This window comes from Sulfitobacter sp. M39 (genome assembly GCF_021735935.1).
Classification (GTDB): domain Bacteria; phylum Pseudomonadota; class Alphaproteobacteria; order Rhodobacterales; family Rhodobacteraceae; genus Sulfitobacter.
In genome coordinates, this window is the sequence record NZ_WMDZ01000001.1 from 1,307,971 (window position 1) to 1,365,641 (window position 57,671).

Here is a 57,671-nt window from a genome sequence, read left to right on the forward strand (position 1 = left end):
CATCTGCTTCATTTTGCAAGGAAAACTCCACGGGGGTGTGGGGGTGTGAAACCCCCGCAAGCAACGAGTCAAACATGCGCCACCTCCATCCCGTGGGCCCCGCCCATCATCAATCCGATCTCGTCCACCGTCAGCCCTGCCGCGGCGCGTGGCTCCGACAGGCGGCCCTCGTTCAGCGCGGCGAAGCGGTCCGAAATTTCCATCAGCTCGTCCAGATCCTGACTGATCACGATCACCGCTGTGCCATTCTCGGCCAGATCCAGCAGCGCCTGCCGGATCGCGGCCGCGGCAGAGGCATCGACCCCCCATGTGGGTTGGTTGACCACCAGCACCTGCGGATTTTGTAACACCTCACGGCCGATGACGAATTTTTGCAGGTTCCCGCCCGACAGTGACCGCGCGGCATTGCCGGGGCCGGGGGTGCGGACGTCGAAATCGGCGATGATACGTTCGGCAAACCGTTTGGCGGCGGGCCAGTTCAACATGCCGCGGCGCTCCAGCTTTTCGCGCACGGCACCGGTTAACATCGCATTCTCGGTCAGGGACATATCAGGGGCGGCGGCATGGCCAAGCCGTTCTTCCGGCGCGGTCAGGATACCAAGGCGGCGGCGCGCGGTGGGGCCAAGCTGGCCCACGTCCTGACCCTCGAACCCGATCATGCCAGCGGCGGTCAGCAGCTCGCCCGACAGGGCCGACAGCAATTCATCCTGCCCGTTGCCCGCCACGCCACCGATGCCCAGAATCTCGCCCGCGCGGACTTGCACGGTGATGTCACGCAGCGGCATCCCGAATGAACTCGGCGAAGGTGCCGACAGTCCCTTCAGGTCCAGCTTGACCGCGCCCGGAGTCTTGCCTGCGCGGGTCGGTGTCTTGAGCGTGCTGCCCACCATCATCTCCGCCATATCCCGTGCCGTCGTCTCGGACGGGGTGCAATGGCCCACCACTTTGCCCAAACGCAGGATCGTGGCGCTGTCACACAGGCTGCGGATCTCTTCGAGCTTGTGCGAGATATAGAGGATCGCAGTGCCCTCGGCGCTGAGCTTGCGCAGGGTTTTGAACAGAATTTCAACCTCTTGCGGGGTCAGAACGCTGGTGGGTTCATCCATGATCAACAGTTTGGGGTCTTGCAGCAGGCAGCGGATGATCTCGACCCGTTGGCGTTCACCGGCCGAAAGGTCGCCGACGATGCGGTCGGGGGCCAGCGGCAGGCCGTAGGCCTCGGACACGTCGCGGATCTGCTTGCTGAGGGTGCGCAGCTTGGGCGCGTTCTCCATCCCCAGAGCGATGTTTTCGGCCACGCTCAGCGCGTCGAACAGTGAGAAATGCTGGAACACCATGCCCACACCGGCGGCGCGTGCGGCGCGGGGCTCGTGCGGGGCAAAGCTGGTGCCGTGCATCTGCATCGTGCCGCTATCGGGTTTGACTAGCCCATAGATCATCTTGACCAGCGTCGACTTGCCCGCGCCGTTTTCCCCCAGCAGCGCGTGGACCTCGCCCGGCGCGATCCGCAATGACACGTCATCATTGGCGACAACACCGGGGTAGGCTTTGGTCAGCCCGGAAAGCGCCAGAAGGGGCGTGTCGGTCATGCGCAGCGTTCCTTTTGTGTCAAACGAACCTGTTTATTCGTGCGGGCGGGTTCAAATTGCAAGAGTTGCGTGGCCACCCCAAGCGCAATCGCTTGAGGATGCTTGCCAAATTGCCGCGCGCCGATAGGGCAGGTGATGCGGGCGATCTGTTCGGGGGCATGACCAAGGGAGGCCAGACGGCCGCGAAACCGCGCCCATTTCGTGTCTGACCCGATCAACCCGCCGAACGCGAAATCGCGTTGCAGCAAGCGGTGGCACAGGTCCAGATCGTCGTCATGGGCCGGTGTCATGATGAAATGCGCGGCGTCATCTTCGGCGCTGTGCAGCGCGGTACCCCAAGGGCCATCGTCGCCGCTGACACCCTCTGGCAGATCGTCCAGATAACCGGGGCGCGGGTCGGCGAGTGTAACGCGAAACTGCGGCAGCGGGGCCAGTATACGTGCCAGCGCGCTGCCGACATGGCCCGCGCCGTGGATGACCACTTGCCGCGCGGGCTGCCACAGCGGCTCTGCCAGCCAGCCGCCGTGCAGGGTAATGGCGAGCGGTGTCGTGCCGCCACTGGCACGGTCGATCTTGGCGCGAAAACTGTCTGCAAGGGGCGGGGCCGCCGGATCGACGGCGCGCAGGTAGATGTCGGTGTAGGTGTCGGGCAGGGCTTCGACTGTGGCGGCGTCGAAACGCTCTGTCACGACTGTCACCGCCCCGCCGCAGCATTGGTTCATCGCGGGCCCAAGGGCGGCGCGGGTCAGCTTGCTGCGGGGGCCACCGGCGAGCATGGCCGCGCCGTCGCGCATAGATTGTAGCTCAAGCTGGCCGCCGCCGATGGTGCCGGACGCACCGCCGGCCCAGACCAGCATCGCCGTGCCCGCCGGACGCGGGGCAGAGCCTTTGACCTGCACCACAACGATGCGCGCCACCGTGCCATGCGCGGCAACGGCCTGCGCCAGGGCTGCGCGGTCAAAGGGCATTGCGGGCCTTCCCAATGGCGGTCAGCACTGCTTCGGCCGTGGCGGGTGTTTGCAGGTCGCCAAACCCGTCGCCACAGGCGCTCACCGCATCCGACAGCGCCATGAAGGCCGAGATGCCCAGCATCAGCGGCGGCTCCCCCACCGCTTTTGACCGGTAGATCGTCTGCGCGGGGTTGGGTTCGTCCCAAAGCGCCACGTTGAACACATCGGGCCGGTCCGAGATGGCGGGGATCTTGTAGGTCGACGGCGCGTGGGTTTTCAGTGTGCCTTTGGCGTCCCAGACCAGTTCCTCGGTCGTGAGCCAGCCCGCCCCCTGCACGTAGCCGCCTTCGATCTGGCCGATGTCCAGCGCGGGGTTCAGTGATGCGCCCGCGTCATGCAGGATGTCCGCGCGCAGAATGCGGTTTTCGCCCGTCAGCGTGTCGATCACCACTTCGGTGACGGCTGCGCCATAGGCAAAGTAGAAGAACGGGCGGCCGCGGCCCTTGATGCGGTCCCATTCGATTTCGGGCGTTTTGTAGTAGCCGGTGGACGAAAGCGACACGCGGTTTTCATAAGCAGAGGCGGCGGCTTGGGCAAAGCTGATGACCCTTTCCCCGATATGAACCTGCGCATCGGCAAAGCGTATCTGGTCTGCGGTGGTCAGATAACGCTCGGCCAGATGGTCGGCGATGCGGTCGCGGATCGTGTCGCAGGCCGCTTGCACTGCCATGCCGTTCAGGTCCGTCCCCGAAGACGCCGCCGTGGCCGAGGTATTGGGCACTTTACCCGTGTCTGTCGCGGTGATCTTGACCGCCGACAGGTCAACGCCAAAGCGGCTGGCGGCGACCTGCGCGACCTTCTGGAACAGGCCCTGACCCATTTCAGTGCCGCCGTGGTTCAGGTGGATCGACCCGTCTTGATAGACATGCACCAACGCCCCCGCCTGATTGAGGTGGGTGAGGGTGAAAGAAATGCCGAACTTCACCGGCGTCAGCGCGATGCCGCGTTTCAGGACCGGCTGTGTCGCGTTCCAATCGGCAATGGCGGCGCGGCGGGCGGTATAGTCTGATGTCTGGGCCAGCCGGTCCGTCAGCGCGTTGATGATACAGTCCTGCACCGGTTGGTGGTAGGGTGTGGTTTGCAGACCCGTGGGCTGGGGTGGCATGCTTTCCTGTGGTGCGGGCGGTGCCCCGCGAGAGGCAAGATCAGCCTCGGTGTCATGGGGCAGGGCGCGGTGGTCATGGGACTTCCCGCTTGCGTCAGGCTGCATCACATCGGCGTAGAAATTGGCGCGCCGCACCGCCAGCGGATCAAACCCGAGTGACTGCGCGATATGGTCCATGACCCGTTCGATCCCCACGATCCCCTGTGGCCCGCCAAACCCGCGAAACGCGGTGGCGCTTTGCGTATTGGTGCGCAAGCGGTGCGAGGTGATGCGGATGTTATCGAGGTGATAGGCATTATCCGCATGCAGCATCGCACGGTCGGCAACGGGCAGGGACAGGTCCATCGCCCAGCCACAGCGGGTGTAATGGGTGAAATCCAGCGCTGTGATGCGGCCAGTGGCGTCGAAGCCAACGGTATAGTCGATGCGGAAATCATGGCGTTTGCCTGTGACGATCATATCATCATCACGGTCATAGCGCATTTTGCAGGGGCGTCCCGTGCGCGCGGCGGCGACGGCACAGGCCACGGCGAGCGCGTTGCCCTGACTTTCCTTGCCACCAAAACCACCGCCCATGCGCCGCGTCTCTACCCGCACGGCGTGCATTGGCGTGCCAAGCGCCTCTGCCACCTTATGCTGGATCTCTGTCGGGTGCTGGGTCGAGGAATGGACGACCATGTCGCCATTATCTTGCGGCAGGGCGAGGGCGGCCTGACCTTCGAGGTAGAAATGCTCTTGCCCGCCGATATTGATCGTCCCGCTCAGATTTTGGGGGGCGGTGGTCAGCGCGGCGGCAGCGTCCCCCTTCTGGTAGATGCGGGGGCCATCCTCGAACCGAGCATCGGCGGCCAGCGCCTCTTCGATGGTCAGGATCGGGGCGGTCGGGGTAATGTCCACCGCCCCAAGCCGCGCGGCGTGGCGGGCGGCAAGGTGGGTTGTCGCGATGACCATGAAGACGGGCTGGCCCGCATAATGTACCGCGTCGGTGGCCAGCAGGGGTTCGTCATGGTTGGAGGGCGATACGTCATTGTCAAACGGCAGATCCGCTGCCGTCAGCACCGCCACTACACCAGGGGCAGCAGCGACATCGCGCAGGTCCATGCCGTTGAGCGTGCCCGCGGCCACCGTGCTTAGGCCAAAGGCGATGTGCAGCGTTGTGGCCGGTGTCGGGATGTCGTCAACGTAACGCGCAGCCCCCGTGACATGGAGCTTGGCTGCATCATGGGGGAGGGGTTTGGCAACGCTCATGCTGTCACCTCGTGCAGGTTCGTGGGCAGGCCGTTCAGGTCATGCAGATAGCGCAGCAGCAGGTTCTGGGCGGTCAGCAAGCGGTACTGCGCCGAGGCGCGCATGTCGGTCATCGGCTGATAATCCAGCGCCAAGGCATCCATCGCGCGGCGGATCGTCGCCTCGTCAAAGGGGTGATTGACCAGCGCCGCTTCGGTTTGGCTTGCCCGTTTGGGTGTGCCTGCCATGCCGCCAAAGGCGATGCGTGCGTCTGTGATCACATCGCCGTCGCGGGTGATGTTGATACAGCCGCACAGCGCCGAAATGTCCTGATCGAAACGTTTGCTGATCTTATAGCAGCGCAGGGTGTCGTCGCTGCCAGTGGGAAGTTTCGGCACGGTGATCGCCTCGACAAATTCGCCGGGGGCGCGGTCCTGTTTGCCGTAGTCGATAAAGAAGTCCTCAAGCGGCAAGCTTCGGCGGGTGTCGCCGTGACGCAGGTGCAATGTTGCCCCCATCGCGATGAGCGCCGGAGGGCCGTCCCCGATGGGCGAGCCATTGGCGATATTGCCCCCGATGGTGGCCGCATTGCGCACCTGCGCGGATCCGTACCGCCGCAGCATCGCGCCCAAGCTGGGGTAGAGCGGGGCAAGATGCGCGGTGAGCGTGGCAAGGGTGGTGGCTGCGCCGACGCGCCAGTGATCGCCGCCATCGGTGATGCCGCGCAGGTCGGGGATCTGGTTGAGAAACACGACCGGCCCCAGATCGCGGAATTGCTTGGTGACCCAGAGGCCAACATCCGTTGCCCCTGCAATCAGGGTCGCATCGGGGTGGTCGGCGTACCAGTGGGCCAGTTCATCCGTGGTCGTGGGGCGCGAGGGCGCAGGGGGCTGTCCGCCCCCGTCCGGCTGCGCCGGCCCCCCCGAGGATTTTGGGCCATTTGGAATTTTGAGGTTGCGCAGATGCGCGGGCACGGGGGCGGCCTCGGCGGCTTTGGCAGCGCGGATGATGGGCGCGTAGCCGGTGCAGCGGCACAGGTTTCCGGCGAGCTGCGTGTCGTGGTCCGTGGCCCCGTTCAGATGGTCGGTCGCCATGGTGACGGCAAAGCCCGGCGTGCAAAAGCCGCATTGGCTGCCGTGATAGTCGACCATGGTTTGCTGCACCGGATGCAGGCTGCCATCAGGTGCTGCGAGCCCTTCGACGGTGGTGACGGATTTGCCGTTGATCTGGGGCAGGAACAGGATGCAGCCGTTCAGGGCGCGGTGGCCTTGGTCGTCGCTGATCATGACGGAACAGGCACCGCAATCGCCTTCGTTGCAACCTTCCTTGGTGCCGGTCAGATGTCGGGTTTCGCGTAGCCAATCCAGCAGCGTCATGGTGGGGGAGACGCCGGTCAGTGACACGACTTCCCCGTTGAGGAGAAAAGTGATGTCCATAGGGTTCGTTCCGCCGCGGTACCTCAGCCCGTGATCTGCGCGGCGTTCGATGCGACGTAGAACGCGGCGCGGGCAAATGTTGAACGAGGCTAGGCGGGGGCAAGGGGGCTTGGCAAGAGATTTCGTGGCGTCCTGCCCTCGCAGACGTGTCGTGTTGCTGGAAAAACGGGCGCGGGGTGCCGGTGGGACTGGTGACTGCGGGTGGGCTTGGGTAAGTTGGCCCCATGGCACAAGCACCCCGATTCATTCACCTGCGCACGCACTCCGAGTATTCGTTGTTGGAAGGGGCGTTGCGGCTGAAAAAGCTGCCCGATCTGTGCAAGGGGGCCGATATGCCGGCGCTAGCCCTGACGGATACCAACAACATGTTCGCCGCGTTGGAATTTTCGGTCGCCATGGCGGGGGCCGGTGTGCAACCGATCATCGGCTGTCAGGTGGATCTGGCCTATGTGAAGGTGCAACCGGGGGAAAAGCCGCGGGATCCGGCCCCTGTGGTTTTGCTGGCCCAATCCGAGGCCGGGTATGAAAACCTGATGAAGCTGAACTCCTGCCTTTATATCGACAAGGGCGGGGCGCTGCCGCAGGTCACCTTGGAGGAGCTGGAGGCGCTGAACGGTGGGTTGATCTGTCTGACAGGCGGGGCGGGCGGCCCCGTGGGGCAGTTGTTGCAGGGCGGTCAACGCCCCGCGGCAGAGGCATTGATGGCGCGGCTGCACGGGGCCTTTGCCGACCGGCTTTACGTCGAGTTGCAGCGCCACCCTGGCGAGGATGGCCAGCCCGTAGCCGAACAGCTGACCGAACGCGGCTTTGTCGAGATGGCCTATGACATGGGCATCCCCCTGGTCGCGACGAATGACGTCTATTTCCCCAAGGCCGATATGTACGAGGCCCATGACGCGCTGATCTGTATCGCGGATGGGGCCTATGTCGATCAGCAGCACGAACGCCGCCGGCTGACCGCGCAGCATTACTTCAAATCGCAGGCCGAGATGGTGACGCTGTTCGCTGATCTGCCCGAAGCGATCGAGAACACGGTCGAGATCGCCAAGCGCTGTGCCTTTATGGCCTATCGCCGTGATCCGATCCTGCCGAAGTTTGCAGATGACGAGATCGAAGAGCTGAAGCGGCAGGCGCACGAGGGGCTCAAGAACCGACTTAAGGTGATCCCCCATGCCACCAGCGTCGAGGAATATGAAAAGCGGCTGGATTTTGAACTGGGCATCATCGAGGGCATGGGGTTCCCCGGCTACTTTTTGATCGTTGCGGATTTTATCAAATGGGCGAAAGACAATAATATTCCCGTCGGGCCGGGGCGGGGGTCGGGTGCGGGTAGTCTGGTGGCCTATGCGCTGACGATTACCGATCTAGACCCGCTGCGCTATCAGCTGCTGTTTGAACGGTTCCTGAACCCCGAACGGGTATCGATGCCCGACTTTGACATCGATTTTTGCATGGATCGCCGGGAAGAGGTGATCCAGTATGTGCAGCGCAAATACGGGCGCGACAAGGTGGGGCAGATCATCACCTTCGGGGCGCTTTTGTCCAAGGCGGCGGTGCGCGACATCGGGCGGGTGTTGCAGATGCCGTACGGGCAGGTGGATCGTCTGTCCAAGATGATCCCCGTCGAGGGCGTGAAACCTGTCAGCATCGAAAAGGCGCTGGCGGATGAACCACGTCTGCGCGAAGAGGCCAAGAACGAGGAAGTCGTCGCGCGGCTGTTGAACTATGGCCAGCAGGTCGAGGGGCTCTTGCGCAACGCATCGACCCACGCGGCGGGGGTTGTGATCGGGGACCGGCCGCTGGACGCGCTGGTGCCGCTTTATCAAGATCCGCGGTCCGACATGCCCGCGACGCAGTTCAACATGAAATGGGTCGAACAGGCCGGTCTGGTCAAGTTCGACTTTCTGGGTCTCAAGACCCTGACCGTCATCCAGAACGCGGTCGACCAGATCAAATCCTCGGGCCGCCACCTGCATGTGGCCGCCGACGGGACAGAGCTGTTCGAGCCGCCCGAGGGGCTGATCGACGATATCGCCACCATCCCGCTGGACGACGAGGCCTCTTACAAGCTTTATGCCAGCGCCAAGACGGTGGCGGTGTTCCAGGTGGAATCCAGCGGCATGATGGATGCGCTCAAACGGATGAAGCCGACCTGTATCGAAGACATTGTCGCCTTGGTCGCGCTGTACCGGCCCGGCCCGATGGAGAATATTCCGGTCTATTGCGAGGTCAAGAACGGCCAGCGTGAACGGGAATCCGTGCATCCGTCGATTGACCACATTCTGGAGGAAACGCAGGGGATTATTGTTTACCAGGAACAGGTTATGCAGATCGCGCAGGTCATGGCGGGCTATAGCCTTGGCGGCGCTGACCTGCTGCGCCGTGCGATGGGTAAAAAGATCGCCGAGGAAATGGCCAAGGAACGCCCCAAGTTCGAAAAGGGCGCGATGGCCAACGGGGTCGACAAGAAAAAGGCGTCGGAGGTTTTCGACCTTCTGGAAAAATTCGCCAACTACGGTTTCAACAAATCCCACGCCGCCGCCTATGCCGTGGTCAGCTATCAGACCGCATGGCTCAAGGCGAACCATCCGGTCGAATTTATGGCCGGCGTGATGAACTGCGATATCCATCTGACCGACAAGCTGGCGGTCTATTTTGAAGAGGTCCGCAAACGGCTGGAACTGCCCTGGGTGCCGCCGTGCGTGAACCGGAGCGATGCGACGTTCAAAGTGGTCGAGGGCGCGTTGGTCTATGCCTTGGGCGCGCTGAAAAACGTCGGCGTGGAAGCGATGAAGCTGATCACCGAAGGCCGCAAGGTGGACGGCGTCGACAAGCCCTTTGCCACGCTTTTTGATCTGGCGCGGCGGGTTGATCTGAAACGGGTGGGGAAACGCCCGCTTGAGATGCTGGCCCGGTCCGGTGCGTTCGACCAGCTGGACAATAACCGACGCCGCGTCTGGCAGTCGCTGGACGGGTTGGTCAGCTATTCCGCTGCGATCCACGAGCAGAAAGCCTCTAATCAGGTGTCGTTGTTTGGCGAGGCGGGGGATGACTTGCCAGAGCCGCGCATCGTGCCTTGCGACGATTGGGAGGCCGCCGAGCGCCTGACCGAAGAGTTCAAGGCCGTGGGCTTCTATCTATCTGGCCACCCGCTGGACGATTACATGGGGCCGATGAAACGCAAATCCGCTACGGGCGGTGTGCCGTTCCTGACGCTGGACGAGCTGACCGAGAAAGTCTCGGTCAAAGGGGCGATGAACGCCCGTCTGGCAGGGATCGTCGCCGGACGGCAGGAACGCAAATCAGCGCGCGGCAACCGCTTTGCCTTTGCACAACTGTCGGACCCGACGGGCGCTTACGAGGTGACGCTGTTCTCGGACACGCTGGAACTGGCGCGCGACCACCTTGAGACAGGGTCGAAAGTCGTGGTCATGGTCGAGGCGACGATGGAAAGCGACCAGTTGAAACTGCTGGGCCGGTCCGTGGTGCCGATCGACACGGTGGTCGAGGATGCGGGCAACATGGGGCTGCGGATCTTTGTGGATGATGCGGGGGCTATTCAGGCGGTCGCCGATGTGCTGGCCGGTGCCCGTTCAGCTGCACGCAGCGCGGGCAAGGGGCCGGTGCAACTGTGCCTGATGGACCCGACCCTCCCCGGCGAGGTGGAGGTTGATCTTTGCGCCGAATACCCTGTCACCCCAAAGATTAAGGGCGCGATCCGGTCCCTGACCGGCGTGATGGAGGTAGAGGAAATCTGACGCGCCCACCGGGGCGACGGCAGCTTCCTAGATGAGGCATCCGATCAATAGTGTGGCGGGCGTTCGTTGCCGATGACAACCCCTTCGGAGCCCGCTGCCTCGCGTTCGCCCTCGCGCTGCATCAACATATGAACCCGCCGTGTCAGCACCGCGATCTCTGACTCCTGACGGGCGACGACATCGGACAGGTCATCCACCGTACGGATCAGATGGGCCATTTGTTCTTCGAGCTTATCCATGTGGGCACCTTGCAGCTTGCGCGTTTGCCGTCCTCCTAACAGGTTGTATGGCGTTCGATAAGGGGGGATGCGTGCCGCAGCGGGGCCGCGTCGCTTGCCCTTGGCGGGGGGTTGGGCTAGACGCGAAGCGCGATATTCAGCCCACAGGATGTGATCCAATGGCCAAGCCAAAAAAGACCCCCCGCCCCAAGGCCGAAACGCCAAAGGGGTTTCGTGACTATTTCGGTGCAGAAGTAACACAGCGTGCCGAGATGCTGCATAAGATCGCGCAGGTCTATCATCGCTATGGCTTTGACGCGCTGGAAAGCTCTGGGGTCGAGACGGTGCAGGCTTTGGGCAAGTTCCTTCCCGATGTGGATCGCCCCAATGAGGGCGTATTCGCGTGGCAAGAGGATGCAGAGGCGGACAAGCCCGGCGACTGGCTCGCCCTGCGCTATGACCTGACCGCACCGCTGGCACGGGTCTACGCTCAACACCGCAACGATCTGCCCACGCCCTACCGGCGCTATGCGATGGGGCCGGTCTGGCGCAACGAAAAGCCGGGGCCAGGCCGCTTCCGCCAGTTCTATCAATGCGATGCCGACACGGTCGGCGCGCCGTCGGTCGCGGCCGATGCAGAGATCTGCGCGATGCTGGCCGATTGTTTGGAAGAAGTCGGGATCGACCGCGGCGATTACATTGTGCGGGTGAACAACCGCAAAGTGCTCAACGGAGTCCTTGAAGTGGTCGGGTTGAATAAGGATTTTCCTGAGGGGAATGACCTGAGAGGAACTGTCGAAGCGGCGTACTCGAAGGTGATGAGCCAGTCGCTAATGAAAGCAATAAACGCGGACGACGTACTTCGTACGATCGACAAGTTTGATAAAGTCGGTGTCCAAGGGGTTTTTGAGCTTCTTACTTCGGGGCGCAAAGATCAGTCAGGTGCGTTCATTGATGGCGTAGGTTTGCCAGAGAAAGATGCTCGCATTGTTCTAAACTTCCTCACGGCTAAAGGGAGTACGAATGCGGACACGATTGCTAACCTACGCAAAGCAGTAGCAGGCTCTGAGATCGGAAACGAGGGCGTGGACGAACTGGAAACCATCGCGGATCTGATGGCAGCCGGCGGCTATGGCTCTGACCGCGTAGAGATCGACCCCTCTGTCGTGCGGGGTCTTGGCTATTACACCGGCCCAGTCTTCGAGGCGGAACTGACCTTCGAGATCCAAGACGAAAAAGGCCGGCCCCGCAACTTTGGCTCTGTCGCAGGGGGCGGGCGGTACGACGATCTGGTCAAGCGCTTTACCGGTCAGGAAGTCCCTGCAACGGGAGTCTCTATCGGCGTCGACCGGCTGCTTGCCGCGCTACAGGCCAAGGGCCGGATGTCGGCGCAGGCCGAAGGGCCCGTGGTGGTGACTGTGATGGATAAGGCGCGTATGTCCGACTATCAGGCGATGGTCGCCGAACTGCGTCAGGCAGGAATCCGGGCCGAGGTTTATCTGGGCAATCCCAAGAATTTTGGCAACCAGCTGAAATATGCAGACCGCCGCGCCAGCCCGGTGGCGGTAATCGCGGGCGGGGATGAATTCGACAAGGGCATGATCCAGATCAAGGACCTTATCCTGGGCGCGAAAATTGCTGAAAGCGCAACGCTCGAGGAATGGAAAGACCGCCCGAGCCAATATGAAGTGGCGCGTGGTGACCTTGTCGCCAAAGTGCGCGAAATACTGGAGCTGAACCGCTGATGGCTACACGATCCGACATCCTCGCCAAGGCCGCAAGCCTGCGCGCCTTGTTCGAGGCGCAGGGGGCTGCGGTGGTGGAACCGCCGATCCTGCAACCTGCCGAGACCCTGCTCGACCTTTATGGCGAAGACATCCGCGCGCGCGCCTATGTTACCTCGGATGCGATGCGCGGCGAACAAATGCTGCGCCCCGATTATACCTTGCCCGTGGTGCAGATGCATATGGCCCATGGTGCGGACCCGGCACGCTACACCTACGCGGGCGAAGTGTTCCGCCGTCAGGAACGCGATCCCAACCGCGCCAATGAATATATTCAGGCGGGCTACGAAGTCTTTGACCGTGGCGATCCCGCGGCAGCTGATGCCGAAGTCTTTGCCCTGATTCAGGGCGCGTTGGAGGGGCTTCCGGTCACTGCGGTGACAGGGGATATCGGTATCTTGATGGCTGCGGTTGCGGGGCTCGATACATCGGTGTCGCGCAAGGCGGCACTGATGCGGCACATCTGGCGGCCCCGCCGGTTCCGAGCGCTGCTTGACCGCTATGCCGGCAAAACGCCGATGCCCGCGACCCGCGCGGCGCTCTTGGCCAGTGACGGTGCGATCACCGCACCACTGATCGGCCTGCGCAGTCTGGACGAGATTGAAACACGCATTGCCGCCCTGCGCGCCGACGCTTCCGAGCCAGCGCTGTCGCGCACACAGGTGTCCTTGCTGCTGGCGCTACTGGATGTGCGTGAAACCATGCCCAATGCGATCAGCCAGTTGCATGACCTTGCCGTCGATATGCCCGCGATTTCTGATGCGGTGGACCGTGTCGCGGCGCGGGAGAAGGCCCTTGCCGCCCGCGGTGTCGATACCGGTAACCTGATGTTCGAAGCCAGCTTTGGCCGCGTGTCGATGGAATATTATGACGGGTTCGTCTTTGGCTTCCGCGCGGCGACACGGCCCGACCTGCCCACCATCGCCACAGGCGGACGCTATGACGCACTGACACGGCGGCTGGGGCAGGGCGGCGAAATCCCCGCGGTGGGGGGCGTCATGCGCCCCGGGCTGATGCTGGAACTGGAGGCAGGCCAATGACGATCAAACTCGGTGTGCCCTCAAAAGGGCGTCTGATGGAGAAAACCTTTGAATGGTTTTCCGCACGCGGGATCACCTTGCAACGCACGGGGTCCGAACGTGAATACGCGGGGGCCGTCGAAGGCATTGACGGCGTGTCGTTGATCCTGCTCTCTGCGGGCGAAATCCCCCGCGAGCTGGCCGCTGGCCGTATCCACCTGGGCGTCACCGGCACCGATCTGGTGCAAGAGAAATTGGCGCTGTGGGATCAGCTTGTCGCCCCGGTCGAAGAGCTCGCCTTTGGGCATGCCGATCTGATCATTGCGGTGCCGCAAGCCTGGATCGATGTTGATACGCTCGATGATCTGGATGCCGCCGCCTCGGCCTTTCGCGACAAGCACGGGTTCCGCCTGCGCATCGCGACGAAATACCACCGGCTGGTGCGGGAGTTCCTGCGCGGCACCGGTGTCGCGGATTATGCGCTGGTCGACAGCCAGGGGGCGACCGAAGGCACGATCAAAAATGAAACCGCAGAGGCCATCGCCGACATCACCTCGAGCGGGGAGACATTGCGCGCCAACCACCTCAAGATCCTGTCCGACGGGCTGATCCTGCGGTCCCAGGCGACGCTTTGGCGCAGCCGGATGGCAGAGATGGATGATGCGGATCGCGCGACAATGACGGCCCTGCTGGCGCAGCTGTCCTGACGCGCATGCGCGCGGCATCCTGCGGATGCGCCTCCGGCGGGAGTTTAAGGGCAAAATGAAGAGGCACGCGCGGCCCTGCTTCATTTTGCCAAATAAACTCAAATCCCGCGGGGGATGCGCGCGCAGGGGCTGCTACTAGAGCACGCCGATCTCGGCCAGCGCGCGGTTCAACTCTATGGGCAGGGGCTCTTCGTGGTCGCGGCCTTCGGGCAGATCGGCAGGGGCATCCTGCGGCGCAAGGTAGCGCCACCCCTGAAACGGGCGTTTGAGGCTGCCTTGCACCCGGATGATCTTGGGGTCCAGCACGATCGCGCAGCGGCGCACGCCGTCCGCGCCCGACGTCTCGTCCAGACGCAGGATTTTCTGACGACACTGGATCACACCTTTGATCACCCAGAAGATCGACCCGCCGTTCAGAATCTCGGGTTCGCGTTTGGGCCACATGCGCGTCACGTGACGAGGAAAACCGTCCTCGGTTTGCGCCTGTTTTTTTTCCTGCCATGCAGCTAGATCATCGACGGTTTCCGTGCCAACGGACAACTTGATGAGATTAATATGATTTTTCACAGAATCCTCCGTCGCTGCTACAGCATCATGTAGTGGAATACACATTTTCTTCAACCTGTTGTGCTTGCGCTTTGATTGGGGGTGTGGTGAACACATTGCCAAACAGCCCTCAAGGAATCGAATATGTCACGATTTGCCGCCCCCATTGCCGAACAGATTTGGGACATGAAATACCGTTTTAAAGATGCCGACGGCACGCCGCGTGATGTGACGGTAGAAGACAGCTGGCGGCGAATCGCCCGTGATCTGGCACAGGTCGAAAAAGCACCGGAAAAATGGGAAGAGGCATTTTACGAAGCGTTGGAGGATTTCAAATTCCTCCCCGCGGGCCGCATCACTGCCGGGGCAGGTACTGCGCGCCGCGTGACATTGTTCAACTGTTTCGTCATGGGCACCGTGCCTGACAGCATGGCCGGTATCTTCGACATGCTCAAAGAAGCCGCTGTGACCATGCAGCAGGGGGGCGGGATCGGCTATGACTTTTCCACCATCCGGCCCCGTGGCGCGGATGTGCTGGGGGTCTCTGCTGACGCCTCCGGCCCGCTGAGCTTTATGGATGTCTGGGATGCCATGTGCCGGACGATCATGTCCGCCGGGTCGCGCCGTGGCGCGATGATGGCCACCATGCGCTGTGATCATCCCGATGTCGAAGACTTCATCGCCGCTAAATCCGACCCCGCGCGGCTGCGGATGTTCAACATGTCCGTGTTGATCACAGACCCTTTCATGGATGCGGTCAAGGCCGATGCCAGCTGGGATCTGCAGTTCAACGGCAAGGTCTACCGCACCGTTCAGGCCCGTGATCTGTGGAACCGGATCATGAAAGCCACTTACGAGTTCGCCGAGCCCGGTGTGATCTTTATCGATCGCATCAACGAGGCCAACAACCTGAGCTATTGCGAAACCATCGCCGCCACAAACCCCTGTGGGGAACAGCCGCTGCCGCCCTATGGTGCCTGTTTGCTGGGGTCGATCAACATGGCGCGGATGGTATCCGACCCGTTTGGCGACAACCCTCAGCTGGACGTCGAGGCGTTGAACAAGCTGGTCGCGACCGCTGTGCGCATGATGGATAACGTCGTTGACGTGTCGAAATTCCCGCTGGACGAACAGCAGGCAGAGGCGAAAGCTAAGCGCCGCATCGGTCTGGGTGTCACCGGTCTGGCGGATGCCTTGTTGATGGTCGGGCTGCGTTATGGCTCGGACGCGGCGGCAGAGCAGACCGAGGCATGGCTCAAGGCGATTGCGCGGGCGGCCTATCTGGCCTCCGTCGATCTGGCGAAGGAAAAGGGTGCCTTCCCGCTGTTCGAGGCGGACGCCTATCTGGCTTCCGGCACCATGCAGCAGATGGATGATGACGTGCGCGACGCCATTGCCGAAAACGGCATCCGCAACGCGCTTTTGACCTCGATCGCGCCCACAGGCACCATCAGCCTTTATGCAGGCAACGTCAGCTCGGGGATCGAGCCGGTCTTTGCCTATGCCTACACCCGCAAGGTTCTGCAAAAGGATGGCAGCCGGACCGAGGAAGAAGTCGTCGATTACGCCGTACAGATGTGGCGCGATCTGAAGGGCGACGCGCCGTTGCCCGACTATTTCGTCAATGCCCAAACGCTGGCACCGTTGGACCACGTCAAAATGCAGGCTGCGGCGCAGAAGTGGGTCGACAGCAGCATCTCGAAAACCATCAACTGCCCCGAAGACATCAGCTTTGACGCGTTCAAGGATGTTTATATGGCCGCGTGGGATCAAGGCTGCAAAGGCTGCACGACCTACCGCCCCAACGATGTCACCGGATCGGTTCTGTCGGTATCGGAAAGCGCCGATACAGCCCCGGGCGAGGTTGCGGCCCAAGCCACCGCAGAGGAAGGCGGCGAGGTCGTCTATATGTCCGATCCGCTGGACCGTCCGGAAGAGCTTGAGGGCTCCACCTACAAGATCAAATGGCCCGACAGCGAGCATGCGCTGTATATCACCATCAACGATGTGGTGATCGGTGGGCATCGGCGTCCGTTCGAGGTCTTTATCAACTCCAAGAACATGGAGCATTTTGCCTGGACCGTCGCGCTTACCCGCATGATCTCTGCCGTGTTCCGTCGCGGTGGTGATGTGTCCTTTGTCGTCGAAGAGCTGAAGGCCGTCTTTGACCCGCGCGGCGGAGCCTGGATGCGCGGCAAATACATCCCGTCGATGCTGGCCGCGATCGGAGGCGTGATCGAACAACACTTGATCGCCACCGGCTTTATCGCCGGCGAAGGGCAGGGCCTGAAATCCGACCCGCAAGCCAAGGTCGTCGGCCTTGAGGCCCCCCGAGGCAAAGCTTGCAGCAGCTGCGGCCAATACGACCTGCGCATGGTCGAAGGCTGCATGACCTGCGGCAGCTGTGGGCATAGTAAGTGTGGGTGATAAGGGTTCGGGGCTAGTTGTGTGACCCATCCGCTCAAGGTTTGGGGAATACAGCCGATCTTCCCCTCTCGTGGTTTGCTGGCAAACCACTGCCGGTCAACGGGATGCAATGGCCGCGATCGCGCCCGCCTGCGTTTCGTATGAGCCTTGATGCTCGAACACCATCCAAACCGCGCGAGCGCGGACCTCTGGCGAGTAGCGATTTGCCATTTTGCTTTTTGTCATAACCATCATCCTTACTAAAGTTGATGGTCTCCGACAAACTCGGAGCGATTCATTAGCCCAGTGGGTAGAGGTCTTGTGGATGTCGCGCCATGTTCTGTGCTAGATAAGTCGCGCCGAAGCCTGGGCCGAATGGCTCCATTCTCGGGGCGACTGTCCATACATGCGCTTGAACTCCCGGCTGAACTGTGACGCGCTTTGGTAGCCGACGGCCCAAGCTGCCTCGGACACGGTCTTGCCCTCGGCGATCTTCATGGCAGCGTTGTTCAATCGCATCGACTTTATGAACTGGAGTGGCGATATCGTGGTCGCCTGTTTGAACCGGCGATGGAATACAGCACGGCTCATGCCGACGTGGTCGGCCATGTCTTCGATCGTGACCTGTTCGTTCAGGTGGGTGGATAGATAGTCAATGGTGCGCGCAATTTCGTTCCCGACACCAAAGGCGCGCCGCGCGGCTGTGCTAGCTTCGCCCTTGAGCACGGCATAGTAGAGCTCCCGCAGACGCCCCGGCCCCAAAATCGCCGTATCCACTGGGTTGTCTAGCAGTTCCACCAGCCGATACAGCGCTTGGGTGAAGTCGGTATCCCAATCCGCCAGCGTCAGGGCCTGCGGGGGCGAGGCGTCTGACTTGTGCAGGGCTCCGGACGTGGTCTCCATCTCAATGGCAAGTTCGCGCATGATCCGTGGATCCAACGCGATCATCACGCCGACCAAGGGTGTCTCTGGTGAGGCTTGCGGGGATCCGGCCTCTACCGGTAGGGTCATGGGGCAAACCATATAGCGGTTGCTGTCATAGACATGGTGTTCCCCGTCTAGGATGGCTTCCTTGGAGCCGCCTAGGATCGCCACGACCGTAGGCTCATACACCGCGGGCACACATGGCACGGGTTCGGTCACACGGAAAAGTTGCACGCTTTTCAAAGCGGTATCCACAAGACCCGCGCCGGGCAGGTAGCGATCGATGAGCTGTTTGATCTGGTCCTTGGTCATGCTGGCAAGCTGGCAGAGTAAATCGCGCAAATCAATAAGGCCGAGACGATCAGGCAAGTATACAAGATGAATCGGCCTGTTCTGATGCTCTTGGAATACTAAGCTTGCCTTAAATCAAACTGACCAAGAGAAAAACGACGGGCTTTTGGAGAGAGGATGCATAGTCGCGACCCTTTTCCGACCTAACGGATAGCCTCCAAGCCGCCTCGGCTCCCTCGCGGGTAAAGCTTACGCCATCACGGGCGCAACGATAGGGACGGGGTTTGAAACCACTCGATGGGCAAGGGCGCGGCGCGATGACCATCACCAACGACATCACCGCAAGTCAGCCGCCAGCCTATGAAGCACGTTATAGCCCGATAGCCTGATGCCCGCCGGAAAGACTGAAGTGAACCCGATCTGATACAATCAGGCAAGTAAGCGCGACAATCATACCTGTGAATATACCCTGGAATGGATATCTCACCGTTCAGAGCAAACAGACACCCCAAAAAATCGCCAGTCCAAGCTGGAAGGAGAAATACAATGGCAGACAAAACTTTCGGACCAAAGGGCTGGACGCCCGAACGCCTCGGCAACCTGAGCGGCAAGACATACCTCATCACCGGTGCGAACGCCGGCGCTGGTTTTCAGGCCACGCGAACGTTGTTGAAAAAGAAGGCCAAGGTCGTGATGTTGAACCGCTCGGTCGAGAAATCAACAGCCGCCATAAACGAGCTGAAACAAGAATTCGGTGCATCCGCTGATGTCAGCTTTGTCTACATGGACCTTTCTGTTCTGGACAGCGTGCGCACCGCCGCTGCCGAGGTGCTGAAAACCGTGCCGCGCATCGACGCGCTAATCAACAACGCGGCTATCGCGCAGGTGCCCACCCGGAAACTGACGGAGGATGGTTTTGAAAGCCAGCTTGGCACTAACCATTACGGCCACTTCCTGCTGAATGGCCTGCTGTTTGAACGGATCGCTGAAAGCAAGGGGCGGATCGTTATCGTCGGCAGCCTTGGCTACAACATGGGTCTGAAGACAATCAAGTTCGGTGATATGAATTGGAATGAAGGCTACGGCGCAAACATCGCCTATTCGCAAAGCAAGCTGGCGCAGATGATGTTTGCCTATGAATTGCAAGATCGGCAGGCGGCTGCGGGTCGCAACGAAGTCGAAGTGTTCGTTTGCCATCCAGGCGCGTCTGCGACTTCGCTGATTAGCTCGAGCGGCAGCAGGTTCACCCGGTTTATCTGGTGGCTTACGACCAAGACTTCGTTGGTCCAGACTGCGGAACAAGGGTCCTATCCAGAGGTTATGTGCGCGACGGAAGACGGCTTGGAACAACGTGCGCTCTATGGCCCGACAGGCCGCCTAGAAATGGTTGGACCGGTCGGCAAGGGCACCCTGAACGCCCATGCCTATGACAAGGCAGTGATGACACAGCTCTGGGACGTGTCCGAAAATGCCGTCGGCTTCGAATGGTCGCTTTAATCTCGTGAAAGCCCTCGGCCCCGCGTGGCGCGGGCCCACCTGAGGTTTCTATCATCCGCTGGACCTTACCGCGATGCGCACCGGATAGGCGTCATCGCGACCGGCATCGGCATTTATCGTCCCACGACCCCTGATGGGCCATTGTCGACATATTCAAGGGCGGCCTCCTCGGCTTCTAGATCGCCACCAGCGTCACGCCGATTGGCAGAAAAAGAAAGCATTTCACCTATGGCAGCTTTGCGGCGTCTCACGATTCCTAGGCAGCCTGAAACCCCACCCGAACAAACCCTGAAAGGTGCATTGACATGAAATATAAATCTCTTGGGAACACAGGCCTCTATGTGTCTGAACTGACGCTGGGCACGATGACTTTCGACAATGAAGGCGGCAGCTATTCCGGGATGATCGGTGCCACGGGACAGGAACTGGCCAGACGCATGGTGGATCTTGCGATCGAGGCCGGGATCAACCTCTTTGACACTGCCAATGTCTACAGTTCGGGCGTGTCCGAGGAAATGCTCGGCACGGCGCTGGGGGCGCGGCGTAACGATGTGCTGGTTGCGACCAAGGTCGCCAGCACTCTGACAACCGGACCAAATGATTTTGGCACCAGCCGCGGCGCGATCATGCGCGAGGTCGAAGGCAGCTTGAGCCGACTGGGCACCGACTACATCGACCTGTACCAAGTACACAGCTTTGACGACACGGCTCCGCTGGAAGAGACCCTGCGGGCGCTTGATGACCTCGTGCGGCAGGGCAAGGTCCGCTACATCGGCTTGTCGAATTTTGCCGGATGGCAGATCGCCAAGGCCGATGGACTGGCGCGGCAGATGGGGACCGACCGCTTCGCCTCGATCCAATCTTACTACAGCCTTGTCGGGCGCGAGCTAGAGCGCGAAATCATTCCCGCAGGGATGGATCTTGGGCTTGGCACCCTGATCTGGAGCCCGCTGGCAGGCGGCTTTCTTAGCGGTAAATACACCCGCGAGGACGAGGCCAAAGGCCGCCGCGCCTCATTTGAATTCCCGCCCGTTGATGAGAAGCAAGGCTTTGACGTCGTGGATGCGCTAAAGGACATTGCGGCGGACAAGGGCGCATCGGTTGCGCAGATCGCGCTGGCGTGGCTGCTGCACAAGCCCGGCGTGACCAGCGTGATCGTCGGTGCACGCAAGCAAGAGCAACTGGTCGACAACCTCGGTGCTGCCGCCATTGACCTGAGCGGAGCCGAGATGGCGCGGTTGGACGACGTCAGTGCGCTGAAGTCCGAGTACCCCGGTTACTTGCCACAGATGCGCCGCGGCGACAGCCTATTTGACCGCTTGCACGACGCCTGAGCCCGCGATCTTGTTATAGTTTTCGCAGCCAGATCGAAGCACAAATCCCAGGGCACCCGTCCATGCCGGGCGGATGCCTACTAGGTGCCGTGGAAGGGCTGGTTCAGTCAATTCTCTATGCTCACTGAAAAGCTGCTGTCGCAACTGAGGCAAAATATTACAGCAGAAAAGCGCAACTTTAGTCGGCATCGCGGGCAGCAGGGTGACTTGAAATACTGCGGTGTCGACGAAGGTCTGGTGGGCGGATTGAATAGCCCGATCAAGGCAATCAGTTCACATCGCTTGCATGGACCGACCGGCTGCGGCGATGCTGCCCTTCGTCAAATGGGGCTGAGGGAGCTTGGTTTGCGGGTGCGTTCAATAAGAACGCTGGTGCGTCAGCTGGCAGCGTGGTCAGCGAAAGCGTCTGATCCGGTCTGGCTGCTACGCGCCCCATTCTGCATGTGAGCCAAGATACGCGATGAGAAAGTCGATCAGGATGCGCGTCTTGGGGGTGAGCACGTTTGAACGCGGGTACATCAACCACAAGACCGAACTGTCGTTCAGCTTCCATTCCGGAAGGACGCGGATCAACCGGCCCGAGCGCAGCTCGTCCGAGACGCTCCAGAGGGAGTTGATCGACAGGCCGGCCCCCGCAAGGGTGGCCTCACGTTGAGCGTCACCATCGTCAACGATAGTCCGGCACATCATCTGGGCTGGGTCAAGCGGCGCGGTTTCGCCCTCAGGGCCGATCAAATCGCGCGGCTCAAGGTCGACCCATGCTAGAAAGCGATGCCCTCGAAGCTCTGCCGGCGACTGCGGTACGCCATGTTCCTCAAGATATGCAGGAGAGGCGCAAAGGACGCGGGTATCACCCGCCAGCTTGCGCCCCTTGAGGCTGCTGTCGGTCAGGGGGGCCGCGCGCAACGCAAGGTCAAAACTGCCCTCGATCGCGTCAAACCGTGCGTCAGACAGGCGAAGTTCGAGCGTAAGTTCGGGGAACGCCGCGTGAAACTGCGGCAGAAGCGGCATGATGTGACGCTGCGCGAAACTGCTTGGCGCCGCAAATCGTATGGTGCCTTTGGGGCTGGTTTCATGGCTGCCAAGAACGGCCTTCGCGGCGTCGGCCTGCGCCAGAATTTCCCGCGCATAAGGTAGGAAATCGGACCCTTCTAGCGACAGGGATACTTTGCGGGTGGTACGTCGCAGCAGCTCTACGCCAAGCTCCTGTTCCAGTTTGGCAAGGCGCGCGCTGGCGACTGCAGGGGCAAGGCCCAGATTCCGTCCGGCAGCAGAGATGTTAAGCCGGTCGGCAGCCATCACAAAAAGGCGCAGGTTGTCAGTATCCACCGCTATTATCTCCGCTATCCGAATAATCAAATCGGAAAAATGCCGGTTTTCTTCAATTTGGCAAGTTATATTTTGCGGAAACACAAAGAAGGAACAAGCATATGAAAGCCATTGGCTATAGCGCGGCGGGCCCTGCGGACACGCTCGATCTGATTGAAATCGACCGGCCCGAGGTGGGGCCGCGTGATCTGTTGGTCGCGGTGAAAGGCATCTCGGTCAATCCGGTCGACGTGAAGCTGCGCGCCGCCGCCCAACCCGAAGGTGCTGCGCGCGTTCTGGGCTTTGACGCGGCAGGCGTCGTGGCCGAGGTGGGCGCGTCGGTCACCGGTTATAAGATCGGCGATGAGGTCTTCTATGCGGGCGACGTCACGCGGGCGGGCACCAATGCGGAATTCCATGCCGTCGATGAACGGATCGTCGGGCGCAAACCAGCCAGCCTCGACTTTACCGAAGCGTCGGGGCTGCCGCTGACCTCGATCACCGCGTGGGAGATGTTGTTCGACGCATTCCGCCTGACCGAAGGAGGTGGGGCGGGTCAAAGCTTGCTGGTGATCGGTGGCGCTGGCGGCGTCGGCTCTATCTTGATCCAACTGGCCAAAGCGCTGACCGGGCTTACCGTCATTGCGACGGCCTCTCGGCCCGAGACGCAGGATTGGGTGCGCAAAATGGGGGCGGATCACGTGGTTGACCATCGCGGTGACCTAGCCGCGCAGCTGGCAGAGCTGGGCCAGACCCCAAACTATGTCGCCGCGTTGACGGCCACGGACCAGCATTGGCCCGCGATCATCGACTTGATCGCGCCACGCGGCCAGATCGCGCTGATCGACGACCCCGAGGCGCTGGATATCAAGGCGGCCAAACCCAAGGCGTTGAGCATCCATTGGGAGTTCATGTTCACCCGTTCGATGTTCGGGACCGACGATATGGATGCCCAACAAGACCTGCTGAACCGCGTCGCAGCGATGATCGACGCAGGCACATTGCAGTCGACAGTCACCGAACGCGTCGAGGCGCTGACCGTCGAGGCGCTGCGCGCGGCGCATCTGCGGCAAGAAAGCGGTCGCGTGATTGGCAAACAGGTGCTTGGCGGACTTTAAGCAATAGAGATCACGCGAGGGCGTGGTGCCATGTTCGCGCCACGCCCCCGCGTCCCCTGCGCCTTTGAGGGGGCGCGTAGATTGCCCATAGTTTCGCGCAAGCGCAATCGGGTGCCCATCAGGGCTTGACCTACGCCTGATGAATCAATAATTCCCGATATATGGATAAAACTAACGCTCTCGACGCTTTTGCGGCGCTCAGTCAGGTAACCCGCCTTGATGTCTTCCGCCTTCTCATCACAGCCGGAGAAGGGGGGATGTCGGCAGGCGATATCGGCGACACCTTGGGGGTGCGTCAGAATACGATGTCGACCAACCTCGCGATTTTAGCGCGGTCTGGCCTTATTCGCAGCAAGCGCGAAGGACGAAGCATTCGTTACTTTGCCGATATGGAGGGGCTGCGCGGTTTGCTCGCCTTTCTGATGGAGGATTGCTGCGGCGGGCGTCCGGAACTCTGCCAGCCCATCATAAACGAGCTCGCCTGCCCCTGTTAGGCGCGCATGGGGGAGGTGCCGCAGTGGGACTGTAACATTCCTGTGCTGACATCGGGCAACCACATACTCACGGCCAAGGGGCTGCAATTTCTGAAGGTTCGATATGACTGATACGACACTTCCCGCGGCGGCGGGTCTGGGCACGTTTGAAAAATGGCTGTCCGTCTGGGTTGCGCTGGCGATTGGCGCGGGGTTGCTGCTTGGCAATCTATTCCCGACTGCGTTTGGTATGCTTGCCGGGCTTGAGGTGGCGTCGGTGAACCTGCCCGTTGCGGTGCTGATCTGGGCGATGGTGTTCCCGATGATGGTCGGGGTGGATTTCGGAGCCTTGCGTCAGGTGGGGGACAAGCCGAAAGGGTTGGTTGTCACGGTGGTGGTGAACTGGCTGATCAAACCCTTCACCATGGCCGCCCTTGGCGTGTTGTTTTTTAACTACTTTTTCGCGGGTCTGATCCCGCCGGATGACGCGCAGGCCTATCTTGCGGGCGTTATCCTGCTGGGGGCCGCGCCCTGTACCGCGATGGTGTTCGTCTGGTCGAACCTGACGCGGGGGGATGCGACCTATACGCTGGTGCAGGTGAGCGTGAACGACGTCATCATGGTGTTCGCCTTCGCGCCCATCGTTGCCTTTCTGCTGGGGGCCACGGATATCGTTGTGCCCTGGGATACGCTGCTGTTGTCCGTGGGCCTTTACGTGATGCTGCCGCTTTTGGTGGGGTATCTGACGCGCCAGCGGCTGATTGCGCAAGGCGGCGAAGCGGCGGTGGATCGGTTCAAGTCGGGTGTGCAGCCGTTTTCGATCATTGGTCTGCTTGTGACGGTGGTCTTGCTTTTCGCTTTTCAGGGCGAGGTGATCCTGGACCGGCCGCTGGTGATTGCCTTGATCGCTGTGCCCCTTCTGATCCAGTCCTACGGGATATTCTTTCTGGCCTACGGGGTCGCGCGGGCCTGGGGCATTCCCTTCAACGTCGCGGCACCCTGCGCCTTGATCGGCACCTCCAACTTTTTTGAGCTGGCCGTCGCGGTTGCGATCAGCCTTTTCGGGCTCGGATCCGGTGCGGCATTGGCGACGGTCGTCGGTGTCTTGGTCGAAGTGCCTGTCATGCTGTCGCTTGTGGCTTTTGCAAATAGAACCCGCCACTGGTTCCCTGCCTCGGAGGGTTCAGCATGAGCGTTGTCATTCACCATAACCCCGACTGCGGCACGTCCCGCAATGTGCTGGCCATCATAAAAGCATCGGGGGTGGAGCCGGTGGTGATCCCCTATCTTGATACCGGCTGGACGCGCGGACAGCTTCTGGGGCTTTTTGCGGCGGCGGGTTTGACGCCGCGCAGCGCCCTACGGGTAAAGCGGTCTCCGGCAGAGGCATTGGGGCTGCTTGATCCCGACGTGGGCGACGAAGCGCTTCTGGACGCCATGCTGGAACACCCCATTCTGGTCAATCGCCCCATCGTCTGCACGCCCAAAGGCGTCCGGCTGTGCCGCCCAAGCGAGGCCGTGTTGGACTTGCTGGACCACCTGCCACCGGGGCCGCTGACCAAGGAAGACGGCTCTTTACTGATTGACGCGGAAGGAAACCGAGTTGCCTGATGCCCCGAACCTCGATGACACCCATTTCAAAGCGATTGATGAGGCGCGTCTGTTCGAACCCGCAGCAGACGCGGACCGCCCGCGTATCCTGTTGCTTTACGGATCACTGCGGGACCGTTCGTTCAGCCGGCTCATGACCGAAGAAGCCGCGCGCATTCTGACACGCTTGGGGGCCGAGACGCGTACCTATTCGCCGTCTGGTCTGCCGCTGCCGGATGATGCCGACGCCAGTCACCCCAAAGTGCAGGAGCTGCGCGATCTGGTCACATGGTCAGATGGGATGGTCTGGTGTTCACCCGAACGCCACGGGGCCATGACCGGCATCATGAAAACCCAGATCGACTGGATTCCGCTGTCCTTGGGCGGTGTGCGCCCGACGCAGGGCAAAACGCTGGCTGTCATGCAGGTCAGCGGGGGGTCACAAAGCTTTAACGCCGTGAACCAGCTGCGCATCCTTGGGCGTTGGATGCGGTTGCTCACGATCCCGAACCAGTCCTCCACCCCCAAAGCCTTTCTGGAGTTTGACGACGCGGATCGGATGAAGCCATCGCCGTTCTATGATCGGGTCGTTGATGTCATGGAAGAGCTGGTGAAGTTCACGATGCTGACCAAAGACAGGAAAGACTACCTGCTGGATCGCTATAGCGAGCGTAAGGAAAGCGCCGCCGAGTTGTCGAAGCGCGTGAACCAGAAGTCGATCTGACCGGTGCATCGTTGCCGGTGATGCGTGGCCTCGGGCGCCTCGTCTGGCGGGGTAAGGCAAAGATGATCACACCATTGCGTCTTTGGTTTTACTATGGGGCCTTCAGGGGGTAAGACAGGCCAACGGCATGGCTGCTTTTCACCACTTTCAACAAAGGCTTTCCCATGGCCACCAAGACCAATCTGCACCCCCGCAACCTCCACAACGAGGGGTATGATTTCGCGCGTCTGATTGCGGTCCTCCCCGAGCTTGAGCCGTTTACCGGCCCCAATCCAGCGGGGCAGACCACCATCGATTTTCGGGACGTGGCGGCTGTGCGTATGCTCAATCGGGCGCTGCTCAAGGCGGATTACGGCATTGATTTCTGGGACATCCCGCCGAACTATCTTTGCCCGCCTATTCCGGGGCGCGTCGATTATATCCACCATCTGGCCGATCTGCTTGCACGCAGCAACAACAACGAGATCCCGCGCGGGCCGAAGATCAAGGCGTTGGACATCGGCACCGGTGCAAGCCTGGTCTACCCGCTGACGGGGCACAGCGCCTATGGCTGGCAGTTTACCGGTGTCGATATCGACCCTGTGGCCATCAAGTCTGCGCAACAGATTGCAAAGGCCAACGCGCTGGACGTGGACCTGCGGCTGCAAGAGAACCGCGAGGATATTTTCAACGGGTTGATCAAGCCCGACGACCGTTTTCACGTCACCCTGTGCAATCCGCCCTTTCACGCCTCGATAGAGAGGGCGACGAAGGGCACGCAACGGAAGTGGGCGAACCTTGGCAAAGGGCGGTCAGGCAAGCTTAATTTCGGCGGGCAAAACGCCGAGCTTTGGTGCCCCGGCGGCGAGATCAAATTCATCGCCAGCATGGTCGACCAAAGCCGCGCGATTGCGGGGCAATGTCTGTGGTTTACGTCACTTGTGTCGAAAAAGGACAACGTGCAGACGCTTTATAAAATCCTGAAAAAGGCCAAGGTCGCCAACTGCGATGTGGTCGAAATGGCGCAGGGGCAAAAAACCAGCCGGTTCATCGCCTGGACATTCATCAAGAAAGATCAGCGTGCGTCCTTTATGAAGGGATCCGCGCGCTAGAACAGCCATGCACGTGTCTGATACCCCGCGACACTAACCGCCCGTATCGCCCTTCGTCTCGATCTTGAGCGTGGTGCCGCAGTGTTTGCAGTGAACGGCGTCTGTCTCGTGACGGTTCAGGCCACATTCGGGGCAGGTGTGCTTGATCTTGGAGGGTTGGAAAATCGTCCGCGCCAATTGCACGAACAGCGCGACCCCGACCACCATGATGAACACCGACAGCAGCTTGCCCCCCGTTGTCGTCATCGTGATATCGCCAAAACCCGTTGTCGTCAGCGTCGCCACTGTAAAGTATAGTGCATCGACATAGCCCGCGACGCCCGCGTCCTCTTCAAAGGTCAGCACAAACACCAGCGATGTGATGACAAAGATGAACACCAGCAGGTTGACCGCCGCAAGGATCGCGTCCTCGTGTTTGCGGAAAAACGCGCTTTCGCGTCGCAGATCGTGCAGCAGGTGATAGGCATGGATCAGCCGCAAACCGCGCAAGACCCGCAGGAACGCAAAGCTTTCGGCCATAAGCGGTGCCAGTACCAGCGATATCACCACAACCAGATCAGCAAGGGTGTAGATCCGCGTCAGCTCTTTGCGCAGGTTCGTAGAGATCCAAAGACGCGCGGCAAGGTCGAACAGGATGAACAGACCAAAGAACGCATTGACCGCCGTAATCACCGGCGTTGACGGCAGCGCGGCAGTGGCAATGAAATAGATGATCGTCAGGGAATCAAACAGGATCAACCCGTAACGAAACCGCCGCGAGCGCGTGCTGTGCCCATCGTATAAAGATTTAATCGTACTGCGTAGACTGTTCATCGTTTCAACTTGCTACCTGTTTCGGGGACGGTCACGCGAGATGCCGTTGGCCATCAAACTGGAGCAGTTTACCTCGAAATCAATTGCTTGCGTGGAAGCGGCACGCGGGCACCGTTCGGTCTGACTCTACCAGACCGGCGAACACCTCAGGCGTATATCAGGCGCAAGGTCAGCGCAGACGTTGTTCCGTGTTGGCGTCAAACAGCATCGCCCGCTCGGGTGGGATTTTCACGCCAACCTGCGCCCCTTCGCGCGACCGGTCGTCGCCGCGTTCCTCGACGATGATCTTGGCACCAGTGTCGGACAGTAGGTGAACATAGGATACTCCGCCAAGGGCTTCGGTCATTTCGACGGTGAAGCCTTTGCCTTGGGGGTCAATTTCGATGTGCTCTGGCCGGATGCCGAGGGTGATGTCCCGGCCGTCTTCGGGTGGGGTCACGGGCAGGGCATAGCTGCCGTCCAACCCGTCCAGCACGACCTTGCCGCCGCTGGTAGTGCCATCCAGAAAGTTCATCGCGGGCGAACCGATGAAGCCTGCCACAAAGCGGTTGTCAGGATCGCGGTAGAGGTCAAGCGGTGCGCCGACCTGTTCGATCCGGCCCTTGCGCAGCACAACGATCTTATCGGCGAGGGTCATCGCCTCTACCTGATCGTGAGTGACATAGACCATCGTCGCCCCGATTTCCTTATGCAGGCGGGCGATCTCGACGCGCATTTCGACACGCAGCTCGGCGTCGAGGTTGGATAGCGGTTCGTCGAACAGAAAGACTTCGGGGCCGCGTACGATGGCGCGCCCGATGGATACGCGTTGCCGCTGGCCCCCCGACAGGGCAGCGGGCTTGCGGTCAAGATACTCTTCCAACTTCAGGATCCGCGTCGCCTCGGCCACCTTCTGGGCGATCTCGGCTTTGGGGTGGCCGTTCATTTTTAGGCCAAACCCCATGTTGTCGCGCACGGTCATATGCGGATACAGCGCGTAGGTCTGGAACACCATCGCGACCCCGCGCTCTGCCGGGTCCATGCGGGTCACATCCCGGTCGCCGATGCTCATGCTGCCTTCGGTGGTTTCTTCCAGCCCGGCAATCATGCGCAGCAAGGTCGACTTGCCGCAGCCTGACGGGCCGACAAAAACGCAGAACTCGCCATTTTCGATTTCAAGGTCGATCCCGTGTATCACCTGAACACCGCCATAGCGTTTCACGACATCTTTCATGACGACACCGGCCATATACGACTTCCTTTTATGAGGGGACAGAGGGAGACTGCCAGGACTGCGCCTCGGCCCCGATGCGGGTGGCACACTCAAGCAGGGCAGGGCGGAACGCATTCAGACCGTCCAGCGTATGACGGTGTGTTGCAGTTGCAATGGATACGGCACCCACGACGCGACCCGCGTCGGTCAAGATGGGGGCGGCGATGCTGATGATGCCGGCCTCGTGTTCTTCGCGGTCAAAGGCGATGCCCTCGGCGCGAATCTGTTCCAGCTCGCGCACAAGGGTTTCGGTGCTGGTATGGGTGGCATCGGTATATTTCAAAAACGCCTGCTGCTGTAGCGCCTGTGCTTGTGCCTCGGGTTCAAGATACGCGAGAATCGCCTTGCCGACACCTGTGCAATAGGCGGGGGCGACCTGACCGGTGCGCGCCAATGTGGCAAAACGGCTGCTGGCCTGACGCTTGTCAACGAACACGACCTGGCCGTTGTCGATTTGCGCAAGGTGGATCGCCTCGCGCAGGCGTTCGCCGAGGGCGCTGATATAGGGGGCGGCAATGGGTGCGAGCGAGGCTTGCGACCATGCGGAATGGGCAAGGCTGACCAGACGGATGCCCGGCGCATAGGTCTGCTGATCCTTGTCATAGCTTAGCATACGTTGACTGGTGAGCGTCTGAAGTAGCCGATACAGCGTCGGTTTTGGAAACTCCGATGTCTCCAGCAACTCGCGCATGCGGACAGGGCGGCCCATTGCTGTCACCTGATCCAGCACGCTCAGCGCCTTTGCAACAGTCCCGTCGCTGTTCACCACATTCATATCGTTCTCCGTCCCTCAGGGCGCTGCATCCTGTGGGGTCTTTTGACTGACCCATCCCCCATGCAGCGCACCAAACTGTTGACAAGGCTAGCGAGCTTGATCTTATATATCAATATACAAAACTAAGTTTCAAATAATGAGACAGTTTTGGATTGCGGAAGCATCAGGGAGGATACCATGCATTCCATTCTCAAGAGGTCACTCGCGGCTGTTGTCGCTGCGGGATTTTCAACATCGTTTGCTGTCGCGGACGAAAGCCAGCTTTCAGGGGAGCTCAAGATCACCTCTGACATGTCGAACCCCGCGCCGCGCGCGGTGATGGAGAGTTTGGCAGCGGGTTTCGGAGAGCTGCATCCGGACGTCGATATCGAACTGACGATCGTCGACCGCGAGGCGTGGAAAACGCAGATCCGGAATGCCTTGGGGGCGAACCCGCCCGATGTGATCAACTGGTATGCCGCGAACCGCATGGGCCCTTATGTCTCTGCCGGGTTGTTCGAAGACATCTCTGATATGTATGCCAACGGCGATCTGCCCGGGCTTGAGTCTGTCAAAGGTGCGCTGACCATCGACGGCAAGCAATATGGTGTGCCCTATACCTACTATCAGTGGGGCATGTACTACCGCGAAGATATCTTCAAGGAACTGGGACTGACCGAGCCTGAAACCTTTGAGCAAGAGCTTGCGAACTGCGAAAAGATCGTTGCCTCGGGCCGTGCGTGCTATGCCATCGGGACCAAGTTCCTGTGGACCGCTGGCGGCTGGTTCGACTATCTGAACATGCGCACCAACGGGTTTGACTTCCACATGGAGCTGGCCCGTGGCGAGGTGCCCTGGACCGATCCGCGCGTCCGCGAAACCTTTGCCAACTGGCGCAAGATCATCGACATGGGCGGCTATGTCGCCGATCACCAATCCTATTCCTGGCAGGAAGCGTTGAACTTCATGATCGACGGCGAGGCGGTGGCCTATCTGATGGGGAACTTCGCCGTTGCCGCGATGCGCGAAGGCGGCCTGGACGACAGCCAGATCGACTTCTACCAGTTCCCGAAGATCGCGGATGTGCCACAGGGCGAGGATGCCCCGACCGACACGTTCCACATCCCGTCAGGAGCCAAGAACAAGGAAAACGCCCGCGCGTTCCTTCAGTATGTGACATCGGCTGATGTGCAGACCAAGATCAACGCAGGCGACGCCTTGGGGCAGCTGCCCATCAACTCTGAATCCTCGGTCGATAAGGACGAGTTCCTCGAGCAGGGGTTCGAGATGCTGAACACCAGCGCCAAGGGCGGTGTGGCCCAGTTCTTTGACCGCGACTTCAGCGCCGAGATGGCCAGCGTCGGCATGGAGGGGTTGCAGGAATTCATGGTGGTTCCCGACAACCTTGACGACATCCTAGAGCGTCTCGAAGAAACGCGTCAGCGCATCTACGAATAACGCTAAAGCGTCGCGTCCTCCCGCATCGGGGGGACGCAACCAGCCGCCTCAATCCATTCGCAAGCCCGCCGACGGCCGGTTTTCGCATGTGTTGATTTACCGGAGACCACGGCATGGCAGCAACAACACCGCCCCCCGCGCGCAGTTGGTACAAACGCAACGAGATCGCGCTGACGCCGTGGCTTTTCCTGCTGCCGGCGATGCTGTTCTTTGCGGTCTATGTGATCATTCCCATCGGCCAAAGCGTCGCGATCAGTTTTCACCAGTGGGACGGACTGGGGGAAAAGACCTTTGTCGGCACCGCGAACTATGAACGATTGCTGGGGATCGGTGACCAGAAGATGGACCGCAAGTTCGAGATCTCTTTCTGGAACAACCTCAAATGGCTGGTGCTGTATTTGCTGGCGGTGCCCGCGGGGCTGTTTATCGCCTTGTTCCTGAACCAGACCGTGCGCGGCATCCGTATCTACAAGTCGTTGTTCTTCTTTCCTTTTGTCATTTCACAGGTGGTCGTCGGGCTGGTGTTCTCGTGGTTCTACCTGCCACGCGAAGGGCTGCTGAACGCGATGCTGGCGATTTTCGGGGCAGGGCCGGTGAATATCCTGGGCGATCCGTCTACGGCAACCTACGGGATCATCGCGGCGGGGCTGTGGCCGCAGACGGCCTATTGCATGATCCTCTATCTGACCGGCCTGAATGCGGTGGACCCCGAACAGATCGAGGCCGCGCGACTGGACGGGGCCAAGGGGCGCAAGATGCTGTGGTACATCATCCTGCCCCAGCTCAAGCCCGCGACGTTCATCGCCTTTGTCGTCACCATCATCGGCGCGCTGCGGTCGTTTGACCTGATCAGCGTCATGACCAACGGCGGCCCCTTCGGATCGACCCGCGTGCTGTCGTTCTACATGTTCGAAGAAGCCCTGTCCGAGTTCGGCTTCCGCATGGGCTATGGCTCTGCCATCGCGGTGATCCTGTTCCTCATCATGCTCGGGTTCATCGCCTATTTCCTTTACGCCATGTGGCGCGAAGAGCGGGAGGCGCGCTGATGTTCCCTACACCGATCGCCAAACAATCGCGCAGCCGCCAGCTGACCTATCAGACGTTGCTGCCCGTCGCGCTGATCCTGTGGCTCTTGCCGCTGATCGCGGTGGCCCTGTTCTCTATCAAGCCGGGGTCGGATTTCGCCGCCGGGAACTACTGGGGATGGCCGTCCAGCTTCGAGGGGCTGACGAACTACGGCAAGGTCTTCTTTGAAAGCAATATGCCGCGCTACCTGATGAACTCGGTCTTTATCACGCTGCCCACTGTGCTGGGGGCGATTGCGCTGTCCAGCATGGCGGGGTTCGCCTTAGGTATCTACAAGTTCAAGGGCAACCTGCTGATCTTCTTCATGTTCATCGCGGGCAACTTTGTCCCGTTCCAGATCCTGATGGTGCCCGTGCGCGACCTGACCATATCGCTGGGGATGTATGACAGCATTCAGGGGCTGGTCCTGTTTCACGTGGCGTTCCAGACGGGCTTTTGCACGCTCTTCATGCGCAACTTCATCCGCGCATTGCCTTTCCCCTTGATCGAGGCCGCCCGTGTCGAGGGCGTGGCCGAATGGCGCATCTTCTTCTTTGTGGTGCTGCCATTGATGAAGCCCGCGCTGGCCGCGCTGGCGGTATTGGTCTTTACCTTCATCTGGAACGATTATTTCTGGGCCGTCGTGCTGACCCAAGGGCCAAGCGCGCAACCTGTTACAGCGGGCATCACCGAATTCAACTCGCAGTTCCGCGCGGCCTATCACCTGATGAGCGCGGGATCGATTGTCGCCGCCTTTCCGCCGGTCGCGATGTTCTTTCTGATGCAGAAACACTTCATCGCCGGTCTCACGCTTGGCGCAGTAAAGTAGAGAGTTATGACACAGACCTACCGCCTTGATGACGGGCGCCAGACGCTTGTTCTGGCCTCTGCGCACGACCGCCCGCCGCAGGTGGTCTATTGGGGCAGCCCGCTGCGCGACGGCGAAAATCTGGACGAGATTTGCGCCGCCCATGCCATCGACGTGACCGGCGGCATGCTGGACGAGACCCCTGATCTGTCGCTGTGCCCCGAAGCCGGGCGCAGCTTTCCGGGGCAGGCGGGGTTGGCACTCGCGCGTGCCGATGGCACGCCGCTGCGCCCCTTGTTTCACCTGCGCAACGTGGTGCAGGATGCAGGGCTGCGGTTTGTCTGCGCGGCACCGGACGAAGGGCTGACGCTGACCTTTGACTTTGCGGTTGATGTAGCAACCGGCGTGATTACCTGCCAAACGACACTGGAGGCCGCGCAGCCCGTGCGTCTGCACTGGCTTGCCGCGCCGGTGGTGCCCGCACCGCAGCTGAGCACAGAGATGATCGACGTCTCGGGCCGGTGGTGCGGTGAATTCCAGTTGAACCGCACCCCGTGGCGCGCAGGCATCCACGCGCGCGACAACCGCACAGGCCGCACGGGCCACGAACACTTCCCCGGACTGCTGATCCCGACCACGGGGACCACAAACACCCAAGGGACATGCTACGGGTTCCACTATGGCTGGTCCGGCGGTCATACGATGATCGCCGAAGAGCTTCAGGACGGGCGGCGGCAGGTGCAATGGGGCCATGCGGCTGGCACCCAAGACGCCCCCGCGACACGGTTCCAGACGGCACCGCTTTACCTGACCTATTCTGACACCGGTCTGAACGGCTGTGCCGTCAGTTTTCAGCGTCATCTGCGCGACCGCATCGTGACATGGCCCAAGCCCGACACTCCGCGCCCCGTCCATTACAACTGTTGGGAAGCAGTGTATTTCGATCATGACTGGTCTGTCCTGACCGATATCGCCGACCGTGCTGCCGCTTTGGGGGCAGAGCGTTTCGTGCTGGATGACGGCTGGTTCGGTCAGCGCGATGACGACACCAGCAGTCTCGGCGACTGGATCATCGATCCGCGCAAATACCCCAAGGGGCTGACCCCGCTGATCGACCATGTTCAGGGCTTGGGGATGCGTTTTGGCCTCTGGTTCGAGCCCGAGATGGTCTCGCGCGATAGCGACCTTTACCGCGCCCACCCCGATTGGATTCTGGGCCCGCGGGACCAGATAGAGGGGCGTCAGCAGCTGGTGCTGAACATGGCGCTGCCGCAGGTCCAAGAACTGCTCTACGACCGGATAGCCACGGTGCTGCGCGGCAATGCCATCGACTATATCAAATGGGACCATAATCGCGTGTTGCCCGCACCCGACGCGGCGCAGACACAGGGCATCTATGCGCTGCTGGACCGGTTGCGCGCCGATTTTCCGCTGGTCGAGATTGAAAGCTGCGCGTCAGGCGGAGGGCGGATCGATTTCGGGATCATGGCGCGGACCCAGCGGGTCTGGCTGTCGGATAGCAACGATGCGCTGGAACGGCTGCGCATCCAGCATGACGCCGCCTTGTTCCTGCCCGCTGCCGTGACCGGCAGCCATGTCGGCCCACGCCACTGCCACACCTCTGGCCGCACGCTGGACATCAGCTTTCGCGCCTGGGTCGCCGCGCAGCGCCACATGGGGTTCGAGATGGACCCGCGCGAGCTCGACCCCCGCGAAACCGATGTGCTGAAACAGGTCACGCAGTGGTGGAAGAACAATCGCGGATGGATGCGCACCGCTGACATCCTGCGGCTCGACAGCGCTGATCCGGCGGTGATCGCAGAGCAGCAACAGGCCACCGATGGTACGCGTTTGGTGGTGTTCGCGGGCAAGGCCGCGACCTCGGCCCAGATCTCACCGCGCCCGCTGCGGCTGACCGCACTTGACCCGCAGGCGCGCTACCGGATCACGCTGGCAAACCGCGACGATGCGGTCGCGCTGTCACGGGGCGATGCCGCGCTCAAATCCCGCGATCTGGTGCTGTCGGGCCAGTACCTCATGAACCATGGCGTGACCCTGCCATGGTCGTTCCCTGAACGCATGTGGGTCATTGAAGGAACACGGCTATGACAAAAGAGAAACGCAACCGCGCTTGGTACGGCAAGAATGATCGGGACGGGTTCATTCACCGCAGCTGGATGAAAAATCAGGGCTTTCCCGACCACGCGTTTGATGGCCGCCCCATTATCGGTATCTGCAATACATGGTCCGAACTGACCCCGTGCAACTCGGGCCTGCGCGATCTGGCCGAAGGGGTGAAGCGCGGCGTGTGGGAGGCAGGGGGCTTTCCGGTCGAATTTCCGGTGATGAGCCTTGGCGAGACCCAGATGAAGCCGACCGCCATGCTGTTTCGCAACCTGCTGGCGATGGACGTCGAAGAAAGCATTCGCGCCTATGGTATCGATGGGGTGGTTCTGCTGGGCGGCTGTGACAAGACCACGCCGGGTCAACTGATGGGCGCGGCAAGCGTCGATCTGCCGACGATCGTTGTCAGCTCCGGACCGATGCTGAACGGCAAGTGGAAGGGCAAGGACATCGGCTCTGGCACGGATGTGTGGAAGTTCTCGGAAGATGTGCGCGCGGGCGAGATGACCTTGCAGGATTTCATGGCCGCTGAATCCGGCATGAGCCGGTCCAAGGGCGTGTGCATGACGATGGGCACGGCCTCCACGATGGCGAGCGTGGTAGAGGCGATGGGGATGTCACTTCCCACCAACGCCGCGCTGCCTGCCGTTGACGCGCGCCGCATGGCGCTGGCGCATCTGACCGGCAAGCGCATCGTCGAGATGGTCGAGGAAGATATCAAGCTGTCACAGGTCGTTACCCGTGCCTCTATCGAGAACGCCATTCTGGCCAATGCCGCGGTCGGTGGGTCGACCAACGCCGTGATCCATCTGCTGGCCATCGCGGGCCGCGTCGGCATCGACCTGACGCTCGATGATTTCGAGCTTGGGGCGGATATCCCGCTGCTGGTCAACTGCATGCCCTCGGGTAAATATCTGATGGAGGATTTCTGCTATGCGGGCGGGATGCCCGTGGTGCTGTCCCATCTGCGCGACAAGCTGCGGCCCGCGCAGACCGTCATGGGCGGGGATATCCTTGCCTATGCCGAAGGGGCTGAATGCTACAACGCGGATGTGATCCGGCCGCTGGATAATCCGCTGCGCCCTGCGGCCGGGTTGAAGGTGCTGCGCGGCAATATCGCGCCCAATGGGGCGATCGTGAAACCCTCGGCGGCGACGGACGCCTTACTCGAACACGAGGGCGAGGCATATGTCTTCGAGAATATCGAGGATATGAAAGCCAATATCGACCGCGAGGATCTGCCGGTGACCGCAGATACGGTTCTTGTGCTCAAGGGCTGTGGCCCAAAGGGCTACCCCGGTATGCCCGAAGTCGGCAACATGCCGATCCCCGCGCGGCTGGTCAAAGAAGGCGTGCGCGACATGGTGCGCGTGTCCGACGCGCGTATGTCCGGCACCGCCTATGGCACCGTGATCCTGCACGTCAGCCCTGAATCCAACGCAGGCGGCAATCTGGGGCTGGTACAGACCGGCGACCGTATCCGGCTATCGGTGGCGCAAGGCACATTGGACGTGCTTGTCTCTGACGAGGTGTTGGCACAGCGCCGCGCTGCGTGGGTACCCGAACCGCCCCGATACGATCGCGGTTATGCCAAGCTCTATACCGAGACGGTGTTGCAGGCAGACAAAGGCGCGGACCTTGATTTTCTGGTGGGCAAAGACACCCGCCCCGTCACACGGGAGAGCCACTGATGACCCTCAACGCGACATTTCCCGATCTGCGCGACCGGTCGGTGTTCATCACCGGCGGCGGCGCGGGGATCGGTGCCTTTCTGACTGATGGGTTTCTGGCGCAAGGGGCCAAGGTTAGCTTTGTCCAGCGCAGCGACGCCACCGCGTTTTGCAACGAGATGGAAGAAAAACACGGACAGCGCCCCTTTGCGCAGACCTGCGATATCTCGGATATCGCGGCACTTCGGTCCAGTCTGGCCGCAGCCGCCGATGAACATGGCCCTGTCACGGTTTTGGTGAACAACGCCGCCAATGATGCCCGCCACACCGCCGAGGAGGTCACCGAAGACTTCTGGGACCAGTCGCAGGCGATCAACCTCAAGTCCTATTTCTTCGCCTGTCAGGCCGTGGTCGCAGGGATGCGCGCCGCGGGCGGCGGGGCCGTGGTGAACATGAGCTCGATCTCGTATATGATGGGGAACGCGGGCTATCCTGCCTATACGACCGCCAACGCCGGCATCAACGGTATGACCCGTTCGCTGGCGCGGGAATTCGGGCCGGACAAGATCCGCTTTAACGCGCTGGCGCCGGGGTGGGTGTTGACGGAAAAGCAGATCGAACAATGGGTCACGCCCGAAGCACTGGCGGCGCATATTGACCGGCAATGCCTTAAGGATACGTTGAAGCCGCAAGACATCGTGGACGCGGTGCTGTTTTTATCCTCTGCCTCCAGCCGCATGATGACGGGGCAGTTGATGGCCGTCGATGGCGGCGTCGTGGTCACCGGATAGGAAGGGATACCGTGCAACACTACGCTGAATGGATCGCTGTCGATTGGGGCACGTCAAACCTGCGGGTCTGGATGATGGGCGCCGATGGCAAGCCCTTTGCCGCTGACAGGTCCGACAAGGGGATGGCGGGGCTGACGCAGGACGGGTTCGAAGCTGCCTTGCTTTCGTTGATAGACCCCTACCTAAATCCGGACCATGTGACCCCTGTGATCTGCGCGGGTATGGTGGGCGCCCGCGAAGGCTGGCGCGAGGCCGCCTACGTCGCCACGCCTTGCGCGCCTCCGGATGCGCGGGCGGCGGTTGCGGTACAAGCCCGTGACCCGCGGATCGCGGTCCACATCCTGCCCGGCGTGAAACAGATGGCCGCGCCTGACGTGATGCGCGGCGAGGAAACCCAGATCGCAGGGGTGCTGCACAGTCAGCCGGCGTTTGACGGCATCCTCTGTCTGCCCGGCACCCACACCAAATGGGTCCACATCAGCGCGGGCGAGATCGTGAACTTCCAGACCTGCATGACCGGCGAGATCTTCGCGCTGCTGGCCAGCCAGTCGGTCCTGCGCCATTCGGTCACCACGGCAGAGTGGGACGAGGACAGCTTTATCGACGGCGTCACGCAGGCGATGGACAGCCCGCAAAGCTTCGCCGCCAGGCTGTTTGGCCTGCGTGCAGGGGGGCTGTTGCAGGGCACCCCTGCGGGGGCGGCGCGGGCGCGGCTGTCAGGGTTGCTTGTGGGGCTAGAGCTGGCCGGCACGCGCCCCTATTGGCTGGGCCGCCATGTCGCCATTCTGGGCGCAGACAGCGTCGCCGCGCATTACCGGTGCGCATTGGCCGCGCAGGGTGTGCAGGCCGAAACACTGGATAACGCGGGTCTGACGCTGGCGGGCCTGACCTCTGCCTATCGTTCATTGAAAGGGGCCCTTGTATGAGCCGCAATATCATCGCCATTCTGCGTGGCATCCAGCCGCATGAGGCCGCTGACATCTGCGCCGCCTTGATCGACGCAGGCATCACCCGCATCGAGGTGCCGCTGAATTCGCCAGAACCGCTGAAATCCATCGAAGCGATGGCCCAAACCTATGGGGCCGACGCGTTGATCGGCGCGGGCACGGTGTTGGACGTTGAAAACGTCGCGGCGGTGGCGGCTGTGGGGGGGCGGATGATCGTCTCTCCGAATGCGGACCCTTCTGTTATCACGGCAAGCAAGGCGGCGGGCATGATGTCCTATCCCGGTGTGATGACGCCCACGGAATGTTTTGCCGCGCTTAAGGCCGGGGCCGATGGGCTCAAGCTGTTTCCGTCGTTCCTGCTGGGGATCGAAGGGCTAAAGGCGATCAGGGCGGTGCTTCCGGCGCGGACCGAAACCTATGCGGTTGGCGGCGTCGGCCCGTCGAATTTTGCGGAATGGCTTGCGGCAGGGGTGACGGGTTTTGGCCTTGGGTCCAGCCTGTATAAACCGGGTCAAAGCGCGGCTGATGTGGCGCAAAGCGCGCGCGCGGCGGTAAGCGCCTATGACAAGGCGGCCCTCTCTTGAACGCCACAGTCTTTGATGCGCGGGCGTGCGTGTTGGGCGAAGGGCCGCTGTGGCACCCCGAACGGGGCCAGCTGTTCTGGTTCGACATCCTCGGCAAAACCCTGATGTCGCGGCAGGGCGATAAAACGCTGTCGTGGCAGTTTGACGAATGCGTCTCTGCCGCGGGGTGGGTCGATAGGGATACCCTGCTTGTCGCGTCCGAAACCGCGCTGTGGCGGTTCGACCTAAACGGAGAGGAGCGTTCCCTCGTCGTGCCACTTGAGGCGGATCAGCCGCTGACCCGATCCAACGACGGGCGCGCCGACCCGTGGGGCGGGTTCTGGATCGGGACAATGGGCTTCAACGCAGAGCGGGGGGCGGGGGCGATCTACCGCTACTACAAGGGCGCGCTGCGACAGCTTTTCGCGGAGATTACCATTTCGAACGCGATCTGCTTTTCGCCCGACCGACGGTTTGCCTATTACACCGACACGCCCACGCGCCAGATCATGCGTGTGCCCCTAAATGCGACAGACGGCTGGCCGTCGGCCCCGCCGGAGGTGTTTGTCGATCTCAAGAAAGGCAAGCGTAACCCCGACGGCGCGGTTGTCGACAGCGATGGCTGCTTGTGGAACGCGCAATGGGGGGCCGGGCAGGTCGCCCGCTACAGCCCCGAGGGCACCTTGTTGCAGACCGTTGATATTCCCGCAGCGCAGGCCACCTGTCCGGCCTTTGGCGGTGCGGATCTGCGGACGCTCTTTGTCACCTCAGCCGCGCAGGGCCGTGACGGGGCGGAGGATGGCCAGACCTTCCAGCTTGCAACGGACGTGCGAGGCCAGCGGGAACACCGGATAATTTTGTGAGGCGTGATGAAACGAACCCTAGGGACCTGCTATTACCCTGAACAATGGCCCGAAGAGATGTGGGAAACCGACGCCCGCCGCATGGTCGAAGCTGGCCTGACATGGGTGCGCATCGGCGAGTTTTCATGGAGCAAACTAGAACCGCAACCCGGCCAGTATGACTGGGCGTGGCTGGATCGCGCGATTGACATTTTAGGGGCTGCCGGTCTGCGGGTTGTGCTGGGCACCCCCACCGCCACCCCGCCCCGCTGGATGCTGAAACGCCACCCCGACATGCTTGCCGTGGATATTGAAGGGCGTCCGCGCAAGTTCGGGTCGCGCAGGCACTACTGTTTCAGCCACGAGGGTTATCAGCAGGAATGCGTCACGATTGCCACGTTGATGGCCAAACGCTATGGCGCGAACCCCCAAGTGGCCGCGTGGCAGATCGACAATGAATACGGCTGCCACGACACGGTGATCTCGTATAGTGACGCGGCAGCCCATGCTTTTCGGGGCTGGCTGGCACAACGCTACGGCACCCCCGCCGCGCTGAATGCCGCGTGGGGGAATACCTTCTGGTCGATGGACTACGACAGTTTCGACGACATCGACCCGCCCAACCTGACCGTGACCGAAGCCAACCCTGCGCATCGTCTGGCGTTCCGGCGGTTCAGCTCGGATCAGGTGGTGGCATTCAACAGGCGTCAGCTTGACGTGATCCGCGCGCACAGCGCCGCCCCCGTGAGCCATAATTACATGGGCCGGATCACTGACTTTGACCATTTCGCGGTGGGTGAAAATCTTGATATCGCCACATGGGACAGCTACCCGCTGGGCTTTCTCGAGGATCGGGTCGGCGCGGATGCGGCGCAGCAGCACCGCTATGCGCGGCAGGGCGACCCCGACTTTCAGGCGTTCCACCACGATCTTTACCGCGCCGTGGGCAAGGGGCGCTGGTGGGTGATGGAACAGCAGCCCGGGCCGGTGAACTGGGCCCCGCACAACCCCGTGCCACTGGCCGGTATGGTGCGTCTGTGGACATGGGAGGCCTTCGCCCACGGGGCCGAAGCGGTGTGCTATTTCCGCTGGCGACAGGCCCCTTTCGCCCAAGAGCAACTGCACGCCGGCTTGCTCCGTCCCGACAGTGCCGACGCTTTCGCGATGGCGGAGGTCCGGCAGGTCGGCGCAGAGATGGCCAAGGCGCCGGAGGTGCAGCCCGCGCAGGCACCGGTCGCGCTGCTGTTCGACTATGACGCGGATTTCGCATGGGCGACCCAGCCCCATGGTGCGGACCTAAGCTATTTCGGGTTGGTCTTTCACACCTACAAGGCGCTGCGGCGTCAGGGGCTGTCGGTTGATATCCTGCCCGCCACCTACCGCGATTTTGACGGCTACGGGCTGGTGATGGCGCCGGGGGTGATGCACATGCCGGACGCCCTGAAACTGGCGCTGGCGGGCAGCGCGGCGGCGGTCGTCTATGGCCCCCGCACCGGCGCGCGCACGCCCGAGATGGCGATCCCCGTGCCGCTGCCTCCCGCAATCGACGGGTTGGACGTGACGGTCACGCAGGTCGAAAGCCTGCGGCATGACATCTCCGTGCCGCTGGAGGGGGGTGGGAAAGTGATCCGCTACCGTGATGTGCTGGACGGCACGGCAAAGGTGATCTTGCGGACCACTGACGCAGAGCCGGTTGCCATGCGCGACGGGCAGCAGATCTATCTGGGGGGCTGGCTGGATGATGACACGCTCGACCAATTCGTCAGCGGTCTGTGCAGACAAGCAGGGATTGACCTGCTGCCGATGCCCGAAGGGGTACGTACCCGCACGACGGGGGGCGAACGGTTCTGGTTCAATTACTCAGATGCAAAAGTGGCATGTCACGGTGTCGAACTGCCTGCCGCGGGCGTTCTGCGTGTGCCGGTCTGACCACAGGGGCGCGGCCCGAAAGACCGGATACCGCCCTGTCATTGGCGGTATCCGGCGCGTCACTTTACCACGAAGTGATGACGGTCCCGTGGTAGCTTTCGTCGATGAAGGCTTTGATCTCGTCCGAGTGATACGCCTCTAGCAGGGTCTTGACCCAAGGCGCGTCTTCCTTGCCCTCTTGCACAACGATCACGTTCACATAGGGGTTTTCGGCGCTTTCCATCGCGATGGAATCCTCTTTGGGGCTAAGACCCGAGGCGATGGCGTAGTTCGTGTTGATCAGCGCCGCATCCAGATCGGCCAGCGAACGGGGCAGCTGCGCCGCGTCGAGTTCCTTGAACGACAGGTCTTTGGGGTTCTCGGTGATGTCCAGAACGGTGGGGACCAGACCCGCAGCAGGGTCGACCTTGATCATGCCAAGCTGTTGCAGCACCAGCAAGGCGCGCCCGCCGTTGGTAGGGTCGTTCGGGATGCCAAAGGTCGCGCCTTCTTCAAGCTCGGCGATATCGGTGATCTTGTCCGAATAGATGCCCATCGGCGTGGTGATCGTGTTGCCCACAACTGCCAGCGCGAAGCCGCGGTCTTTCATCTGTGCTTCAAGGTAAGGCACGTGCTGGAAGGAGTTCGCCTCGATGTCGCCATCGGCCAGCGCCTGGTTCGGCACCACATAGTCAGAGAATTCGACAACGTCGATCTCAAGGCCCATCGGTTCGGCCACGCGGGCGACCTCTTCCATGATCTCGGCGTGCTCGCCGGGGGAAACGCCGACTTTGATCTGCTCGGCCATCAGCGATGTCGCCATAAGCGCGAGGGTAGAGGTCAGGGTCGCAATGCGTAGCATGTATATGCTCCTTTAACTGGGAAACGAAATTGGGAGGAGGAGACGGGCGCTATTGCCCGCCGCTTTTGGTGGCGCGTTTGTCGACAGCGGCTGCGATGCGTTCGCCGATCGATTGCACAAGCTGCACCAAGACGATGAGGATGATCACGACAACCGCCATAACGTCGGGCATAAACCGTTGATACCCATAGCGAATGCCCAGATCGCCCAGACCTTCGCCGCCCACGGCACCAACCATGGCGGAATAGCCGATCAGGCTAACGATGGCGAGTGTAAGGCCAAGCGTGATACCGGGCAGCGCTTCGGGCAGCAGCACCTTGCGGATGATCTGCAACGGGGTCGCGCCCATTGCGCGCGCCGCCTCGATCAGGCCGGACTCAACCTCGCGGATCGCGTTTTCCACCAGACGCGCGATGAAGGGCACGGTGGCAATCGTCAGCGGCACAATCGCGGCTGTCGTGCCGATCGACGTGCCCGCAACCATCCGCGTGAAAGGGATGATCGCGACCACCAGAATGATGAACGGCACCGACCGCGTGGCATTGACCACCAGCCCGAGCACCTTGTTGACCCACGGGGCCGAGAGCAGCTCGCCGCGTTGCGAGGTTGCCAGAAACAGCCCCAAGGGCAGGCCAAGCAGCGTCCCCAAAAGCGCCGAGATGGCGACCATGTAAAGCGTCTGGCCCGTGGCCTCGATCAGTAGGTTGATAAGGTTAGCCGACATAGCCAAGCACCTCCGTCATAAGCCCGTGGCTTTCCAAAAATGAACGCGCTTCTGCGGCTTTGGCCACAGGCAGCGATACCAGCAGGTTGCCGAAGGGGCGGGTGCCGATTTCCTCGACCGCGCCGGCAAGGATATTGACCGGAATGCCCATGTCCTGCGTCAGCCGCGCCAGCATCGGGTCGGTGGCGTGCTGGCCCGCAAAGGTCACGCGGATCACCTCTTCGCCGCCCTGCGCGGGGGCGTTTGGGACCAGACGATCCTTGACGAAAGCGGGCAGGGTGACGCCCGTCACCCCCGACAGGAAAGACCGCGTGGTCGCATGCTGAGGCGCGGTGAAGATATCGTAGGTCTCGCCATGTTCGACGATGCGGCCCGCGTCGATCACGGCGACGTGGCTGGCGATGTCACGGACCACCGCCATCTCGTGGGTGATCAGCAGGATGGTCAGCCTCAGTTCGCGGTTGATGTCCTTGAGCAGCGACAGCACCGTTTGCGTCGTTTCAGGGTCCAGCGCGGATGTCGCCTCGTCCGACAGCAGCACTTTGGGGCCGGTGGCCAGTGCCCGCGCGATGCCGACGCGTTGCTTTTGCCCGCCCGACAGCTCTGCCGGATAGCGTGTGGCGTGCGCGCTAAGTCCGACCCGTTCGATCAGGTCGGCCACGCGGGGTTTGATTTGCGATGACGGCACACCGGCGATTTCCAGCGGTAGGGCGATGTTGCCCGCCACTGTGCGCGAGGCGAGCAGGTTAAAGTGCTGAAAGATCATCCCCACATCGCGGCGGATCGCACGCAGCTTGGACCCTTTGGCGGCCCCCACATTCTGCCCGCCCACCAGAACCGAGCCCGCCGTAGGCCGCTCGATCCCGTTGACCATGCGCAGCAGCGTCGATTTGCCAGCCCCCGACCGTCCGATGATGCCGGTGATTGATCCCGGCTCCATCGCCAAAGAGACGCCTTCAAGCGCCGTGACAGTCGTGCCGCCGGATTTGGAATAGGCTTTGCCCACGTTCTCAAACGTGATCGAAGCGCCGTTGGGTTCTGTCATGATCGGTCCAGCCTGCGGTCGGTTGCGGTGGCGCCCGTAGACAGAAAGGCAGGGGGTATTGCAAGCGCAGTTTTCGCATACCCGCCCTGACTTTACCGATGTGCTGAACGCTAGGTTTTCACAGGTCCAGCACCAGATGCCCACCCGCTGCCGCCGCGCGCGACTGGCAGGTGATCAACGTGGTTTCACGCTGCGCCTGTGACAGCACATAATCGCGGTGATCGGCGTCGCCCTCGACCAGCCCGCAAGCGCAAACCCCGCAGATCCCGTCGGCGCATTTCACATCCACGGGCACGCCTGCCTCTGTCAGCATATCGGACAGGCTGCGGTCGGCGGGGACGTGGATGTCTTTGCCGGTCTTGGCCAGATGGACCGTAAAGCTATGGTTCTCGCGCGGGGGGGCTTCGGGGACGGCGAAATATTCGATGTGACACTGATCCTCGGCAAAGCCCGCGCGGGCGGCGGCGGTCATTGCGGCCTCCATATAGGCGGGGGTGCCGCAGGCGTAGGCGTGACTGCCCGCAGCATGGCCCGATAGGATCGTGTCAAACTCTGCCCGGCTGCCCTGATCGCTGACGTGCAGCAGGGCATGGGCGGCCCAAGGGGCGGCAGCGATCTCGGCCGCAAAGGCCAGATCAGCGGCGGTGCGGGCAGAGTAATGCAGCGCGAAATCGCGGCCCAAATGGTGCAGGCGGTGCGCCATGGCGATCATCGGCGTGATACCGATGCCGCCGCCCATCAACACGCTGAAGGGGGCGTCTTCGATGAGGGGGAAATGGTTGATCGGGCGGGCGGCGAAAATCTTGCGCCCCTGCGTGAAGATACGGTGCATCAGAGCGCTGCCGCCGCGGCCCTGATCCTCGCGCTGGACGGCAATGACATAGCGCGACCGGTCCGATGGATCGCCGCACAAAGAATATTGGCGCAGGTATTCAGGCGCGATCACCACATCCAGATGCGCCCCTGCCTGCCACAGGGGCAGATCGGCCCCGTCGGGATCGCGCAGTTCATACCGTGTGATGCCGTCGCTTAACACATCCGCGCGGGTGACGGTCAGCGGCAACACCGGACTATCCGCCAGCGGTTTGAGCGCAGGGACCAGCCCTTGTGTGTCTCCGCTTGCGACACGCGCGCGGTGTGTGGCGGCGGGGATCATCGCGCCATAGGCGCGGATGCCGGCCTCGCGGTCCATCGGGTCGGGGTAGGGGTAGGGATGCGGGGCGAGCGGCGCAGGGTAGACGGCCAGCGTCTGGTCCTGCGCGCGCAGCTTCAGGTCTTTTTGCAGACCGCGGGTGTTCACCGGCTTGTCGGTGGGGCGGTAGCCGCCGTCGTCCTGCACCTCTAGATCCCACCACCATTTCTTGACGGGGTTGATGTCGCCACGGTCCAGCAGATCATCCAGCTTGGCAAGGGCGGGCGCTGTGGCGGGCAGCTTCATCGCGGTCCAGCGCCATACACTGTCGGCCAAGATCCCCTCAAGGTTCCACGGGCAGGTCTTCATGCAGCGCCCGCACATGGCACCGCCTTCGGTCGTGATCCGGTAGGTGGCGCATTTCTGGCTGTCGGATTTCCAGATTTCGTAGCCGTTGAACATCAGCTTCGGCCCCGCCGTGATCGCCCCCGAGGGACATTCCCGCGCGCATTTCTGGCAGCTTTCGCAAAATTTCTGCAGGCCGAAGTCGATCGGCTTGTCATGGGTCATCGGCAGGGTGGTCGTCACCGCGCCCGATTTCAGACGCGGGCCAAGATAGGGGTTCAGGATCACTTCGCCGATGCGGCTGACCTCGCCCAAACCCGACAGCAGCAGCAGCGGGGGTTGCAGCACATCGCCATCCATCACCGTATGCGCCTTGGCCGGATACCCCAGATCGCGGATCAACCGCGCCAGCACGCCGCCCACTAGGCTGAACCGCAGATAAGCGCGCATGGATTGCGCCACGCTGATCCAATCATCGCCCGAGGCCCCCTCCATCGTGTCGAAACCCTGATCGATAACGAGGCTGATTGCCTGATCATGGGGCGGGTCGATCGCGGTGCCGGTGGCGTCATGGCTGTACCACGCCCAATCGGGACAACGGCTGACGCCCACGGCATCGGCCCCAAGGAAATAGGCAACCGCCTTGACCATCTCTGCCGCCTGTTGCGGGGCGGGGGCGGTTTGCGTTTCGGCAGCTTGCCCGTCTTGCAGCAGACCAAAGGCCCCAAGCGCGCGCCGCTGCGCCATCGAGGTCGGCGTCTTGCGGATGTAGCGCCCGCCGGTGGCCCCGTCTTGCAGCTTTTTGCCCATGTCCCCGAACAGCGCACGGCTGAACATATCGGTACGCTTGGGCAGACGCGGGATGCGCGGTTCGTCCATATAGGTCGTTGGGCTGTCCACGCGTTTGAGTTTCTCAAAAGGCTGCGCGCCATCGACAAAGCGCCGTGTTGCATAGGCGGGCGCTGTGCGGGGCAGGGCGGCGGCGGCCAAGGGGCGGTCACAGGCCAGATCCATCGCCATGGTGACGGCGGCCAACGAAAAGCGCGTGCCGACAAAAGGGGCGGTCAGCTGACCGTCTTGGGGCAACGCCAGACCCGCCGCGACCGCCAGCTGGTTCAGGTCCACATCGCTTGCCGTCATCGTGTGCCCGCGCGCCGGACGCCCCAGCAGGCGGATGTAATTCGACAATACCGCCGCCGATTCCGCGGCCAGTAGCGACGACCGGTGATCCTCCATCCCTGCGATCCATGTCGCACCGGGTTCATCCTGCTCGACCGCGCGGGGGTGCGCGAAAAGCAGCACCAGCGCATGGGTATGGCCTGCGATGTCCGTCTCGGGTGCGGTGACGGAGTCGCGCAGGTCGGCCATGATCGCATCCACACCAGAGGCGAGCGTCTTGACCTGGCGCGTCTGCAAATCCTGCGCCAGCCGCGCCACATCCGCATTGCGCAGCGGCTGTGCCAGATGGTGGTCGGGGGCAAGCTTGCAAATCCCCACCATCGTCGCATCGTTGAAAAGGGCAAACGCCTTGAGATGCTGCGCCCGCTCGGTCAGATCGGCGGAGATCTCGGCCACGGCCTTGTTCACCAGACCCTCGCGGATCGCATCCAGCATGGCGCGGTGATCCCGCGTGGCTTGTGCCAGCGGACGCGCGTCGCCCGTCACGCCCAAGGGGGTGAAGGCCGGCACCGGCCCTGCAACACCCTCCGCCCGCCGCAGCTTTTCAGTCGGGTAGGCACCCATATGGATGGGGCGGTTTTTGCGGGAACGCAGCCGTGGGGTCATGGGTATTGCCTCTTAATTCGGCGCTATAGTTGTCCTAGATCAACTATTTTGCAAGCAAACAGTAGCAGCGTGGCAAAAATGAAGTATTCATGCCTTATGACCGGACCCGAGAACACCTCTGCCTCCTATAGTCTGCACGACAGGCTGGGCTTTCGCGTGTCGCGGCTCGCCGCCGCCATGAGAGCCAGTCTGGATGCAGAGCTTTCGCAGCTTGGCCTGACACGGTTGGAATGGTGCGTCTTGGCCAGTATCGCGCTGGAAGGCATCACCGCACCCTCTGGTATCGCCGAGAATATCGGCATCACCCGCCCCACGGCGTCGCGGACGTTCAAGCAGATGCGCGACAAAGGCTGGCTGGTGCAGAACCTGACAGAAGGCGACGGGCGCGCCCGTGCGATCACGCTGACCGAGGCGGGGCAAGACCTACTGGCGCGTGCGCGGGTGCTGGTCGACGCGCATCAGGCGCGGTTTCTGGACAAGCTCGACCCCCAAGCGGCTGCGCATTTCCTATCCGCGCTGGATGCGCTGCTTGAAGGTGTGCACGACCGGTTCGACGATCCGTAGGGTGGTTCAGGCCACCACGGGAAACACGTTCGACTGTTTCAGCACGCCATAGGCAAAGCTGGAATCGATCGACGCGATGCCGGGGATGTTGTGGAGCTTGTGGCGCACGAATTCCTCGTAGCTTTTCAGATCCTCGACCAGCACGCGCAACAGATAATCCTCGCTGCCGGTGATGACATAGCAATCGAGGATCTGTTCGGTCTCGTGCACCTTCTTCTCGAACAGTTTCACCACCTCGCCCGTGTGGCTGCTCAGCCGGATGCGCACCAGCGCGGTCACGGGCAGCCCGTAGGCGCGTTCATCCACAATCGCGGTATATCCCTTGATCACGCCCTTTTCTTCCAGCGCGCGGGTGCGCCGCAAGCAGGGGGAGGGCGACAGATTCACCTGAGCCGCCAGATCCTGATTGGTCAGCCGCCCGTTGCGCTGCAGCGCTTTGATGATCTCGCGATCTTTGCTGTCCATTTTAGCCCTATAAGGGCAGGATATGCCCTAAAATCATATTTTTACGCAATCATTAGCAAGCATCTGCCCGCGGGTACAGCGTAAAACAGCGCAGATACAACGCGCAGGAATAGTATGCTTAACTCTCCCTCACTGCCCGCCGCGCATGGATTTGGTCCGCGGCAGATCCCCCTTCGGCCCTTGGTTGGCTATCTCGCGATTGCGGTGACCGTGCTGGTCTGGGCGGGGTTCGCGCTGTCCACCCGTGCCGCCAGCGGGGCGCAGCTGACGTTTGGCGATGTGGCGCTGATCCGGTCGGGTATTCCGGCGCTGTTCTTTGTACCCTTCCTGCCGAAACGTATCGCTGTGTTAAGGCGGTTGCCCGCGCATCGCTGGCTGATGATCGCGGCGGGGGCGGGGCTGCCGTTCTTCTGGCTCGCGGCTATGGGCGGGGCGCAGACCTCGGCCACGCATGTGGGGGCGTTGATTGCCGGGACGACACCGGTGTCGGTGGCTGTTCTGACGTGGGTGATCTACCGCCAGCGCCCCGCGGTGTTGCTGCCGCTGGGGGTCATCCTTGTGGGGGTGGCGGCGCTGATTGGGGCCTCGGGCAATTTGGCCGCAGGCAGTTTGACCGGCGTGGCGCTGCTGCTGTCGGCCAGTCTGCTGTGGGGATGCTATACGCTGGGGCTACGGGGCAGCGGCTTGGACCCGATTGGCTGCGCGCTGGTGCTGGCACTGCCGTCCACGCTGGTACTGCTGCCGCTGCTTGCCACGGGGGTGTTGCCCAGCAATCTGACGCAGGTGCGACTGGCCGAGGCGATGCCGTTCATCCTTGCCCAAGGGGTCGGCGTCGGCCTTGTCTCGAGCCTGACCTATGCCATCGCCATCGCCCGCCTTGGTGTCGCGAAATGTGCCGCGATCGGGTCGCTCGCCCCTGCGATTGCGGCGGTGCTTGCCGTGCCGCTGCTGCACGAGGCCCTGACGCTTGGCACGATTTTGGCCGTTCTCATTATTTGCGCCGGCGTCATGCTGGCCAACCGCCCCAAGGAGTAACCCCGATGCTCGACGCGCTTGCCGCCCTTCCCGAAGACCCGATCTGGGGACTAACCTCTGCCTTTCGCGCCGATCCGCGCAGCCACAAGATCGACATGGTCATCGGCGTCTACCGCGATGACAAAGGGGCCACGCCGAATATGAAGGCGGTGCGCATGGCCGAGCGCGCCTTGGCGCAGGACAGTGCGCCGAAAACCTACCGCGCTTTGGCGGGCAATGCGGTGTTCAACGCGGGCATGGCGCGGCTGGTCTTGGGCGATGCGCCCGCGCGGATCGCGCGCAGCCATGTTATCCAGACGGTCGGCGGGACAGGAGCCTTGCGCGTGCTGGGGGATATGCTGGCGAGCCTGCGCCCCGACACCACGGTCTGGAGCACGGACCCCGGCTATGTGAACCACCGCCCGATATTCGAGGGTGCCGGGCTGACGCTGCAGTTGTATCGCTGGCAGGCCAAGGGCGACGCGCTGGATCTTGATCGCGTGCTCGCGGATCTGGCGGCGGCGAAACCGGGGGATGTGGTGCTGCTGCACGGCTGCTGCCACAACCCCACGGGCATCGATCCTGATGCGGATATGTGGCATGCGCTGGCCCGATTTTGCGCGGCGCGGGGGCTGATCCCGTTGATCGATATTGCCTATCAGGGCTTTGGCCGTGGGCTAGACGAAGATGCGGCGGGGCTGCGGGTCATGGTCGAGGCGGTGCCCGTGGCGATGGTTGCGGCAAGCGGGTCCAAGAACATGGGGCTATATTGCGAACGTATCGGGGCGGCGATGGTGCTGGGGCCGGATGCGGGGTCCATCGCCCATGTGGGCCGCCACCTAGAGACATTGACCCGCGCGAATTATTCGATGCCCCCCGAACATGGTGCCGCTGTCGCCTGCCACGTCTTTGACACCCGCGCCATCTGGGAGGAAGAGCTCAACAGCATGCGCGCCCGTGTCCAATCGCTGCGGCAGCAGATGGCGGATGCGCTGGCCGCGATTGATGCGGCCCCCGCGTTTCAGGCGTTGCGGCACCATCAGGGGATGTTTTCCCTGCTGCCCCTCGCGCCCGACCAGATGGAGAGCTTGCGCCATCACCACGCGATCTATGGCACGGCCACCGGTCGGATCAATATCGCCGGTCTGCGCCGCACGCAGATCGAACAGGTCGCGGCGGCGCTTCGGGATGTGTCACAGGCGTGACACTGGCCCGCCCCTTGGGCCAGCGTCTGTAGGTCTTAGCGGGGGGCGGCGTCGAGCAGCCCCAGACGCGGCTCTGTCAGCGAGGTCACGGCAATGCGCCCGTCGGGCAGGGTCACGGCACCCGTGGTCAACGCATAGTCACCTGCCGGATCCTGAAGCGTTTCCAGCACCTCGCCCGAGGCATCCATCCGCAGGACAAACCCGTAACGCAGCGGCGCTGGTTTCATCGCGTCGGGCAGGCGCATGATCGCGCGGCGCAGGAAGGGGCTACTTGCCAGTTGATCCATGACGGGGTTGCGCGGGCTGACCAGACCGACCCAGAATGTGCCATCGGGGGCGTTGTTGATATTGTCTGGAAATCCCGGCAGGTTCTCCAGAACCACCGTGCCTGCGCTGCCGTCCATGGGGAAGCGCCAGACGCGGTAGCTGCCGGTTTCGACCACAAATACCGCGCTGTTCGCGTCATCCACCGCCACCCCGTTGGCAAAGTTCAGGCCGTCGGCAAAGACAGACGTTTCGCCCGATGCGGGGTCGTATTTCAGGATGCGGGCGTTCGACGAATGCTCCACCAGATCCAACACCGACGCCGCCAGCGTGCCGCCGTTATCCTGCGCGCCAAAGCGGGTCGAGGCATCCGAGAAATAGACGCTCCCATCGGCGGCGATATCCACATCATCGGCGTAAAGGATCGGGCTGCCGTCCTTGGTCGTCTCGGCCAGCAGGGTCACCTTGCCGCCGCGGTCCACCGACAGCAGGCCACGATAGGCGTCAGCGACGTAAAGCGTGCCACTGTCGTCAAATTCGATCCCAAGAGGGCGGCCCTCGGTCTGCGCAAAAACGGTGATGGCCCCGTTCTCTTCGATCCGCAGGATTTCACCATCGTGGGTGGCGACATGCACCAGCCCGTCCGGGCCGATATCGGCATCCTCCGGCCCGCTGCGGCCCTCAAGCTCGACGATCTTCAATGCGGTCAAACGGTCGTTGGCCGCGAAATCACCGGTGTAGCCTTGATCGGGCGGTGCCTCCCACGCGACGGGGGCGACGGATACGGGCCAGAACGCAAGATAGGCAAGCAAGGCCAGCAGGGCGATGCCCAGTAGTGTAAATAGTTTTTTCATCGGTGATCTCCTCCCCGGAGTTCGCGCCGAAGTAGTGGCGCACAGCGTAGGGTTGCCGATCCCTCGGGCAGGTGCAAGAGGCTACGCCGCGCGATTTGTGTCAGGCGCTTTGGCCCGCGCCGAGGTCGCATCCCTCGCAGTGGTGACCACCGCGAGGGGGTGCTCCTTAGCTCTCTACCTCGAACGTCAGCCCGGCATTGGCTGTGAGCCGGTCAATGATCGCACCACCAAAGGCAGGGGCCGCCGTCAGCACGCCGCCGGGGGTGTCGGCGGCTTCCTCAATCAGACAGATCGCCGCTTCGGTCAGCATTTTGGAGGTGGAGCCATAGCCCGGATCACGGTCGCCTTTGACGCCAACGGTCAGCCGCTCTTTGTCAGCGGAGGTGCCGGTAAACATCAGGTCATAGCTGCCGTTTTCGCGTTCTTCTTTCGACGGGCCTTCGCCGGGTTTGATATCATCGTCGCCCATAGGGTTGGATTTGGCGATGCTCTTGGCGATCGCCTCGCCTTTTTCGCCCTTGCCGGTGAACATCATCTCTTCATAGGTGAAATCCGTGCCATAGGGGTGGCCCATCAGCATATTGGACCGATGCACGTTCTTGGTATTGATCGACGCCATCACGAAAGGGGCGACCCAGATGCCGAAATCAGGGTCTTCGTAGGGCTTGTTGCCGTAAGGCTGTGTCGGCCCCTCAAACCCCGGTGTCAGCGCGAAGGACGAGACCAAGCGCTTCATCACATCGGGATCCCCCATGGCCAGCTTCATCGTCTCTTTGCCCGACGCCGCCGTCCCGCCCGAGAACGTGCCCTTCATCCCGCGCACGCGTCCTTTGACGTCTTTCAGCGGCGCGCCAAAGCGTTTTTGTGCCTCTTGCTGCAGGAAATAGACGCCCATATCGAAGGGGATGCTGTCAAAGCCGCAGGAATGTACGATCCGGGCCCCGCTGGCCTTGGCGGCATCGTTGTACTTCTCGATCATGTCCCACATGAAGGGCGGCTCGCCCGAAAGGTCAACGTAATCGGTGCCCGCCTTGACACAGGCCGCGACCAGCGGTTCGCCGTACAGCAGATAGGGGCCGACGGTGGTGATGATGACCCGCGCCCGCGCGACCATCGCGTCAAGCGAGGCAGGGTCAGAGGCATCTGCCTCGATCAGGGGTGTATCGGCAGGCAGTCCCATCTCGTCGCGCACCTGTGCCAGCTTGGACGCGCTGCGACCGGCCATGGCCCAGGGACGATCCGGATAGGTCGCGTGGATGTATTCCGCGACCAGCCGCCCCGTAAACCCTGTCGCGCCGTAGATGATGATATCGAATTCAGCCATGTGCCGTTCCTCCCCGATTGGTTGCATGTCTTTGCGCCGACTATGGGACAGCGCAGACGGTATTGACCATTACCGAGTTTCAGAACGCTGCGTCGGGGGGCAAAAGAAACGGGCCGCAGCAGATGCTACGGCCCGTCTCGAATTCAGGTAGGATGCGTCCGGATCACTCTGCCGGGAACTTCCATGCGTCGCGGTCGATATCCAGATCGGCATAATCGTCCGGGTTCAGCACGGGGCGTTCGACGCCTGCCTTCAGCTGACGACGGAAGTCGCGCAGCAGGCGCATGGCCACGGGGAAGAGCATCATGATCGCCAGCAAGTTGACCAGCGCCAGAATACCCATCATCGGATCCGAGAAGAAGAACACCGCAGTCGCCGCCGGTGCTGTCGCACCCAGGAAGACAATCGCGATGATCGCGATCCGCAGGCCGAGGATGCCCAAGGGGCTCTTTGTCAGTACCGTCATCGCGTTTTCACCCAGATAGTAGTTGTAGATGATCGACGAGAACGAGAACAGCAGGATCGCGCCGCTCAGGAAATACTGCACCCATGTGCCCAGATGCGACACCATGCTTTGCTGTGTCAGCGCCACGCCGTCGATGCCTTCGGCACCGGGAACATAGACATCGCCCAGCAGGATCACGAACGCCGTGCACGAGCAGATGATGATCGTGTCGATAAAGACCGAAAACGACTGCGTGATGCCTTGGCTGATGGGGTGACGTACCTCGGCGGTGGCCGCGACGTTCGGGGCAGAGCCCAGACCCGCCTCGTTCGAGAACAGACCGCGCCGCAGACCCTGCGCAACCGCAGCACCCATACCGCCACCAACGGCTTCTTGCAGGCCGAAGGCATTGGTTACGATGTCATAGATCACGCCGGGCAAGCTGGTGATGTTGAGCAGGATTACGATCAGCGCCATTGCGAGATAGCCGATGGCCATAATCGGCACGACAACATCCGACACTTTGGCAATACGGTGGATGCCGCCAAAGATGATAAAGCCCGAGATGACCGCCAGCGCGATACCGGTCCACAGACGATCAATGCCAAAGCTGTCCTGCATCGAACCTGCAACCGTATTGCCCTGGAACGCGTTGAAGCCCAGACCGAAGGCCGCAATCAGGCAGATCGCATAGATCACTGCCAGCCAGCGGTATTCCTTGCCCAACCCGTGGATGATGGCCGCTGCAGGGCCGCCGCGGTAGCTGTGCTCTCCGACTTTGCGCTTGAAGAGCTGTGCCAGCGAACATTCGACAAGGCTGGTGGCCATACCGACCAACGCGATGGCCCACATCCAGAAGACCGCACCCGGGCCGCCAAGGGTGATCGCAACCGCGACGCCCGCGATGTTGCCGCCACCGACACGTCCACCGACCGACACCAGCAAGGCTTCGCGCGCTGAAATCTGGTTGGAATCATCCGCGTTGTTCTTGTTCGACAGTACGCGGAACATGCGGCCAAAGTATTCGATCTGCACAAAACCGGTGGCGATTGTGATAAAGATACCGAAAATGACGAGGATCGGGATCAGCGACCATCCCCAGGTGAAGTCTCCGATCCAGCCGAAGAGCGTTTGTAGAAATTCCATATAAATGTCCCTTTGTTTTGCCGCGTTTTACGGTGTTCTTGGCCAAAGCGTAAAGCCGAATGACGCAGCGCGAAGCACGCAGCCCCTGCGCGACGTCTAGTGCGTTGATCCTTATACAGGTTATTTCGCAATTCAACTCTCGCGGGTTAGCCCTTCGCGCGTTAACCAGCCATTTCGCCGCATTGATCCGCAGCCAGATAGGCGTGTTGCGCGTCAAATTCTGCAAAGCAGCTCAGCGCGAGGTGGATTTTGATGAAGGCCGCCTCGGCTGTCATCTGGCCGCCGTCGACCACCCCGCTGTCACGCAGCGCCTTGCCCGCGGCATAGGTGCCGATCTGCATGCCGCCCTCTGCGCATTGGCTGACGGCCACCACGGGAACGCCCTTGCCTTGCGCTTTGCGCAAGGCCGCACGCAGGGCGGGGCTGTCGGGGACCGTGCCCGCGCCAAAGCAGCGCAAAACGATCCCGTCGCAGGTGGTCGCCGCATGATCCAGGAGGGCGGCGCCGAAACCGGGGGTGACGGTCAGAAGGGCGACCTCGTGGGGCCGCAGGGGGCTGAGCTGCGGGTCGGGTGCGGTGACCCGCGGTGCCCTGTCGGTTGGCGTCGCGGTAAAGGCGTCCAGCGCTTGCGAATGGGCCTTGCGCACCCGCCCGCCATGCAGCCGTTTGCCGCCGAATTGCACCCAGACCCCCGCCGGCGCCGTGCGGGCTGCAGCAAGCGCATCGATCAGATTGGCGGTGCCGTCCGTGTCAGCCAAAGTCAGCGGTCGCATCGCGCCGGTCACGATCACAGGCTGCGCCAGACCGGGCAGCGCAAGGCACAGGGCGGCGGCGGTATAGGCCAGCGTATCCGTCCCGTGGGTCACAACGAAGCCGTCAAAGCGGCCCCGATGCTGATGGATGGTCTGCGCGATGCGCGCCCAATCCTGCGCCGTGGCGAGCGCGGAATCGATCAGCGGATCAAGGCGCAGTACTTCGACCTCTCCGGTGACCTTGCCGCTGGCCACCAGCGCTGCGACCGCATCTTCGACCACCCCGTCGCGAGGGGCGAAACCGTCGGGGGTCTGGGCCATGCCAATCGTGCCGCCGGTGTGGATCAAGAGTGTCGCCATGCTGCGCCCTTTGTGTTGATTGCCGCCCAATATGCCCCATCCGGAGCCCTGCAAAAACTGCCGCAGGCGGACCAGAAGCGCCCGTCGCTGTCAAGCCTGCTTGCCGTCAGCGCATGAGGCCAAACCCGCCATGACGTGACATCCGGCTTGACGGGCAGGGTGCGGCGGCGCGTATATACGCCCGACACGACCGGAAGGCCCCCAGATGCGCACACCGACCCGCCGCCACTTTATCGCCCTTGCCAGTGCGGGTGCCGTCGCCGGATGTGGCGGGCAGGGCGGGTTCTCTGTCGTTGATCCGGACCACACCAGCGCAGGTGTAGGGGCGGATGTGGGCGCGGGCGTGCAACAGCTGCTCGTTGCGACCACACGCACCGCCGATCCCGCGCCGATCGCCTATGGGGCGGGGCGGGCCAAAACGCTGGATTTCGCGCGGCTTGCCATCTCGATCCCGCCAAACCACGAGGTCGGTCAGATCGAACGCAGCCGCGGATCGCGGGCCGACCCGGCACGCCATTTCGCCCTCACCGGGGCAGAGACCTTGCCGGATCTGGAGGCGCTGGTCTCCGCCGCCCGCGCCGCGTCGACACCGGGGCAAGAGGCGGTCTTGTTCGTGCACGGCTATAACAACAGCTTTGCCAAGGCCGCGTATCGTCATGCGCAGGTGGCGTGGGATTATGAACTAAAGGGGCCGCAGATCCATTTTTCGTGGTCGTCAGCAGCGAACCCGTTCGAATATACCTATGACCGCGACAGCGTGCTGATCGCCCGCGATGCGCTGGCGACATTGCTGCGGCGCCTGCTGCGCGAGGACGGGCTGCGCGTATCGCTGGTGGGGCATTCGATGGGCGGGCTGCTGATTATGGAGACGTTGCGACAGATCGCGCTGAGCGGGGACCGCGCCCTGCTGGACCGTTTGTCGGCGACGACGCTGATCTCGCCTGATATTGATATGGATCTGTTCCGTGCACAGGCCCGTGCGCTTGGCCAGTTGCCGCAGCCCTTTACCGTGGCGATTGCACAGAACGACCGGCTGTTGCGCCTGTCGTCGGGCTTGTCAGGGGGTGCCGCGCGTTTGGGATCGGTAGAGGAAATGAACCAGCTTGAAGGGCTTGGCGTCTTCGTGATGGATATGACGGGTATCGCCGACACGGGCAGCAATCACTTCCTGCCGGGCACCTCGGCCTCTGCCATTGCGCTGATAAAGGGGTTGCGAGACGCCGATGCGCTGGCCC

General features: G+C 62.0%; 48 protein-coding genes and 1 pseudogene (1 of these 49 running past the window's edge). 28 read left to right on the forward strand and 21 right to left on the reverse strand.

Annotation, left to right across the window (positions count from 1 at the left end; translation table 11 throughout):
• Positions 1-68: 68 nt before the first annotated feature.
• From GLP43_RS06305 to xdhA, 4 genes are read right to left on the reverse strand one after another with little or no spacing between them, the layout of a single operon-like run.
• Positions 69-1,589: an ABC transporter ATP-binding protein gene (locus tag GLP43_RS06305; RefSeq protein ID WP_237278640.1), complete on the reverse strand. Its 1,521-nt coding sequence runs from the start codon at positions 1,587-1,589 to the stop codon at positions 69-71.
• Positions 1,586-2,557, reverse strand: a complete 972-nt coding sequence (gene xdhC / locus GLP43_RS06310; protein WP_237278641.1) for a xanthine dehydrogenase accessory protein XdhC — start codon at positions 2,555-2,557, stop codon at positions 1,586-1,588. The genes GLP43_RS06305 and xdhC overlap by 4 nt, the downstream gene beginning before the upstream one ends.
• A complete protein-coding gene (gene xdhB / locus GLP43_RS06315; RefSeq protein WP_237278642.1) occupies positions 2,547-4,952 on the reverse strand; it encodes a xanthine dehydrogenase molybdopterin binding subunit in 2,406 nt (801 codons plus the stop codon). The genes xdhC and xdhB overlap by 11 nt, the downstream gene beginning before the upstream one ends.
• Positions 4,949-6,367 carry a xanthine dehydrogenase small subunit gene (gene xdhA, locus GLP43_RS06320; protein ID WP_237278643.1) on the reverse strand — a complete coding sequence of 473 codons (1,419 nt, stop codon included), beginning with the start codon at positions 6,365-6,367 and terminating at the stop codon, positions 4,949-4,951. Before xdhA ends, xdhB begins: the two co-directional genes overlap by 4 nt.
• Positions 6,368-6,591: 224 nt before the next feature.
• Between xdhA and dnaE the strand changes: the two genes are divergently transcribed.
• The gene (gene dnaE / locus GLP43_RS06325) at positions 6,592-10,125 is read left to right on the forward strand and encodes a DNA polymerase III subunit alpha (protein WP_237278644.1); all 3,534 of its coding nucleotides are present in this window, start codon (positions 6,592-6,594) and stop codon (positions 10,123-10,125) included.
• Positions 10,126-10,169: 44 nt separating this feature from the next.
• Here the strand turns inward: dnaE and GLP43_RS06330 are convergent, their stop codons facing one another.
• Positions 10,170-10,364: a SlyX family protein gene (locus GLP43_RS06330; protein WP_237278645.1), complete on the reverse strand. Its 195-nt coding sequence runs from the start codon at positions 10,362-10,364 to the stop codon at positions 10,170-10,172.
• Between the two features lie 158 nt (positions 10,365-10,522).
• On the opposite strand from GLP43_RS06330, the gene hisS reads away from it, so the two are divergent.
• The 3 genes from hisS to hisG are packed head-to-tail and all read left to right on the forward strand — an operon-like array spanning position 10,523 to position 13,853.
• On the forward strand, positions 10,523-12,088 hold the full coding sequence (hisS, locus tag GLP43_RS06335; protein WP_237278646.1) for a histidine--tRNA ligase: 1,566 nt from the start codon (positions 10,523-10,525) through the stop codon (positions 12,086-12,088).
• Positions 12,088-13,167: an ATP phosphoribosyltransferase regulatory subunit gene (locus tag GLP43_RS06340; protein WP_237278647.1), complete on the forward strand. Its 1,080-nt coding sequence runs from the start codon at positions 12,088-12,090 to the stop codon at positions 13,165-13,167. The genes hisS and GLP43_RS06340 overlap by 1 nt, the downstream gene beginning before the upstream one ends.
• The gene (gene hisG / locus GLP43_RS06345; protein ID WP_237278648.1) at positions 13,164-13,853 is read left to right on the forward strand and encodes an ATP phosphoribosyltransferase; all 690 of its coding nucleotides are present in this window, start codon (positions 13,164-13,166) and stop codon (positions 13,851-13,853) included. Before GLP43_RS06340 ends, hisG begins: the two co-directional genes overlap by 4 nt.
• 135 nt (positions 13,854-13,988) lie before the next feature.
• Here hisG and GLP43_RS06350 read toward each other — a convergent pair whose 3' ends face one another.
• Positions 13,989-14,420: a DUF1489 family protein gene (locus tag GLP43_RS06350; protein WP_237278649.1), complete on the reverse strand. Its 432-nt coding sequence runs from the start codon at positions 14,418-14,420 to the stop codon at positions 13,989-13,991.
• 123 nt (positions 14,421-14,543) lie between these two features.
• Here GLP43_RS06350 and GLP43_RS06355 point away from each other — a divergent pair, with 123 nt between their 5' ends.
• Positions 14,544-16,826 (forward strand): adenosylcobalamin-dependent ribonucleoside-diphosphate reductase, encoded by a 2,283-nt coding sequence (locus GLP43_RS06355; RefSeq protein ID WP_132996983.1) that lies wholly within the window; start codon positions 14,544-14,546, stop codon positions 16,824-16,826.
• A gap of 17 nt (positions 16,827-16,843) precedes the next feature.
• On the opposite strand, the pseudogene GLP43_RS06360 reads toward GLP43_RS06355, so the two are convergent.
• Together GLP43_RS06360 and GLP43_RS06365 are read right to left on the reverse strand one after the other, a co-directional pair.
• A pseudogene (locus GLP43_RS06360) lies at positions 16,844-17,051 on the reverse strand (hypothetical protein); the annotation flags it as partial.
• 99 nt (positions 17,052-17,150) lie between these two features.
• Entirely contained in the window at positions 17,151-18,071 is a 921-nt protein-coding gene (locus GLP43_RS06365) for an AraC family transcriptional regulator (protein WP_237278650.1), read from the reverse strand.
• 495 nt (positions 18,072-18,566) lie between these two features.
• Here GLP43_RS06365 and GLP43_RS06370 point away from each other — a divergent pair, with 495 nt between their 5' ends.
• The 3 genes from GLP43_RS06370 to GLP43_RS06380 all read left to right on the forward strand — a co-directional run bounded on the left by GLP43_RS06370 (position 18,567) and on the right by GLP43_RS06380 (position 21,298).
• Complete coding sequence (locus GLP43_RS06370; RefSeq protein WP_237279926.1) at positions 18,567-19,517, forward strand: SDR family oxidoreductase; 951 nt, start codon at positions 18,567-18,569, stop codon at positions 19,515-19,517.
• Positions 19,518-19,822: 305 nt separating this feature from the next.
• Positions 19,823-20,851 (forward strand): aldo/keto reductase, encoded by a 1,029-nt coding sequence (locus tag GLP43_RS06375; protein ID WP_237278651.1) that lies wholly within the window; start codon positions 19,823-19,825, stop codon positions 20,849-20,851.
• A gap of 117 nt (positions 20,852-20,968) precedes the next feature.
• Positions 20,969-21,298, forward strand: coding sequence for a hypothetical protein (locus GLP43_RS06380; RefSeq protein ID WP_237278652.1), 330 nt, complete (start codon positions 20,969-20,971; stop codon positions 21,296-21,298).
• On the opposite strand, the gene GLP43_RS06385 is transcribed toward GLP43_RS06380, so the two are convergent.
• The gene (locus GLP43_RS06385; RefSeq protein ID WP_237278653.1) at positions 21,275-22,180 is read right to left on the reverse strand and encodes a LysR substrate-binding domain-containing protein; all 906 of its coding nucleotides are present in this window, start codon (positions 22,178-22,180) and stop codon (positions 21,275-21,277) included. The two genes, GLP43_RS06380 and GLP43_RS06385, sit on opposite strands and share 24 nt — an antisense overlap.
• A 101-nt stretch (positions 22,181-22,281) precedes the next feature.
• Here GLP43_RS06385 and GLP43_RS06390 point away from each other — a divergent pair, with 101 nt between their 5' ends.
• The 6 genes from GLP43_RS06390 to rlmF all read left to right on the forward strand — a co-directional run bounded on the left by GLP43_RS06390 (position 22,282) and on the right by rlmF (position 27,155).
• Complete coding sequence (locus tag GLP43_RS06390; protein ID WP_237278654.1) at positions 22,282-23,277, forward strand: zinc-binding alcohol dehydrogenase family protein; 996 nt, start codon at positions 22,282-22,284, stop codon at positions 23,275-23,277.
• 161 nt (positions 23,278-23,438) lie between these two features.
• A complete protein-coding gene (locus GLP43_RS06395) occupies positions 23,439-23,771 on the forward strand; it encodes an ArsR/SmtB family transcription factor (RefSeq protein ID WP_237278655.1) in 333 nt (110 codons plus the stop codon).
• Between the two features lie 103 nt (positions 23,772-23,874).
• Positions 23,875-24,942, forward strand: a complete 1,068-nt coding sequence (arsB, locus tag GLP43_RS06400; protein ID WP_180828907.1) for an ACR3 family arsenite efflux transporter — start codon at positions 23,875-23,877, stop codon at positions 24,940-24,942.
• Positions 24,939-25,361, forward strand: coding sequence for an arsenate reductase (glutaredoxin) (gene arsC, locus GLP43_RS06405; RefSeq protein WP_237278656.1), 423 nt, complete (start codon positions 24,939-24,941; stop codon positions 25,359-25,361). Before arsB ends, arsC begins: the two co-directional genes overlap by 4 nt.
• The gene (arsH, locus tag GLP43_RS06410) at positions 25,354-26,064 is read left to right on the forward strand and encodes an arsenical resistance protein ArsH (RefSeq protein ID WP_272903180.1); all 711 of its coding nucleotides are present in this window, start codon (positions 25,354-25,356) and stop codon (positions 26,062-26,064) included. The genes arsC and arsH overlap by 8 nt, the downstream gene beginning before the upstream one ends.
• A 164-nt stretch (positions 26,065-26,228) precedes the next feature.
• The gene (gene rlmF, locus GLP43_RS06415; RefSeq protein WP_237278657.1) at positions 26,229-27,155 is read left to right on the forward strand and encodes a 23S rRNA (adenine(1618)-N(6))-methyltransferase RlmF; all 927 of its coding nucleotides are present in this window, start codon (positions 26,229-26,231) and stop codon (positions 27,153-27,155) included.
• A gap of 33 nt (positions 27,156-27,188) precedes the next feature.
• On the opposite strand, the gene GLP43_RS06420 is transcribed toward rlmF, so the two are convergent.
• From GLP43_RS06420 to GLP43_RS06430, 3 genes are all read right to left on the reverse strand, one after another.
• Complete coding sequence (locus tag GLP43_RS06420) at positions 27,189-27,968, reverse strand: ion channel (RefSeq protein WP_237278658.1); 780 nt, start codon at positions 27,966-27,968, stop codon at positions 27,189-27,191.
• Positions 27,969-28,137: 169 nt separating this feature from the next.
• A complete protein-coding gene (locus GLP43_RS06425) occupies positions 28,138-29,196 on the reverse strand; it encodes an ABC transporter ATP-binding protein (protein ID WP_005852113.1) in 1,059 nt (352 codons plus the stop codon).
• Positions 29,197-29,209: 13 nt separating this feature from the next.
• Complete coding sequence (locus GLP43_RS06430; RefSeq protein WP_237278659.1) at positions 29,210-29,995, reverse strand: IclR family transcriptional regulator; 786 nt, start codon at positions 29,993-29,995, stop codon at positions 29,210-29,212.
• 177 nt (positions 29,996-30,172) lie between these two features.
• On the opposite strand from GLP43_RS06430, the gene GLP43_RS06435 reads away from it, so the two are divergent.
• The 10 genes from GLP43_RS06435 to GLP43_RS06480 all read left to right on the forward strand — a co-directional run bounded on the left by GLP43_RS06435 (position 30,173) and on the right by GLP43_RS06480 (position 42,171).
• Positions 30,173-31,432 carry an ABC transporter substrate-binding protein gene (locus GLP43_RS06435; RefSeq protein WP_237278660.1) on the forward strand — a complete coding sequence of 420 codons (1,260 nt, stop codon included), beginning with the start codon at positions 30,173-30,175 and terminating at the stop codon, positions 31,430-31,432.
• 113 nt (positions 31,433-31,545) lie between these two features.
• Complete coding sequence (locus GLP43_RS06440) at positions 31,546-32,478, forward strand: carbohydrate ABC transporter permease (protein WP_237278661.1); 933 nt, start codon at positions 31,546-31,548, stop codon at positions 32,476-32,478.
• A complete protein-coding gene (locus GLP43_RS06445; protein WP_005852118.1) occupies positions 32,478-33,326 on the forward strand; it encodes a carbohydrate ABC transporter permease in 849 nt (282 codons plus the stop codon). Before GLP43_RS06440 ends, GLP43_RS06445 begins: the two co-directional genes overlap by 1 nt.
• Positions 33,327-33,332: 6 nt before the next feature.
• Entirely contained in the window at positions 33,333-35,414 is a 2,082-nt protein-coding gene (locus GLP43_RS06450) for an alpha-galactosidase (protein ID WP_237278662.1), read from the forward strand.
• On the forward strand, positions 35,411-37,120 hold the full coding sequence (locus GLP43_RS06455; protein WP_237278663.1) for an IlvD/Edd family dehydratase: 1,710 nt from the start codon (positions 35,411-35,413) through the stop codon (positions 37,118-37,120). The genes GLP43_RS06450 and GLP43_RS06455 overlap by 4 nt, the downstream gene beginning before the upstream one ends.
• Positions 37,120-37,890 carry an SDR family NAD(P)-dependent oxidoreductase gene (locus GLP43_RS06460; protein ID WP_064217342.1) on the forward strand — a complete coding sequence of 257 codons (771 nt, stop codon included), beginning with the start codon at positions 37,120-37,122 and terminating at the stop codon, positions 37,888-37,890. Before GLP43_RS06455 ends, GLP43_RS06460 begins: the two co-directional genes overlap by 1 nt.
• Positions 37,891-37,901: 11 nt before the next feature.
• Positions 37,902-38,816 carry a 2-dehydro-3-deoxygalactonokinase gene (locus tag GLP43_RS06465; RefSeq protein ID WP_237278664.1) on the forward strand — a complete coding sequence of 305 codons (915 nt, stop codon included), beginning with the start codon at positions 37,902-37,904 and terminating at the stop codon, positions 38,814-38,816.
• Positions 38,813-39,421, forward strand: a complete 609-nt coding sequence (locus tag GLP43_RS06470) for a 2-dehydro-3-deoxy-6-phosphogalactonate aldolase (protein WP_237278665.1) — start codon at positions 38,813-38,815, stop codon at positions 39,419-39,421. Before GLP43_RS06465 ends, GLP43_RS06470 begins: the two co-directional genes overlap by 4 nt.
• Positions 39,418-40,263, forward strand: a complete 846-nt coding sequence (locus GLP43_RS06475; protein ID WP_237278666.1) for an SMP-30/gluconolactonase/LRE family protein — start codon at positions 39,418-39,420, stop codon at positions 40,261-40,263. Before GLP43_RS06470 ends, GLP43_RS06475 begins: the two co-directional genes overlap by 4 nt.
• 6 nt (positions 40,264-40,269) lie before the next feature.
• On the forward strand, positions 40,270-42,171 hold the full coding sequence (locus GLP43_RS06480) for a beta-galactosidase (protein WP_237278667.1): 1,902 nt from the start codon (positions 40,270-40,272) through the stop codon (positions 42,169-42,171).
• A gap of 64 nt (positions 42,172-42,235) precedes the next feature.
• Here GLP43_RS06480 and GLP43_RS06485 read toward each other — a convergent pair whose 3' ends face one another.
• From GLP43_RS06485 to GLP43_RS06500, 4 genes are all read right to left on the reverse strand, one after another.
• A complete protein-coding gene (locus tag GLP43_RS06485) occupies positions 42,236-43,012 on the reverse strand; it encodes a MetQ/NlpA family ABC transporter substrate-binding protein (RefSeq protein ID WP_237278668.1) in 777 nt (258 codons plus the stop codon).
• A 49-nt stretch (positions 43,013-43,061) separates the two neighbouring features.
• Positions 43,062-43,736: a methionine ABC transporter permease gene (locus GLP43_RS06490; RefSeq protein ID WP_037963338.1), complete on the reverse strand. Its 675-nt coding sequence runs from the start codon at positions 43,734-43,736 to the stop codon at positions 43,062-43,064.
• On the reverse strand, positions 43,726-44,781 hold the full coding sequence (locus tag GLP43_RS06495) for a methionine ABC transporter ATP-binding protein (RefSeq protein WP_237278669.1): 1,056 nt from the start codon (positions 44,779-44,781) through the stop codon (positions 43,726-43,728). The genes GLP43_RS06490 and GLP43_RS06495 overlap by 11 nt, the downstream gene beginning before the upstream one ends.
• A 118-nt stretch (positions 44,782-44,899) precedes the next feature.
• Positions 44,900-48,043 (reverse strand): 2Fe-2S iron-sulfur cluster-binding protein, encoded by a 3,144-nt coding sequence (locus tag GLP43_RS06500; protein WP_237278670.1) that lies wholly within the window; start codon positions 48,041-48,043, stop codon positions 44,900-44,902.
• A gap of 96 nt (positions 48,044-48,139) precedes the next feature.
• Between GLP43_RS06500 and GLP43_RS06505 the strand changes: the two genes are divergently transcribed.
• Positions 48,140-48,607, forward strand: coding sequence for a MarR family winged helix-turn-helix transcriptional regulator (locus GLP43_RS06505; RefSeq protein WP_237278671.1), 468 nt, complete (start codon positions 48,140-48,142; stop codon positions 48,605-48,607).
• Between the two features lie 6 nt (positions 48,608-48,613).
• Here GLP43_RS06505 and GLP43_RS06510 read toward each other — a convergent pair whose 3' ends face one another.
• Positions 48,614-49,072, reverse strand: coding sequence for an Lrp/AsnC family transcriptional regulator (locus GLP43_RS06510; protein ID WP_237278672.1), 459 nt, complete (start codon positions 49,070-49,072; stop codon positions 48,614-48,616).
• Positions 49,073-49,186: 114 nt separating this feature from the next.
• On the opposite strand from GLP43_RS06510, the gene GLP43_RS06515 reads away from it, so the two are divergent.
• Positions 49,187-50,107: a DMT family transporter gene (locus GLP43_RS06515; RefSeq protein WP_237278673.1), complete on the forward strand. Its 921-nt coding sequence runs from the start codon at positions 49,187-49,189 to the stop codon at positions 50,105-50,107.
• A 5-nt stretch (positions 50,108-50,112) separates the two neighbouring features.
• On the forward strand, positions 50,113-51,291 hold the full coding sequence (locus GLP43_RS06520) for an amino acid aminotransferase (protein ID WP_237278674.1): 1,179 nt from the start codon (positions 50,113-50,115) through the stop codon (positions 51,289-51,291).
• Between the two features lie 35 nt (positions 51,292-51,326).
• Here the strand turns inward: GLP43_RS06520 and GLP43_RS06525 are convergent, their stop codons facing one another.
• The 4 genes from GLP43_RS06525 to GLP43_RS06540 all read right to left on the reverse strand — a co-directional run bounded on the left by GLP43_RS06525 (position 51,327) and on the right by GLP43_RS06540 (position 56,436).
• On the reverse strand, positions 51,327-52,409 hold the full coding sequence (locus GLP43_RS06525) for an SMP-30/gluconolactonase/LRE family protein (RefSeq protein WP_237278675.1): 1,083 nt from the start codon (positions 52,407-52,409) through the stop codon (positions 51,327-51,329).
• 166 nt (positions 52,410-52,575) lie between these two features.
• The gene (locus GLP43_RS06530) at positions 52,576-53,733 is read right to left on the reverse strand and encodes a saccharopine dehydrogenase family protein (protein ID WP_237278676.1); all 1,158 of its coding nucleotides are present in this window, start codon (positions 53,731-53,733) and stop codon (positions 52,576-52,578) included.
• Between the two features lie 163 nt (positions 53,734-53,896).
• The gene (locus GLP43_RS06535; RefSeq protein ID WP_237278677.1) at positions 53,897-55,324 is read right to left on the reverse strand and encodes an alanine/glycine:cation symporter family protein; all 1,428 of its coding nucleotides are present in this window, start codon (positions 55,322-55,324) and stop codon (positions 53,897-53,899) included.
• A gap of 161 nt (positions 55,325-55,485) precedes the next feature.
• A complete protein-coding gene (locus GLP43_RS06540) occupies positions 55,486-56,436 on the reverse strand; it encodes an asparaginase (protein WP_237278678.1) in 951 nt (316 codons plus the stop codon).
• A 205-nt stretch (positions 56,437-56,641) separates the two neighbouring features.
• Between GLP43_RS06540 and GLP43_RS06545 the strand changes: the two genes are divergently transcribed.
• Positions 56,642-57,671, forward strand: partial view of an alpha/beta hydrolase gene (locus tag GLP43_RS06545; RefSeq protein ID WP_237278679.1) — the 5' portion only. It continues 47 nt past the right edge of the window; the window shows 1,030 of its 1,077 coding nt (coding positions 1-1,030); its start codon is at positions 56,642-56,644; the stop codon falls past the right edge of the window.

Bases quoted from the DNA above. Each gene is read 5' to 3' on its own strand.
- GLP43_RS06305 (WP_237278640.1), bottom strand. From the start codon at position 1,589: ATGACCGACACGCCCCTTCTGGCGCTTTCCGGGCTGACCAAAGCCTAC.
- xdhC (WP_237278641.1), bottom strand. From the start codon at position 2,557: ATGCCCTTTGACCGCGCAGCCCTGGCGCAGGCCGTTGCCGCGCATGGC.
- xdhB (WP_237278642.1), bottom strand. From the start codon at position 4,952: ATGAGCGTTGCCAAACCCCTCCCCCATGATGCAGCCAAGCTCCATGTC.
- xdhA (WP_237278643.1), bottom strand. From the start codon at position 6,367: ATGGACATCACTTTTCTCCTCAACGGGGAAGTCGTGTCACTGACCGGC.
- dnaE (WP_237278644.1), top strand. From the start codon at position 6,592: ATGGCACAAGCACCCCGATTCATTCACCTGCGCACGCACTCCGAGTAT.
- GLP43_RS06330 (WP_237278645.1), bottom strand. From the start codon at position 10,364: ATGGATAAGCTCGAAGAACAAATGGCCCATCTGATCCGTACGGTGGAT.
- hisS (WP_237278646.1), top strand. From the start codon at position 10,523: ATGGCCAAGCCAAAAAAGACCCCCCGCCCCAAGGCCGAAACGCCAAAG.
- GLP43_RS06340 (WP_237278647.1), top strand. From the start codon at position 12,088: ATGGCTACACGATCCGACATCCTCGCCAAGGCCGCAAGCCTGCGCGCC.
- hisG (WP_237278648.1), top strand. From the start codon at position 13,164: ATGACGATCAAACTCGGTGTGCCCTCAAAAGGGCGTCTGATGGAGAAA.
- GLP43_RS06355 (WP_132996983.1), top strand. From the start codon at position 14,544: ATGTCACGATTTGCCGCCCCCATTGCCGAACAGATTTGGGACATGAAA.
- GLP43_RS06370 (WP_237279926.1), top strand. From the start codon at position 18,567: ATGGCAGACAAAACTTTCGGACCAAAGGGCTGGACGCCCGAACGCCTC.
- GLP43_RS06375 (WP_237278651.1), top strand. From the start codon at position 19,823: ATGAAATATAAATCTCTTGGGAACACAGGCCTCTATGTGTCTGAACTG.
- GLP43_RS06380 (WP_237278652.1), top strand. From the start codon at position 20,969: ATGCTCACTGAAAAGCTGCTGTCGCAACTGAGGCAAAATATTACAGCA.
- GLP43_RS06390 (WP_237278654.1), top strand. From the start codon at position 22,282: ATGAAAGCCATTGGCTATAGCGCGGCGGGCCCTGCGGACACGCTCGAT.
- GLP43_RS06395 (WP_237278655.1), top strand. From the start codon at position 23,439: ATGGATAAAACTAACGCTCTCGACGCTTTTGCGGCGCTCAGTCAGGTA.
- arsB (WP_180828907.1), top strand. From the start codon at position 23,875: ATGACTGATACGACACTTCCCGCGGCGGCGGGTCTGGGCACGTTTGAA.
- arsC (WP_237278656.1), top strand. From the start codon at position 24,939: ATGAGCGTTGTCATTCACCATAACCCCGACTGCGGCACGTCCCGCAAT.
- rlmF (WP_237278657.1), top strand. From the start codon at position 26,229: ATGGCCACCAAGACCAATCTGCACCCCCGCAACCTCCACAACGAGGGG.
- GLP43_RS06420 (WP_237278658.1), bottom strand. From the start codon at position 27,968: ATGAACAGTCTACGCAGTACGATTAAATCTTTATACGATGGGCACAGC.
- GLP43_RS06425 (WP_005852113.1), bottom strand. From the start codon at position 29,196: ATGGCCGGTGTCGTCATGAAAGATGTCGTGAAACGCTATGGCGGTGTT.
- GLP43_RS06430 (WP_237278659.1), bottom strand. From the start codon at position 29,995: ATGAATGTGGTGAACAGCGACGGGACTGTTGCAAAGGCGCTGAGCGTG.
- GLP43_RS06435 (WP_237278660.1), top strand. From the start codon at position 30,173: ATGCATTCCATTCTCAAGAGGTCACTCGCGGCTGTTGTCGCTGCGGGA.
- GLP43_RS06440 (WP_237278661.1), top strand. From the start codon at position 31,546: ATGGCAGCAACAACACCGCCCCCCGCGCGCAGTTGGTACAAACGCAAC.
- GLP43_RS06445 (WP_005852118.1), top strand. From the start codon at position 32,478: ATGTTCCCTACACCGATCGCCAAACAATCGCGCAGCCGCCAGCTGACC.
- GLP43_RS06450 (WP_237278662.1), top strand. From the start codon at position 33,333: ATGACACAGACCTACCGCCTTGATGACGGGCGCCAGACGCTTGTTCTG.
- GLP43_RS06455 (WP_237278663.1), top strand. From the start codon at position 35,411: ATGACAAAAGAGAAACGCAACCGCGCTTGGTACGGCAAGAATGATCGG.
- GLP43_RS06460 (WP_064217342.1), top strand. From the start codon at position 37,120: ATGACCCTCAACGCGACATTTCCCGATCTGCGCGACCGGTCGGTGTTC.
- GLP43_RS06470 (WP_237278665.1), top strand. From the start codon at position 38,813: ATGAGCCGCAATATCATCGCCATTCTGCGTGGCATCCAGCCGCATGAG.
- GLP43_RS06480 (WP_237278667.1), top strand. From the start codon at position 40,270: ATGAAACGAACCCTAGGGACCTGCTATTACCCTGAACAATGGCCCGAA.
- GLP43_RS06485 (WP_237278668.1), bottom strand. From the start codon at position 43,012: ATGCTACGCATTGCGACCCTGACCTCTACCCTCGCGCTTATGGCGACA.
- GLP43_RS06490 (WP_037963338.1), bottom strand. From the start codon at position 43,736: ATGTCGGCTAACCTTATCAACCTACTGATCGAGGCCACGGGCCAGACG.
- GLP43_RS06495 (WP_237278669.1), bottom strand. From the start codon at position 44,781: ATGACAGAACCCAACGGCGCTTCGATCACGTTTGAGAACGTGGGCAAA.
- GLP43_RS06500 (WP_237278670.1), bottom strand. From the start codon at position 48,043: ATGACCCCACGGCTGCGTTCCCGCAAAAACCGCCCCATCCATATGGGT.
- GLP43_RS06505 (WP_237278671.1), top strand. From the start codon at position 48,140: ATGACCGGACCCGAGAACACCTCTGCCTCCTATAGTCTGCACGACAGG.
- GLP43_RS06510 (WP_237278672.1), bottom strand. From the start codon at position 49,072: ATGGACAGCAAAGATCGCGAGATCATCAAAGCGCTGCAGCGCAACGGG.
- GLP43_RS06515 (WP_237278673.1), top strand. From the start codon at position 49,187: ATGCTTAACTCTCCCTCACTGCCCGCCGCGCATGGATTTGGTCCGCGG.
- GLP43_RS06520 (WP_237278674.1), top strand. From the start codon at position 50,113: ATGCTCGACGCGCTTGCCGCCCTTCCCGAAGACCCGATCTGGGGACTA.
- GLP43_RS06525 (WP_237278675.1), bottom strand. From the start codon at position 52,409: ATGAAAAAACTATTTACACTACTGGGCATCGCCCTGCTGGCCTTGCTT.
- GLP43_RS06530 (WP_237278676.1), bottom strand. From the start codon at position 53,733: ATGGCTGAATTCGATATCATCATCTACGGCGCGACAGGGTTTACGGGG.
- GLP43_RS06535 (WP_237278677.1), bottom strand. From the start codon at position 55,324: ATGGAATTTCTACAAACGCTCTTCGGCTGGATCGGAGACTTCACCTGG.
- GLP43_RS06540 (WP_237278678.1), bottom strand. From the start codon at position 56,436: ATGGCGACACTCTTGATCCACACCGGCGGCACGATTGGCATGGCCCAG.